Origin of the sequence: Sphaerotilus sulfidivorans (assembly GCF_013426975.1) — a bacterium.
GTDB lineage: Bacteria > Pseudomonadota > Gammaproteobacteria > Burkholderiales > Burkholderiaceae_C > Sphaerotilus > Sphaerotilus sulfidivorans.
This window is the reverse complement of sequence record NZ_JACCPY010000006.1, coordinates 1-55,958: the sequence shown is the minus strand read 5'-3', so window position 1 is coordinate 55,958 and position 55,958 is coordinate 1. Positions and strand designations below refer to the sequence as shown.

Annotated in this window: 51 protein-coding genes and 1 tRNA gene (1 of these 52 running past the window's edge); 19 read left to right on the top strand and 33 right to left on the bottom strand. The window is 71.2% G+C overall.

Going from position 1 to position 55,958, the window contains the following annotated elements; translation table 11 throughout:
- Positions 1-1,138, bottom strand: partial view of a methyl-accepting chemotaxis protein gene (locus HZU84_RS05720; RefSeq protein ID WP_180692809.1) — the 5' portion only. 239 nt of this gene lie to the left of the window's left edge; the window shows 1,138 of its 1,377 coding nt (coding positions 1-1,138); it begins with the start codon at positions 1,136-1,138; the stop codon falls past the left edge of the window.
- 159 nt (positions 1,139-1,297) lie between these two features.
- Here HZU84_RS05720 and HZU84_RS05715 point away from each other — a divergent pair, with 159 nt between their 5' ends.
- Complete coding sequence (locus tag HZU84_RS05715) at positions 1,298-1,660, top strand: response regulator (protein ID WP_149503455.1); 363 nt, start codon at positions 1,298-1,300, stop codon at positions 1,658-1,660.
- 66 nt (positions 1,661-1,726) lie between these two features.
- Here the strand turns inward: HZU84_RS05715 and HZU84_RS05710 are convergent.
- The 5 genes from HZU84_RS05710 to HZU84_RS05690 form a co-directional block, all read right to left on the bottom strand.
- Positions 1,727-1,816: transfer RNA gene (locus HZU84_RS05710), tRNA-Ser, on the bottom strand.
- A gap of 139 nt (positions 1,817-1,955) precedes the next feature.
- Positions 1,956-3,098, bottom strand: coding sequence for a branched-chain amino acid ABC transporter substrate-binding protein (locus HZU84_RS05705; protein ID WP_149503454.1), 1,143 nt, complete (start codon positions 3,096-3,098; stop codon positions 1,956-1,958).
- A gap of 148 nt (positions 3,099-3,246) precedes the next feature.
- A complete protein-coding gene (locus tag HZU84_RS05700) occupies positions 3,247-3,717 on the bottom strand; it encodes a hypothetical protein (RefSeq protein WP_149503453.1) in 471 nt (156 codons plus the stop codon).
- On the bottom strand, positions 3,714-4,166 hold the full coding sequence (locus tag HZU84_RS05695) for a DNA polymerase III subunit chi (RefSeq protein WP_244954476.1): 453 nt from the start codon (positions 4,164-4,166) through the stop codon (positions 3,714-3,716). Before HZU84_RS05695 ends, HZU84_RS05700 begins: the two co-directional genes overlap by 4 nt.
- The gene (locus tag HZU84_RS05690) at positions 4,163-5,623 is read right to left on the bottom strand and encodes a leucyl aminopeptidase (RefSeq protein WP_149503452.1); all 1,461 of its coding nucleotides are present in this window, start codon (positions 5,621-5,623) and stop codon (positions 4,163-4,165) included. The genes HZU84_RS05695 and HZU84_RS05690 overlap by 4 nt, the downstream gene beginning before the upstream one ends.
- Before the next feature lie 27 nt (positions 5,624-5,650).
- Between HZU84_RS05690 and lptF the strand changes: the two genes are divergently transcribed.
- The 8 genes from lptF (at position 5,651) to HZU84_RS05650 (ending at position 13,171) form a co-directional block, all read left to right on the top strand.
- Positions 5,651-6,757, top strand: coding sequence for an LPS export ABC transporter permease LptF (gene lptF / locus HZU84_RS05685; protein WP_149503451.1), 1,107 nt, complete (start codon positions 5,651-5,653; stop codon positions 6,755-6,757).
- Between the two features lie 7 nt (positions 6,758-6,764).
- Positions 6,765-7,868, top strand: coding sequence for an LPS export ABC transporter permease LptG (gene lptG, locus HZU84_RS05680; RefSeq protein WP_149503450.1), 1,104 nt, complete (start codon positions 6,765-6,767; stop codon positions 7,866-7,868).
- Between the two features lie 55 nt (positions 7,869-7,923).
- Positions 7,924-8,316: a sirohydrochlorin chelatase gene (locus HZU84_RS05675; RefSeq protein ID WP_149503449.1), complete on the top strand. Its 393-nt coding sequence runs from the start codon at positions 7,924-7,926 to the stop codon at positions 8,314-8,316.
- On the top strand, positions 8,313-9,281 hold the full coding sequence (locus tag HZU84_RS05670) for a CysB family HTH-type transcriptional regulator (RefSeq protein ID WP_149503448.1): 969 nt from the start codon (positions 8,313-8,315) through the stop codon (positions 9,279-9,281). Before HZU84_RS05675 ends, HZU84_RS05670 begins: the two co-directional genes overlap by 4 nt.
- Before the next feature lie 34 nt (positions 9,282-9,315).
- Positions 9,316-10,503, top strand: coding sequence for a pyridoxal phosphate-dependent aminotransferase (locus HZU84_RS05665; protein ID WP_149503447.1), 1,188 nt, complete (start codon positions 9,316-9,318; stop codon positions 10,501-10,503).
- An 82-nt stretch (positions 10,504-10,585) separates the two neighbouring features.
- The gene (locus HZU84_RS05660; RefSeq protein ID WP_149503446.1) at positions 10,586-11,326 is read left to right on the top strand and encodes a histidine phosphatase family protein; all 741 of its coding nucleotides are present in this window, start codon (positions 10,586-10,588) and stop codon (positions 11,324-11,326) included.
- A complete protein-coding gene (locus HZU84_RS05655) occupies positions 11,323-12,027 on the top strand; it encodes a Crp/Fnr family transcriptional regulator (RefSeq protein WP_149503445.1) in 705 nt (234 codons plus the stop codon). The genes HZU84_RS05660 and HZU84_RS05655 overlap by 4 nt, the downstream gene beginning before the upstream one ends.
- Positions 12,028-12,070: 43 nt before the next feature.
- On the top strand, positions 12,071-13,171 hold the full coding sequence (locus HZU84_RS05650; protein ID WP_149503444.1) for a phosphotransferase: 1,101 nt from the start codon (positions 12,071-12,073) through the stop codon (positions 13,169-13,171).
- A 12-nt stretch (positions 13,172-13,183) separates the two neighbouring features.
- On the opposite strand, the gene HZU84_RS05645 is transcribed toward HZU84_RS05650, so the two are convergent.
- From HZU84_RS05645 to HZU84_RS05610, 8 genes are all read right to left on the bottom strand, one after another.
- Positions 13,184-14,041, bottom strand: a complete 858-nt coding sequence (locus HZU84_RS05645; protein WP_149503443.1) for a hypothetical protein — start codon at positions 14,039-14,041, stop codon at positions 13,184-13,186.
- 121 nt (positions 14,042-14,162) lie between these two features.
- Positions 14,163-14,963 (bottom strand): transglutaminase family protein, encoded by an 801-nt coding sequence (locus tag HZU84_RS05640; protein WP_149503442.1) that lies wholly within the window; start codon positions 14,961-14,963, stop codon positions 14,163-14,165.
- 46 nt (positions 14,964-15,009) lie between these two features.
- On the bottom strand, positions 15,010-16,080 hold the full coding sequence (locus HZU84_RS05635) for a transglutaminase family protein (protein ID WP_149503441.1): 1,071 nt from the start codon (positions 16,078-16,080) through the stop codon (positions 15,010-15,012).
- The gene (locus tag HZU84_RS05630; RefSeq protein WP_149503440.1) at positions 16,077-18,671 is read right to left on the bottom strand and encodes a circularly permuted type 2 ATP-grasp protein; all 2,595 of its coding nucleotides are present in this window, start codon (positions 18,669-18,671) and stop codon (positions 16,077-16,079) included. Before HZU84_RS05630 ends, HZU84_RS05635 begins: the two co-directional genes overlap by 4 nt.
- Positions 18,672-18,776: 105 nt before the next feature.
- Entirely contained in the window at positions 18,777-22,355 is a 3,579-nt protein-coding gene (locus tag HZU84_RS05625; RefSeq protein WP_149503439.1) for a transglutaminase family protein, read from the bottom strand.
- 135 nt (positions 22,356-22,490) lie between these two features.
- Positions 22,491-23,444, bottom strand: a complete 954-nt coding sequence (locus HZU84_RS05620; protein ID WP_037480442.1) for an alpha-E domain-containing protein — start codon at positions 23,442-23,444, stop codon at positions 22,491-22,493.
- 73 nt (positions 23,445-23,517) lie between these two features.
- Entirely contained in the window at positions 23,518-24,948 is a 1,431-nt protein-coding gene (locus tag HZU84_RS05615) for a circularly permuted type 2 ATP-grasp protein (RefSeq protein ID WP_149503438.1), read from the bottom strand.
- A gap of 43 nt (positions 24,949-24,991) precedes the next feature.
- Positions 24,992-27,547, bottom strand: coding sequence for a DNA internalization-related competence protein ComEC/Rec2 (locus HZU84_RS05610; RefSeq protein ID WP_244954474.1), 2,556 nt, complete (start codon positions 27,545-27,547; stop codon positions 24,992-24,994).
- A 140-nt stretch (positions 27,548-27,687) separates the two neighbouring features.
- Between HZU84_RS05610 and HZU84_RS05605 the strand changes: the two genes are divergently transcribed.
- From HZU84_RS05605 to HZU84_RS05590, 4 genes are all read left to right on the top strand, one after another.
- On the top strand, positions 27,688-28,146 hold the full coding sequence (locus HZU84_RS05605) for a RidA family protein (protein ID WP_149503437.1): 459 nt from the start codon (positions 27,688-27,690) through the stop codon (positions 28,144-28,146).
- On the top strand, positions 28,143-28,631 hold the full coding sequence (locus HZU84_RS05600; RefSeq protein WP_244954473.1) for a disulfide bond formation protein B: 489 nt from the start codon (positions 28,143-28,145) through the stop codon (positions 28,629-28,631). The genes HZU84_RS05605 and HZU84_RS05600 overlap by 4 nt, the downstream gene beginning before the upstream one ends.
- A gap of 137 nt (positions 28,632-28,768) precedes the next feature.
- Complete coding sequence (locus HZU84_RS05595; RefSeq protein WP_149503436.1) at positions 28,769-30,286, top strand: ATPase, T2SS/T4P/T4SS family; 1,518 nt, start codon at positions 28,769-28,771, stop codon at positions 30,284-30,286.
- Positions 30,264-31,064 (top strand): hypothetical protein, encoded by an 801-nt coding sequence (locus tag HZU84_RS05590; protein ID WP_149503435.1) that lies wholly within the window; start codon positions 30,264-30,266, stop codon positions 31,062-31,064. The genes HZU84_RS05595 and HZU84_RS05590 overlap by 23 nt, the downstream gene beginning before the upstream one ends.
- On the opposite strand, the gene HZU84_RS05585 is transcribed toward HZU84_RS05590, so the two are convergent.
- The 8 genes from HZU84_RS05585 to HZU84_RS05550 form a co-directional block, all read right to left on the bottom strand.
- Positions 31,010-32,524 (bottom strand): ATP-binding protein, encoded by a 1,515-nt coding sequence (locus HZU84_RS05585; protein WP_310734035.1) that lies wholly within the window; start codon positions 32,522-32,524, stop codon positions 31,010-31,012. The genes HZU84_RS05590 and HZU84_RS05585 overlap by 55 nt on opposite strands.
- Positions 32,521-33,267 (bottom strand): winged helix-turn-helix domain-containing protein, encoded by a 747-nt coding sequence (locus HZU84_RS05580; RefSeq protein ID WP_149503434.1) that lies wholly within the window; start codon positions 33,265-33,267, stop codon positions 32,521-32,523. Before HZU84_RS05580 ends, HZU84_RS05585 begins: the two co-directional genes overlap by 4 nt.
- 313 nt (positions 33,268-33,580) lie before the next feature.
- The gene (parC, locus tag HZU84_RS05575; protein ID WP_149503433.1) at positions 33,581-35,947 is read right to left on the bottom strand and encodes a DNA topoisomerase IV subunit A; all 2,367 of its coding nucleotides are present in this window, start codon (positions 35,945-35,947) and stop codon (positions 33,581-33,583) included.
- Between the two features lie 9 nt (positions 35,948-35,956).
- Positions 35,957-36,439, bottom strand: coding sequence for a hypothetical protein (locus HZU84_RS05570; RefSeq protein WP_149503432.1), 483 nt, complete (start codon positions 36,437-36,439; stop codon positions 35,957-35,959).
- A gap of 59 nt (positions 36,440-36,498) precedes the next feature.
- On the bottom strand, positions 36,499-37,299 hold the full coding sequence (locus HZU84_RS05565) for a DUF481 domain-containing protein (protein WP_149503431.1): 801 nt from the start codon (positions 37,297-37,299) through the stop codon (positions 36,499-36,501).
- Between the two features lie 220 nt (positions 37,300-37,519).
- Positions 37,520-38,647 (bottom strand): hypothetical protein, encoded by a 1,128-nt coding sequence (locus HZU84_RS05560; protein ID WP_149503430.1) that lies wholly within the window; start codon positions 38,645-38,647, stop codon positions 37,520-37,522.
- 350 nt (positions 38,648-38,997) lie between these two features.
- Positions 38,998-39,669 (bottom strand): response regulator, encoded by a 672-nt coding sequence (locus HZU84_RS05555; RefSeq protein ID WP_149503429.1) that lies wholly within the window; start codon positions 39,667-39,669, stop codon positions 38,998-39,000.
- A gap of 35 nt (positions 39,670-39,704) precedes the next feature.
- A complete protein-coding gene (locus HZU84_RS05550; RefSeq protein ID WP_149503428.1) occupies positions 39,705-41,720 on the bottom strand; it encodes a DNA topoisomerase IV subunit B in 2,016 nt (671 codons plus the stop codon).
- Between the two features lie 98 nt (positions 41,721-41,818).
- Between HZU84_RS05550 and HZU84_RS05545 the strand changes: the two genes are divergently transcribed.
- From HZU84_RS05545 to bamC, 5 genes are read left to right on the top strand one after another with little or no spacing between them, the layout of a single operon-like run.
- Entirely contained in the window at positions 41,819-43,066 is a 1,248-nt protein-coding gene (locus HZU84_RS05545; protein ID WP_244954472.1) for an MFS transporter, read from the top strand.
- 1 nt (position 43,067) lies between these two features.
- Complete coding sequence (locus HZU84_RS20475) at positions 43,068-43,193, top strand: hypothetical protein (protein WP_256365875.1); 126 nt, start codon at positions 43,068-43,070, stop codon at positions 43,191-43,193.
- 32 nt (positions 43,194-43,225) lie between these two features.
- Positions 43,226-43,843 (top strand): class I SAM-dependent methyltransferase, encoded by a 618-nt coding sequence (locus HZU84_RS05540; RefSeq protein WP_149503427.1) that lies wholly within the window; start codon positions 43,226-43,228, stop codon positions 43,841-43,843.
- Positions 43,840-44,721 carry a 4-hydroxy-tetrahydrodipicolinate synthase gene (gene dapA, locus HZU84_RS05535; RefSeq protein WP_149503426.1) on the top strand — a complete coding sequence of 294 codons (882 nt, stop codon included), beginning with the start codon at positions 43,840-43,842 and terminating at the stop codon, positions 44,719-44,721. The genes HZU84_RS05540 and dapA overlap by 4 nt, the downstream gene beginning before the upstream one ends.
- A 23-nt stretch (positions 44,722-44,744) precedes the next feature.
- Complete coding sequence (bamC, locus tag HZU84_RS05530; RefSeq protein WP_149503425.1) at positions 44,745-45,932, top strand: outer membrane protein assembly factor BamC; 1,188 nt, start codon at positions 44,745-44,747, stop codon at positions 45,930-45,932.
- Positions 45,933-46,047: 115 nt separating this feature from the next.
- On the opposite strand, the gene HZU84_RS05525 is transcribed toward bamC, so the two are convergent.
- Both HZU84_RS05525 and HZU84_RS05520 read right to left on the bottom strand, forming a co-directional pair.
- A complete protein-coding gene (locus HZU84_RS05525) occupies positions 46,048-46,293 on the bottom strand; it encodes a hypothetical protein (RefSeq protein ID WP_149503424.1) in 246 nt (81 codons plus the stop codon).
- A 314-nt stretch (positions 46,294-46,607) separates the two neighbouring features.
- Positions 46,608-47,807: a cupin domain-containing protein gene (locus tag HZU84_RS05520; RefSeq protein WP_244954470.1), complete on the bottom strand. Its 1,200-nt coding sequence runs from the start codon at positions 47,805-47,807 to the stop codon at positions 46,608-46,610.
- A 66-nt stretch (positions 47,808-47,873) separates the two neighbouring features.
- On the opposite strand from HZU84_RS05520, the gene HZU84_RS05515 reads away from it, so the two are divergent.
- A complete protein-coding gene (locus HZU84_RS05515; protein WP_149503423.1) occupies positions 47,874-48,398 on the top strand; it encodes an FKBP-type peptidyl-prolyl cis-trans isomerase in 525 nt (174 codons plus the stop codon).
- A gap of 8 nt (positions 48,399-48,406) precedes the next feature.
- On the opposite strand, the gene dut is transcribed toward HZU84_RS05515, so the two are convergent.
- The 9 genes from dut to HZU84_RS05470 form a co-directional block, all read right to left on the bottom strand.
- A complete protein-coding gene (gene dut / locus HZU84_RS05510) occupies positions 48,407-48,907 on the bottom strand; it encodes a dUTP diphosphatase (protein WP_149503422.1) in 501 nt (166 codons plus the stop codon).
- 20 nt (positions 48,908-48,927) lie between these two features.
- Positions 48,928-49,908 carry an NADPH:quinone oxidoreductase family protein gene (locus tag HZU84_RS05505; protein ID WP_149503421.1) on the bottom strand — a complete coding sequence of 327 codons (981 nt, stop codon included), beginning with the start codon at positions 49,906-49,908 and terminating at the stop codon, positions 48,928-48,930.
- Between the two features lie 64 nt (positions 49,909-49,972).
- Entirely contained in the window at positions 49,973-50,377 is a 405-nt protein-coding gene (crcB, locus tag HZU84_RS05500; protein ID WP_310734034.1) for a fluoride efflux transporter CrcB, read from the bottom strand.
- Positions 50,374-50,898 (bottom strand): molybdenum cofactor biosynthesis protein MoaE, encoded by a 525-nt coding sequence (locus HZU84_RS05495; protein WP_149503420.1) that lies wholly within the window; start codon positions 50,896-50,898, stop codon positions 50,374-50,376. Before HZU84_RS05495 ends, crcB begins: the two co-directional genes overlap by 4 nt.
- A 4-nt stretch (positions 50,899-50,902) precedes the next feature.
- Positions 50,903-51,163: a MoaD/ThiS family protein gene (locus HZU84_RS05490; RefSeq protein WP_149503419.1), complete on the bottom strand. Its 261-nt coding sequence runs from the start codon at positions 51,161-51,163 to the stop codon at positions 50,903-50,905.
- Positions 51,164-51,194: 31 nt separating this feature from the next.
- Positions 51,195-52,493: a molybdopterin molybdotransferase MoeA gene (locus HZU84_RS05485; RefSeq protein ID WP_149503418.1), complete on the bottom strand. Its 1,299-nt coding sequence runs from the start codon at positions 52,491-52,493 to the stop codon at positions 51,195-51,197.
- Complete coding sequence (gene mobB / locus HZU84_RS05480) at positions 52,453-53,019, bottom strand: molybdopterin-guanine dinucleotide biosynthesis protein B (RefSeq protein ID WP_149503417.1); 567 nt, start codon at positions 53,017-53,019, stop codon at positions 52,453-52,455. Before mobB ends, HZU84_RS05485 begins: the two co-directional genes overlap by 41 nt.
- A 20-nt stretch (positions 53,020-53,039) precedes the next feature.
- The gene (gene thrC, locus HZU84_RS05475) at positions 53,040-54,458 is read right to left on the bottom strand and encodes a threonine synthase (protein WP_149503416.1); all 1,419 of its coding nucleotides are present in this window, start codon (positions 54,456-54,458) and stop codon (positions 53,040-53,042) included.
- A gap of 16 nt (positions 54,459-54,474) precedes the next feature.
- Positions 54,475-55,958: tetratricopeptide repeat protein (locus HZU84_RS05470; protein WP_180692808.1), on the bottom strand; the 1,484-nt coding region annotated here is incomplete at its 5' end.

Here is a 55,958-nt window from a genome sequence, read left to right as displayed (position 1 = left end):
GGGTGGTCTCACGCAGCGCGAACAGCGTGTCGCGCATCGCCAGCAGCCCGTCGGCATGCTCGTTGGTGTCGGCCGAGAGGTTGTGGAAGGTGGTGTCGACCCGAGTGACCGCCTCGCTGAGCCGCTCGATCGTGGTGCCGGCGACCGAAGCCAGCGCGCTGCCCTCGGTCGAGGCCCGCACCGACTCGCCGATCAGCCCCTTGATCTCGGCCGCGGCCTGGGTGACACGCTGCGCCAGCATGCGCACCTCGCCCGCCACCACCGCGAAGCCCCGTCCCTGCTCGCCGGCGCGCGCAGCCTCCACCGCCGCATTCAGCGCCAGGATGTTGGTCTGGAAGGCGATGCCGTCGATCACGCCGATGATGTCGGTGATGCGACGCGCGTCGGCGTCGATGCGGTGCATCTGCGCGACCATGCGGGTGACGATCTCGCCGCCCTCGCGGGCCAGCGCGGTCGCCGACTGCGCCGTCGCGCGCGCAGCCATCGCCGCGCCGGCGCTGTCCTTGACGATCACCGCGACCTGGTCGAGCGACACCGCCACATCGCCCAGTTCGCGCGCGGCCTGCTCGCTGCGTTCGCCCAGGCGCTGGCCGCTGTCCTGCAGCGTGGCCGCGGACTCGCCGGTCGACTGCGCGGAGCGTCGGGCCTGCGCCAGCATCTGACCGACGCGCTCCTGCACATCCTTCAGGCGCTGCCCCAGCGGCGTCTCGGCCCGCAGCACCTCGAGGTTGAGATGAATGCGCCCCGAGCGGCCCATCGCACGCACCAGGAAATCCACATCGAACAGCGCCTGTGCCTGGCCCGCACGCTGGCGGGCATCGAGCCCGCCGAAGAGGCCCTGGGCCAGCGTCAGCAGCAGCCAGGCGGGCAGGTCGGCTGTCAGCAGCGCCACGCCCTGCACCAGCGCCGCCAGCAGGGGCAGCAGCGGCCTCTGCAGCAGCGGCAGCAGCATCAGCAGCACCGCGCCGGGCAGCGGGGCCAGCGTCTGGGCCGGCCTCTGCCATGGCCAGATTGCCGCGCCCAGCACCGCCAGCCCGAGCAGCAGCAGCCCGGGCCGCGAGCGCAAGGCGACCGCCAGCCGATGGGCTGCACGGCTGGGCCAGGAAGAAGGAATCGTTTCCAGGGAACGGTCGGACATCGGCAGGACTCGCAAGGGGTCGACCGGCAGCGTAGGCCGCCTCGCGCCGAGGGGTCCGAGCGAACAGCCGCAGACCGATCCGGCTGTTTCCGCCATCAGACACGCGTCACGCCTCTAGATTCGGCAGCATCGCCCTGCTTTGCCGACCGGAAACCGACAATGAAACGTGTCCTCGTCATCGACGACCAGCCCGAGATCCGCGAACTGATCCGGATGACCCTGGAGATCGAGAATCTCGAGGTGCATGAGGCCGGCGATGGCAGCGAGGGTCTGGCCTGCGCCTTGCGGCTGCGCCCGGACCTGGTGCTGCTCGACGTGATGATGCCCGGCGCCCTCGACGGCTTCGCGGTCTGCCAGCGCCTGCGCGACGATGCCACGCTGCGCCGCACGCCGGTCATCATGCTGACCTCGAAGACCGAAGCGGCAGACCGTCGTCGTGGCCTGGAGTCAGGCGCCAGCGCCTTCCTGACCAAACCCTTCAGCCCGCGCCAGCTGCTGTCGGTGGTGGACCGATTGGCCTGAGCTGCGCCAGGCACGACACTCGCAAAGCAAAAACCCCAAGTAATTCAATTACTTGGGGTTTGCATCTGGCGGAGAGGGCGGGATTCGAACCCGCGGTGGGGATTAACCCACACACGCTTTCCAGGCGTGCGACTTAAACCGCTCATCCACCTCTCCGGAAAGACATGTATTCTAGCATGAGAAATTTCGGATTGAAAAGAGCGCCGTGAAAAAGGGGGCCGAAGCCCCCTCGTTGTCGTTGCTGTTGCCGTGACCGCTGCGGACCGAGATCCGCCCGACACCGACAGTGCGACGTTCAGCGCACCACCGCGATCTGCTCGCGGTTGCCACCCTTGTAGGTGAACATCGTCAGCGCACCGTTCTTGATGTCGCCCTTCTCGTCGAAGGTGATCGTGCCGGTCACGCCCTTGTAGCCCGTCGTCTTGGCCAGCACCGGCAGGTACTTGACCGGATCGCTCGAGCCGGCCTTCTCCATCGCCGCCACCAGCACGTTCACCGAGTCGTACACATACGGCGCGTAGATCTGCACGTCGGCGTTGAACTTCGTCTTGAAGCGGGCCTTGAACTCGTCCATGCCCTTCTTCTGCTCGCCTTCGACGCCGCCGGCCTCGGCGCACACCACCTGGCTGTCGTCCATCGCGCCGCCCGACAGCTTGGGCAGCTCGCCCGAGCAGATGCCGTCGCCGCCCATGAACTTCGCCTTGATGCCCAGCTGCTTCATCTGGCGGATCATCGGGCCCGCCACCGCGTCCATGCCGCCGAAGAACACGATGTCCGGCTTCTTCGCCTTCAGGTTGGTCAGGATCGCGGTGAAGTCCGTCGCCTTGTCGTTGGTGAACTCGCGCGCCACTGTGCGGCCGCCGGCCGCCTTCACGCCCTTCTCGAACTCGTCGGCCACGCCCTGGCCGTAGGCGGTGCGGTCATCGATCACCGCGATCGACTTGCCCTTGAGCTGCGTCACCGCGTACTTGCCCAGCGTGCCGCCCAGATGCACGTCGTCCGCCACCAGACGGAAGGTCGTCTTGAAGCCCTGGCGGGTGTACTTCGGGTTCGTCGCCGACGGCGACACCTGCGGAATGCCCGCGTCGCTGTAGATCTTCGACGCCGGGATCGAGGTGCCCGAGTTCAGGTGGCCCACCACGCCGGCGACCTTCGAGTCCACCAGCTTCTGTGCCGCCGCCGTGCCCTGCTTCGGATCGCCACCGTCGTCCTCGGCCAGCAGCTCGAACTTCACCTTCTTGCCGCCGATCGTCACGCCCTTGGCATTGAGCTCGTCCACGGCCATGCGCGCGCCGTTCTCGTTGTCCTTGCCCAGGTGCGCGATGCCGCCGCTCGTCGGGCCCACATGGCCGATCTTGACCACTTCCTGGGCCGAGGCAGTGCCTGCGGCAGCCAGCAGCGCCAGGCCAGCGAGAGCGACATTGAGCTTGTGATTCATGGATCAGAACTCCAGGGTTGCGAATGATGGGGAATGACAGGCAGAAAACTTAACCCAAATCCGGACCGCTCTCCAGCGGCTGGATCAAGTTCGCGGGTAAGCCCTCAGACAACGGCAGAGCAGCCGATCCGGATGACGGCCGGAGACTTCAGCGCGAGCGATGCCGCGCCAGTTCCTGGGCCACCGCACGGCGCACCACATCGCGCAGCGTGAGCGCAAGCTGCTCGCGGACCTCGTCGACCAGGCTGTCGGCCAGGCGCTCGAGCACCGGCGCCAGGCTTTCGCGCAGGCGGAACTCCAGCAGCCGATCGACCTGGCGCTGCATGTCGCCGAGCACCTGCAGCACGATCTGCTCCTGCAGATCAGCCGGCAGCGCTGCGGCCACGGGTGGCGACGGCGCAGCGACGGCCATCGCCGGAGTCCCCGCGGGCAGCGGGCTGCGACCCGACTCGATCGCCAGCGCGACCGCCACCGCCTCGGCCGCAGGCAGCGCGCCGGAGACACCCGCCACCGGCGGCGGCTCCGGCGGCATGACGTCGGGGCGCGCTGGCAGCACCACCTCGGTGAGGACCGGCACCTCGGGCGGCGCGACGCGCGGCGGCACACCGGTCGGGCTCATGCGCCCCCCGCCTCGTGCTTCTCGATGGCGGCACCGGCGGCGCCGTAGCGGCGCCAGCGTGCACGGGCGCGGTCGCGATCGAACTCGTCGCGGCTGACCACCTCGATGACACGCCGGTACCGCTGCCAGTCCGGCGGCACCTCGTGACCGAGATTGACCAGCACGTCATGGCCGAGCGCCGGGCTGTGCTGCTCCAGCAGCAGCACCGGCGTCTCGCGCAGCCGCTCCGGCACCGCGTCGACGCCTGCGCCACGCCAGTGCGGCACGAACTCCAGCGGCTCGAAGGTCCACAGCAGCCGGTCGACCTCGGCCAGCATCGCCGCCTCGCCGGTCACCACCACCCGCGCGCCGCTGCGCCAGGCCTTGCGCAGCAGCCGGCAGACGTAGCCACGCCGCTCGGGCACGTTGAAGTGAAAGGCGACCGCCGGCATCACGGCGCCCGCGTTCACTGGGCCTGCGACAGCACGAAGTGCGTCAGCAGCGGCACCGGGCGCCCGGTGCCGCCCTTGGCCGCGCCGCTGCGGAAGGCGACACCCGCCACGTCCAGATGCGCCCAGCGGTAGGCCTTGGCGAAGCGCTGCAGGAACTTGGCCGCGGTGATCGCGCCGCCAGCCCGCGGGCCGACGTTGGGCATGTCGGCGAAGTTGCTCTTGAGCGCCTCGTCGTACTCCTCGTCGAGCGGCAGGCGCCAGGCGGTGTCTTGCGCGGCGCGGCCTGCGGCCAGCAGGGTGTCGGCCAGCGCGTCGTCCGGGCTGAAGAGGCCGGCGTGGTGATGACCCAGCGCGATGATGCAGGCACCGGTCAGCGTCGCGATGTCGACCACCGCCGCCGGCTTGAATCGCTCGGCGTAGGTCAGTGCGTCGCACAGGATCAGCCGGCCCTCGGCGTCGGTGTTGAGGATCTCGATGGTCTGGCCCGACATCGAGGTGACCACGTCGCCGGGCTTGACCGCGCGGCCGTCGGGCATGTTCTCGCAGGTCGGGATCAGGCCGATCAGGTTGACCTTCGGGCGCAGCGCGGCGACCGCGCGGAAGGTGCCCAGCACGCTGGCGGCGCCGCCCATGTCGAACTTCATCTCGTCCATGTCGGCGGCAGGCTTGATCGAGATGCCGCCGGTGTCGAAGGTGATGCCCTTGCCGACCAGCACCACCGGCGCGTCCTTCTTGCCCGCGCCCTGGTACTTCAGCACGATGAAGCGCGGCGGCTCCGCCGAGCCCTGGGCGACCGCCAGGAAGGAGCCCATGCCCAGCGCCTCGATCTCCTTGCGCTCGAGGATCTCGGCCTTGACGCCCTTCATCTTCGCCAGCGCGCGGGCCTCGTCGGCCAGATGCGAGGGCGTGCAGTGGTTGGCCGGCCGGTTGGCGACCTCGCGCGCCAGCTCGACGCCGGCGGCGATCGCCGCGCCGCGCGCCAGGCCGGCGGACACCTCGGCCTCGGCGGCCGTGGCGCAGACCAGCTCGACCGCGCCCAGGCGCGAGGCCTCCGGCGCGCTAGGCTTGGTCAGACGGTAGACATAGACCAGATCGGAGGCCACGCAGGCAACGGCTTCGGCCATCGCGGCGTCGGGCTGGCCCGCGCCAGCCCAGACCAGCGCGGCGCGGCTGGCGCCACCGCCCTTGATCAGGCCCAGGCCGGCGGCCAGCGCCTTCTTCCAGGCGCGGGCACTGCCGTCGGCCGCCACCGCGACCGCCAGCCGCGCGGCCTTCAGGCCGGCCGGGCGATGCATGTAGAGCGTGCGACCCGGCTTGAGCGCCAGATCGCCGGCAGCCACCGCCTCGTCGAGCAGCGCGCAAAGCGCCGCGTCGAGCTGCCACTGGGCACGATCCGAGGGCACGACCACGACCAGCGCCTCGCGATCGAGTTGCGAAAAGTCCGGCGATTCCGCCACGAGAGTTCGAACGTCCATAATTCCGCGCTGTTCCAAGACGCGCCGATGTTATTCGATTCCACCCTACGCAAGGATCTTTCCCGCAGTTTCGGCGGCACGCTGATCGTCATCCTGACGATCGTGCTGACGATGATGCTGATCCGCACCCTCGGCATGGCCGCCGGCGGCAAGGTCTCGCCGCAGGATGTCGTGCTGCTGCTGGGCTACATCGCGCTGGCGCAGCTGCCGACGATGCTGAGCCTGTCGCTGTTCGTCGCGGTGGTGTCGGTGCTCACGCGCATGTACCGCGACAGCGAGATGGCGGTCTGGTTCAGCAGCGGCGTGTCGATCGCGCGCTTCGTGCGGCCGGTGCTGCGCTTCGCGGTGCCGGTGCTGGTGGCGGTGACGGCGCTGATGCTGCTGGTCTGGCCCTGGGCCAACCGCAACACCACCGAGCTGCGCGACCGCTACGAGCGCCGCTCCGACCTGTCGCGGGTCGCGCCGGGCCAGTTCCAGACCTCCAGCGACGGCAGGCGGGTGTTCTTTCTCGACAAGCAGTCGGCCGACAGCAGCGACGGGCGCAACATCTTCATTCTCGACCAGCGCGAGGACGGCGAGTCGGTGACCACCGCCCAGGCCGGACGCATCGAGCCGCGCGAGGACGGCCAGCGCGAGCTGGTGCTGTCGAACGGCGCGCGCACCGATCTCGATGTCGAGGGCGGCACCCGCACCATCGCGCGCTTCGAGCGCTATGTGGTGCGCATCGGCGAGAAAAGCGCCGGGCCGCTGGCCGAGCTGCCCCCGAAGGCGCAGGACACGCTGACACTGCTGCGCTCGGACCAGGCCCGCAGCCGCGGCGAGCTGGTCTGGCGCCTGGGCATGATCCTGGCCGCCTTCAACCTGCTGCTGTGGGGCATCGGCCTGGCCTCGGGCGGGCCGCGCGGCGGCAACAACTGGGTGCTGATGGTCGCGCTGCTGGGCTTCGTCGTCTATTTCAACCTGGTCTCGCTGAGCCAGGCCTGGGTGGCCAACGGCCGGCTGCCGGCTGCGGGCGCCTTGCTGGCGGTGCACGGCTCGATGCTGGCCGGCGCGCTGGCGCTGCTGCGCTGGCGGGTGGCAGGCTCGAACCTGCCGCGCCTGCCCTGGCATCGCTCCCCTTCACCGACTTCCTGAACACCCCATGCGCACCGTCCGGCGGCTGCTTTACCGCGAGATCCTCGGCGCGACGCTGTTCGTCACGCTGGCCTTTCTCGGCCTGTTCTTCTTCATCGACCTGGTGGGCGAGCTCGACGCGATCGGGCGCGACTACCGCCTCGAGCAGGCGCTGCTGGTGTGCGTGCTGCAGCTGCCCGGCCATCTCTACGAGCTGATGCCGATCGCGCTGCTGATCGGCGCGATCTACGCGCTGGCCCGGCTGGCGCAGTCGAGCGAGTTCACCATCCTGCGCACCGGCGGCCTGGGGCCGGGGCGCGCGCTGTGGCTGCTGGCCCGGCTCGGGCTGGTGATGGCGGCGCTGACCTTCGTCGTCGGCGACTATGTCGCACCCTGGTGCGATGCGCAGGCCACCGTGATCGAGTCGCGCCGCCACGGCGGGCTGTCGGTCGGGCCCGGCGGCCTGTGGCTGCGCGACAGCCGCACCGAGGCCGACGGCGAGCACCGCTTCACCATCAGCATCGGTGCAGCCCCCGACGAGGGCGAGCTCGAGCGGGTGCGCATTCTCGAGTTCGGCCCGAAGGGCGAGCTGCGCACCCGCACCACCGCCGAGCGCGCGCAGGTCGGCGCCGACGGCACCTGGCGGCTCGAAGGCGTGCTGGTGTCGCAGTGGGCGGCCGACGCCACGCCGACGCTGCAGCCCGACCGCCGCCATGCCACGCTCGACTGGCCCTCGACGCTGACCCGCGAGGTGGTCTCGGCCGCGGTGCTGCCGCTGCGCACCATGTCGACCGCGGCGCTGTGGACCTACATGAGCCACCTGTCCGACCATGAGCAGACCGCCCAGCGCCATGCGATCCAGTTCTGGAAGAAGGCGCTCTACCCCTTCGCCTGCCTGGTGATGCTGGGCCTGGCGCTGCCCTTCGCCTATCTGCACGCCCGTGCCGGCGGCGTGCCGCTGAAGGTCTTCGGCGGCATCCTGCTGGGCATCAGCTTCGTGCTGCTCAACAATGTCAGCGGCCATCTGGGCCTGCTGCACGACTGGACGCCCTGGCTGGCCGCCAGCGTGCCCAGCGTGGTCTATCTGCTGATGTCGCTGGCGGCCTTCAGCTGGCTGGTGCGCTACCGCTGAAGCCGCATTGCCTTCCTGCGCTCCTTCCTGTGTCCCACCTGTCCGGAGACTTCCGATGCAAGGCATCCTGCTGTTCGCCCACGGCGCCCGCGACCCCGCCTGGGCGCGCCCCTTCGAGACCATCGCCGCGCGCATGCGCGAGGCCGCGGGCGGCCGCCCGGTCGCGCTGGCCTATCTCGAGCTGATGGAGCCGCGTCTGGACGCGGCCGCGCACGCGCTGGCCGCGCAGGGCTGCACCCTGATCACCGTGGTGCCGCTGTTCCTGGGCGCCGGCGGCCATGTGCGCCGCGACCTGCCCGAGCTGCTGGCCGGCCTGCGCGCGCAGCTGCCGGCGGTGACGATCCGCGACACCGCCGCGATCGGCGAGACCGAGGCCATCACCCGCGCGATCGCGCAGGCCGCGCTGACGCTGGTCGACGCCCCCCCCGCGGAAGAGCCGGCCGCATGAACCTGCACCAGTTCCGCTTCGTCCAGGAGGCCGCACGGCGCAACCTGAACCTGACCGAGACCGCGCGCGCGCTGCACACCTCGCAGCCCGGCATCTCCAAGGCCATTCTCGAGCTCGAGGAGGAACTGGGCGTGGACATCTTCGCGCGCCACGGCAAGCGGCTGCGCCGCGTGACCGAACCCGGCCGCCAGGTGCTGCAGTCGATCGAGATCATCATGCGCGAGGTCGCCAACCTCAAGCGCATCGGCGAGGACTACTCGCGCCAGGAGGCCGGCACGCTGTCGATCGCCGCCACCCACACCCAGGCGCGCTATGTGCTGCCCACGCCGGTGGCGGCGCTGCGCTCGCGCTACCCCAAGGTCGCGGTCAGCCTGCACCAGGGCACGCCCGAGGACGTGGCGCAGATGATCCTCGACGACGCGGCCGAGATCGGCATGGCCACCGAGCGGCTGACCCAGTACGACGACCTGGTGACGCTGCCCTGCTACGAGTGGCGCCATGTCGCGGTGCTGCCGGTCGGCCACCCGCTGGCGCGGCTGGAGCGCCCGACGCTGGAGCAGCTCGCCGCCGAGCCGCTGATCTCCTACCACCCGTCCTTCACCGGCCGCTCGCGCATCGATGCCGCCTTCGAGCAGCGCGGCCTCAAGCCCAGCTTCGTGCTGGAGGCGATCGACTCGGACGTCATCAAGACCTATGTCCGGCTGGGTCTGGGCGTGGGCATCGTCGCCGAGATGGCGGTGCTCGACGATGTGCTGTGCGCCCCGGGCGGCGACCTGACCGCGCGGCCGGTCGGCCATCTGTTCGGCCCGAACGTGGCGCGCATCGCCTTCAAGCGCGGCGCCTACCTGCGCAACTTCGTCTACACCTTCGCCGAGCTGCTGTCGGACCGGCTGAGCCGGCCGCTGATCGAGCGCGCGATGCTCGGCCAGAGCATCGACCAGCCCGCCGCCAGCGACGGCCTCTGAGTCCTGCCACCGCCCTTGCCCTGGAGACCCCCCGATGCCCACGCCCGCCCTCACCAGCCGCCTGCCCGCCGTCGGCACGACCATCTTCACCACGATGAGCGCACTCGCGCAGCAGCACGGCGCGGTCAATCTCGGCCAGGGCTTCCCGGACTTCGACGGCGACCCGCGGCTGATGCAGGCGGTGAAGGACGCGCTCGACGCCGGCCACAACCAGTACCCGCCGATGGCCGGCGTGCCGGCGCTGCGCGAGGCGATCGCGGCCAAGATCGCCGCGCTGCACGGCCGCGCCTGCGACCCCGGCCTGGAGATCACCATCACCGCCGGCGCCACCCAGGCGATCCTGACCGCGGTGCTCGCGCTGGTGCATCCGGGCGACGAGGTGATCGTGCTCGATCCCTGCTACGACAGCTACGAGCCCTCGATCCTGCTGGCGGGCGCGCGCGCGGTGCATGTGGCGCTGACGCCGGGCAGCTTCCGCCCCGACTTCGCCGCCATCGCCGCGGCGATCACGCCCAGGACCCGCGCCATCCTGGTCAACACGCCGCACAACCCGACCGGCACCGTCTGGACCGAGGCCGAGATGCAGCAGCTCGCCGCGCTGCTGGCGCCCACCGACATCCTGGTGCTGGCCGACGAGGTCTACGAGCACATGGTCTACGACGGTGCGACGCACCAGAGCATCGCGCGCCATCCGGCGCTGGCCGAGCGCGGCGTGCTGATCTCCAGCTTCGGCAAGACCTACCATGTCACCGGCTGGAAGGTCGGCTTCGTCGCCGCGCCGGCAGCGCTGATGGCCGAGTTCCGCAAGGTCCACCAGTTCAACGTCTTCACCGTCAACACGCCGATGCAGCACGCGCTGGCGGCCTTCATGGCCGATGCGGCGCCCTACCTTGAGCTGCCGGCCTTCTACCAGAGGAAGCGCGACCGGTTCCGCGCCGGTCTGGCCGGCACCGGACTGGCGCTGCTGCCCTGCGAAGGCACCTACTTCCAGTGCGTCAGCTACGCCGGCCTGGCGCCGGACATCGCCGCGCTGCCGGAGGCCGCCTTCTGCGAATGGCTGACCCGCGAGGTGGGCGTGGCCGCCATTCCGCTGTCGGCCTTCTACCCGGACGGGCGCGACCAGCAGTTCGCGCGGCTGTGCTTCGCCAAGCGCGACGAGACGCTCGAGCGCGCGCTGGCGCGGCTGCGCCAGCATCTGGTCCCGCGCGGTCCGCTGGCCTGAGGGAAAGTCCCGATCTGATCGGAACCGTTTGCGCCAGAAAGAACGAACGATCGTTCTTTTTTGCGTGCCAGAATCGGCGCCCATGCCGAATGCCGCCGATCTCTTCACCCCGCCGCCCCGTCGCCGCCTCTACCTGATGCGGCACGGGGCGGTCGACTATTTCCTGCCCGACGGCACGCCGCTGCCCCCGCACGAGGTGCCGCTGAACGCCGCCGGCCGTGCCCAGGCCGATGCGGCGGGTGCGCTGTTCGCCGCAGCCGGCGTGGTCTTCGACCGCGTCGTCGTCAGCGGCCTGCCGCGCACGCTCGAGACCGCGCGCCGGGTGCTGGCCGCCTGCGGCCAGTCCGGCCGGCCGATCGACATCGAGCCGGACTTCGAGGAGATCCGCCCGGGCCGGCTCTCCAGCTTGGCACCGGAGCAGCTGCGCGAGGCCTTCACCAGCACGTTCGATCCGGCCCCCGGCGAGACGATCGAAGAGCGGGCCTTTCTCGGCGGAGAGACGATCGGCGCGCTGCTCGACCGGGTGCTGCCGGCGATGGCGCGGCTGCAGGACGACGCCGGCTGGCAGACCGCGCTGCTGGTGCTGCACGGCGGCGTCAACCGCGCGCTGCTGTCGGGCTGGCTGTGCGGCGGCCGCGCCTTTCTCGGCCGGCTGGAACAGTCGCCGGCCTGCATCAACATCGTCGACCTCGGCCCCGGCGGCCAGAGCACGGTGCTGCGCGCCGTCAACCTCTCGCCCACCGACTGGCTGCAGCCCGACGAACACACCACCACGATGGAAAGGCTGCTGGCGCAGTACGCCGGCGGCCTGACGACGCGATGACCACCCCTGTCCTGACCCCCGAGGAGCGCCGGAACATCGAATCCGGCTCCTGGTTCTCCAAGCTGTCGCCGGCGCTGCGCCACGACATCATCAGCCGCACCATCATCCGACGCTATCCGGACGGCATCCAGATCGGCACCCGCGGCGCGCCGGCCACCGACTGGGTGGCGGTGGCCAGCGGCGCGGTGCGCGCCAGCTCGGTGTCGATGTCGGGCAAGCAGATCACGCTGACCTATGTCGAGCCCGGCACCTGGTTCGGCGACATCTCGCTGTTCGACGGCCTGCCGCACACGCATGACGCGACCACGCACGGCCCGACCACGCTGCTGATCGTGCGCAAGCATGACTTCTTCGACCTGCTCTCGCGCCATGCGGAGCTGTCGGAGGCGCTGCTGCGGCTGAACTGCCGCCGGCTGCGGCTGATGTTCGCCTCCTTCGAGGACCTCAACACCCGGCCGCTGTCGGCCCGGCTGGCCAAGCAGGTGCTGCACCTGTCGCGCAGCTACGGCATCAGCCACGGCGAGGAGATCCGCATCGGCCTGCAGCTGGCGCAGGAAGACCTGGCGCAGCTGGTCGGCGCCTCGCGCCAGCGGGTCAACCAGGAGCTCAAGGGCTTCGAGCGCGAGGGCGCGGTGCGGGTCGAGCCGACCCGGCTGGTGGTGCTCTCGCGCGAGAAGCTGATGGCGATCGCCGAGCGCTGAACGCCGAACGCCCCGATTCCGCCCCTGCCAGGAGATGCCTGCGATGACCTCTTCCGCCCCGACCACCCGCCCGGTGGCCCCGCAGCATGCCTTCGACGCCGACGCGCTCGCCGCCTGGCTGCGCGAGCGGCTCGACGGCTTCGACGGCCCGCTGCAGGTCGAGCAGTTCAGCGGCGGCCAGTCCAACCCGACCTTCCGGCTGCGCACGCCCGCCGGGCAATGGGTGATGCGCGCCAAGCCGGGACCGGCGGCGAAGCTGCTACCCTCGGCGCACGCGATCGAGCGCGAGTACCGGGTGATGGGCGCGCTGGCCGCCACCGAGGTGCCGGTGCCGCGCATGCTGCTGCTGTGCGAGGACGAGGCGGTGATCGGCCGCGCCTTCTACCTGATGGAGCATGTCGAGGGCCGGGTGCTGTGGGACCAGACGCTGCCAGGCATGACGCCGGCCGGACGCGGCGCGATCTACGACGAGATGAACCGGGTGATCGCCGCGCTGCACCGGGTCGATCCGCAGGCGGTCGGCCTGGGCGACCACGGCCGCCCGGGCAGCTACTTCGAGCGCCAGATCGCGCGCTGGAGCCGCCAGTACCAGGCCTCGGTCACCGAGCCGATTGCCGAGATGGACCGGCTGATCGACTGGCTGCCGGCGCACCTGCCCGCGGCCGCGCGCGACGACACGCAGGTCGCGGTGGTGCATGGCGACTACCGGCTCGACAACCTGATCTTCCATCCGACCGAGCCGCGGGTGCTGGCGGTGCTGGACTGGGAGCTGTCGACGCTGGGCCACCCGATCGCCGACTTCAGCTACCACGCGATGTCCTGGCACATCCCGCCGGGCGCCTTCCGCGGCATCGGTGGCTGCGACCTGCCCGCGCTGGGCATTCCGGCCGAGGGCGACTACGTGCGGCGCTACCTGGCGCGCACCCACCCGGGCATGACGGTCGACGCGGTCGAGGCGCTGCTGGCCGACTGGGACTACTACCTCGCCTACAACCTGTTCCGCATCGGCGCGATCCTGCAGGGCATCGCGCGCCGGGTGGTCGACGGCACTGCCTCGAGCGCACAGGCCCGCCAGGCCGCGGCCGGCGCCCGCCCGATGGCCGAGCTGGCCTGGCGGCATGCGCAGCGCGCCGCAGCGCGCTGACCGGGGGAGGTCTCAGCGCCGCGGCGTCGGCGGCGGCTGGGTGGGCGCCGGCATCGACATCGCCATCATGTCGCTGTCCATCGGCAGCTCCAGCACCGACGGATTCTCGAAACCCGACGGCGGCCCCATCGCACCGATGCGCCGGCCGCCGGCCGCGCTCGACAGGCCCGGGCGCAGCGGCGCCGGCGGCGGCGCATCAGGCTCGTCGACCGGGCGCAGCAGCGCCTGGCGGGCCGACAGCAGCGCGGACTCCGCCAGTGCACGGGCGCCGTCGAGCATCGGCTCCTCCAGCGCGCCGGCTTCGGTGCGCAGGTAGATGCAGCCCCGCAGCGTCATCACCACCAGCGGTGCACTGTCACCGAGCCAGAGATTGGAGGCGCGGCTGACACGGCTGAGCAGATCGCCATCGAGCCAGCGCCGCGCATGCACCGGCGAGGATGACATCAGCACATAGCCCGCTGCCGACGAGGGCACCGGCACCTTCTCGAGCATCGACAGCCAGCGCACCTCCTCGGGCAGATCGGCATCGATGCCGGTCTGGTGCGCGCTGGTCAGCGTCTGGTAGGCCTCGCCACCGAGCTGCTGGGCCAGCCGGCGCGACATGATCATCATCTCCATCTGCCCGGGCAGCCCGGCGTCGATGCGGATGCGCAGCTCGTGCCCCTTGATGTAGGCCCGGTGCGAAGGGCCCCATTCCATGCGCCCGCGCCGGTCATCGCAGTCGAACTCGATCACCCGGCCTTCGCCGCGCCGCACCCGCTTGAGCTGATGGCCACGGCTGTGGGCCCAGCCATCAAGCAGCCGCGAGTCGGGCTCGTCCTCCGGACGGGAGCCGAACATCTTCTGCAGCTTCTGCAAGGCCTTGAACATGGTGGACGGGTGAAGGCGGTTTCTCTGCCTCCTTATCGGCCAGACCGTGACAGCGCTGAAGTTCTGCCGGTTCTGCAGCTTCCCATGCTTTCCGGGGGAGACGCGCCAGCCCGCCGCCGGTTCAGGCCGGCAGCGCGACGATCTCCAGCTCGACCGTCAGCCGCTCGCGCCCGCCGCCGCTGCGCACGCCGCGGATCGGCGAGCAGGCCGCATAGTCGGGGCCGACCGCCAGCCGCACATGGCGCTCGTCGACCCGACCGACATGGGTGATGTCGATGCCCAGCCAGCGGCGCGCGGCCGGATCGGGGCAGATCTCGGCCCAGGCATGGCTGGCCAGCGACTCGCTGCCCGGCGCATGGAAATAGCCGCTGACATAGCGGGCCGGCACGCCCAGGCCACGACAGGCAGCCACGAAGGCATGGGCCTGATCCTGGCACACACCCTCCCCGCCCTGCCAGGCCTGCGCCGCGGTGGTGCCGGCATGGGTGGTGCCAGCGCGATAGCGCACCCGCTCGGCCACATGGCGGGCCAGCGCCAGCGCCAGGTCTTCGTCGCGCGGCGCCTCCAGGCCGGCATCGCGCAGATCATGGCGCATCGCCGCATCCAGCACGGCCAGCGGCGAGGGCGCCAGATAGACCCGGGGATCCGGCCCGGCGGGCTCCGGCGACCAGGCCTGGCCGCAGGTCTCGACCATGCCGGAGGCCTCGCAGCGCAGCTCGCGCTCGCCGGCCTCGATGTGCATCAGATGGCTGCGGTTGCCCCAGGCATCGGTGTGCGGCTGCAGCCGGCCGCTGACATCGAGGCACCAGTGGTGGACCTGCTGCCCGGCGCCGGAGCTGGGCGTCAGGCACAGGGTCTGGACCGCGGCGCGCAGCGGACTGGCGTAGCGGTAGCGGGTCAGGTGACGGATCTTCAGTTTCACGATCCGCACCACGAACGCAAGAAGCGCGCCCGCAACCGGGGCGCGCTCACTCCATCGGCATCACCGTCACGCCGACGCAGGGCACCGCACGGCCGCCGCCGCGGATCACCCCGCGCAGCGGCGCCACATCGGCATAGTCGCGGCCCCAGGCCAGCGTCACATGGTCGAGGCCGGCCGGCACCGCATTGGTCGGATCGAGCGCGACCCAGCCATGCAGCGGGCACCAGACCGCGACCCAGGCATGCGAGGCGTCGGCGCCGACCAGCCGCGGCTGGCCCGGCGGCGGCTGGGTCAGCAGATAGCCGCTGACATAGCGCGCCGCCAGCCCGAGCGAGCGCATCGCGCCGATCATCACATGGGCGAAGTCCTGGCAGACGCCCTGGCGCTGCGCCAGCGCCTCGGGCGCGCGGGTGTTGACCGAGGTGGCCAGCGGCCGGTACTCGAAGCGGCGATGGATCAGGTGCATCATCGCCAGCGCCCCGGCCAGCAGCGGCACGCCGGGACGGAAGACCTCGGCGCCGAAGCGCGCCAGCGAGGCCTCGCGCGGCGCGTACAGCGAGCCCAGCGTGAACTCCACCGCCGGCTCGAAGCCGGCGCCGGGCCGGTAGTCGAGCCGCTCGGCGACCTCCTCCCAGGCCGGACTGGCCTCGGGCTGCAGCCGCGGCAGCGGCGCGATGTCGGCGACGAAGCTGGAGCTGACCACCAGCCGGTCATGCACCCGCGAATGCGAGAAGCTCACCCGGTGATTGCCCCAGGGATCGAGGCTCTGCTGCACGCCCGGCGTGACCAGCACCGTCTCGTCGCCGGCACGCAGCCCGGCCGGCCGCACCCTCTCGCCAGCAGCCACCGCGGTGACATCGGGCTGGGGCGTGACCGTCAGCTGCCACTCCAGCACCTGCTGCAGCGGGGTGTGGCGCGGCCGCAGCATGCCCAGATGGTGGGCCAGCTCGACCGGCGCGTCATAGTCGTAGCAGGTCTCGTGCAGCACGCGCAGCCGGCGCGGCACCTGTGCCTCGGCCGCTTCGGCGGCACGGGCCGTCTCGGGGGCTGGAGTTGCCGCCGCGATCGCGGGGCGCTCGGGCGTCTCGGGGAGCTCTTGGATCTCGGGAAGCGTCATTGCCAGACGGTGCGGTCGGCCGGGCCGACATGGGAGAACAGATGCCGGCTGATCTCGCCGGAGACGCCCAGCGCGGCCTGGTGGCATTCCTGCAGCGCGCTCATCAGGGCGCTGTGGCGGCCGTGGGCATCGCGGGTGCTGAGCGTCTCGAGCGACCAGTCCGACGGACTCGGCAGGGTCAGCGCGACCGCCTCGGCCCAGGCCGGATCGTGGCGGGCGAGCTTGCGCAGCCGCTCGCGCAGCGTGCGCGCCACCCAGGCCAGCGAGCGCGGGTTGTCGGTGTCCTGCACCAGCAGGTGCAGCAGCGGCGGCACCTCGCGGCGGGCCTGGAACTGCGCGCGGTAGGTGATGGTCGAGTCGAACAGGCCCAGCAGCAGCGCGAAGCCGTCGTCCAGGTCATGCAGCCCGGCCTCGAAGCCGGCCTCCAGCGCCTGTGCCAGCATGTCCAGCCGCTCGATCTGGCGCGCGACACTGAGCAGGCGCCAGCCGTCGTCGCGGGTCATGCGGTCGGTCTGCGCGCCGGTGATCGCCGCCAGATGCAGCGCGGCCTGGTTGAGCACGCCCAGCACATCGCTGAGCGGCTCGTGGCCCTCGCGCGCGCCGATGCCGGCGAGCTGGCGGGAAAACAGCTCGCTCAGATGCTTGATCAGGCCCCAGTGCTCGGTCGAGAGCCGTTCGCGCAGCGCCTCGGCGCACTGGCGCAGCGCCTGCAGGTTGTAGGCCACGCTGAAGCTGCCGCGGGTGTCGCCGAGCGAATGCATCAATGCGCGCTCGAACACCCGCGCTGCCTGCGACGAGCCCTGCACCGGCAGCGGCACCGCCGCGCCGATCATGCCCTGCCCGACCAGCAGCCGGTGCAGCACCTGCAGCACCGGCGCGCTGCCCGAGGGCAGCGCCTCCAGCGCCAGCCGCGCCAGCCGCACGCTGTTCTCGGCCCGCTCGGTGTAGCGGCCGAGCCAGAACAGGTTCTCCGCCGCCCGGCTGGTGACCACGCGGCGCCAGCCGGCCAGGTCGGCCGCATCGAGCGGACGCGGCAGCAGCGTGGTGGCGTCGACCTCGCCGTCGGTCAGCACCCAGGTGTCGGTGCTGGCCGAGCCAGACTGCATCGACAGATAGGCGTCGACGCCGCTGTGCCGCCCGGCCACCCGGGTCAGGCCCCCGGGCAGCACCTGCCAGCCGCCGGCGCCGTCCGACACCGCATAGACCCGCACCACCACCGGGCGCGGCTCGAGCCGCCCGGCATGCCAGACCGGCAGCTCGGAGGGGCGCGCGGGCATCACCAGCGTGTGCGCGGCGCGGTCGGCGTCGATGCGCGCCTCCCACTCGCGCAGCGCCTGCGGGGAGAGCTCGCTGGTCATCACCGGCGCGAAGCTGCGTGTCACCGCGCCGGCCGGGAAGGTCGGCACGATCAGGTAGTCGCGCAGCCGCGGGCGGGTGGCCTCCCAGACGCTGGCCTCGCCGCACCACCAGCTGGTGTGCGCCGGCAGCTTCAGGGGCTCGTCCAGCAGCCGGTCGGCGATGCCGGGCCAGAAGGCGCTCAGGCCCGGGCTCTCGAGCACGCCGGCGCCGGGCGCGTTGGCCAGAACCAGCTCGCCGGCGCGCACCGCCTGCACCAGGCCGGGCACGCCCAGCGCCGAGTCCGGGCGCAGCTCCAGCGGGTCGAGCCACTCGTCGTCGACCCGGCGCAGCAGCACATGCACCTGCTCCAGCCCGCCGAGCGTCTTCAGATAGAGCCGGTTGCCGCGCACCGTCAGGTCCGAGCCCTCCACCAGCGTGATGCCGAGGTAGCGGGCCAGGAAGACATGCTCGAAGTAGGTCTCGTTGCGCGGCCCCGGCGTCAGCAGCGCGATGCGCGAGTGCGCGCCGGCCGGGCTGTCGCGCAGCAGGCCCTCGATCATCGTGCGGAAGGCCGAGGCCACCCGCTGCACCTTCAGCGAGCGGAAGGCCTCGGGAAACTGCTGGCCGATGATCAGCCGGTTCTCCAGCAGATAGCCCAGGCCCGAGGGCGACTGGGTGCGCTGGCCGACCACCCGCCAGCCGCCGTCGGGCGCGCGCGCCAGGTCGAAGGCCACCACATGCAGCCAGCGGTTGCCGGCCGGGCGCACGCCGTGCATCGGCCTCAGGTACTGCGGATGCGCCAGCACCAGCGAGGGCGGCAGCAGGCCGTCGTGCAGCAGGTCCTGCGGGCCGTAGAGATCGGCCAGCGTCGCGTCGAGCAGCCGCGCGCGCTGGCGCACGCCGGCCTCGATGTGGCGCCACTCGTCGGGCGTGATCAGCAGCGGCAGCAGCTCCAGCGGCCAGGAGCGTGCGCTCTCGCCGCCTTCGGCATAGACGTTGTAGGTCGCGCCGTCCTCGCGCACCCGGCGCTGCACCCGCGACAGGCGCGCGGACAGGTCCAGCCAGCCGGCCACGCCGTTGGCCTCGAAGAAGCGTTCCCACACCGGCGCCAGGCCGGAGGGGGTCGCCGGGGCCCCGGATCCGACGAGCACCCCGCGCAGCTCGTCATGGTGTCCGGTCGTTCCGGCCAGCGCCGACGCGGCGGCCAGAAGGGCCGCCCCGGGCGTCTCGTCGGGTAGAAGACTCGATTGCATCGGCGCATCATGCACCGGAGCGCGGGACTTGCGCCTCCGGGAGAGCCGCAATCGTGTCCCGCCACGTACCGGTATTGCAGTTCAGATCGACTGTCGCAGCGGCGTTCAGCCCCGGCGCAGGTCCAGCGTGAACGGGAACTCCAGGCTGCGCTTCGTCTCGCCGACGACCATGCGACCCGGGGTATGGCCCATCGCGAAGAAGCGCGCCAGGCGGCGGCTCTCGGCCTCGTAGGAGTTCACCGGGAAGGTCTCGTGGTTGCGCCCGCCCGGATGCGCGACATGGTACTGGCAGCCGCCCAGCGAGCGCTCGTTCCAGGTGTCGACGAGATCGAAGGTCAGCGGCGCGTGCACGCCGATGGTCGGATGCAGCGCCGAAGGCGGCTGCCAGGCGCGGTAGCGCACGCCGGCCACATACTCGCCGACCCGGCCGGTGGGCTGCAGCGGCAGCGGCACGCCGTTGACCGTCACCACATGGCGACGCTCGACCAGGCCGCTGACATGCACCTCGATGCGCTCCAGCGACGAGTCCACATAGCGCACCGTGCCGCCGATCGCGCCCTCCTCGCCCATGACATGCCAGGGCTCGAGCGCGCTGCGCAGCGTCAGATGCACGCCCTTGGCCGAGACCTCGCCGACCTTCGGGAAGCGGAACTCGAAGTGCGGCGCGAACCAGGCGGCATCGAAGCCGTAGCCGGCGCGCTGCAGGTCCTCCATCACATCCTCGAAGTCCATGCGCACGAAACTCGGCAGCAGGAAGCGGTCATGCAGCTCGGTGCCCCAGCGCACCAGCGGTGCGCGGTAGGGCTCGTTCCAGAAGCGGGCGATCAGCGTGCGCAGCAGCAGCTGCTGCACGATCGACATGCGCGCATGCGGCGGCATCTCGAAGGCGCGCAGCTCCAGCAGGCCCAGCCGGCCGGTGCTGGAATCGGGCGAGTACAGCTTGTCGATGCAGAACTCGCTGCGGTGCGTGTTGCCGGTGACATCGATCAGCACGTTGCGCAGCGTGCGGTCGACCAGCCACGGCGGCATGTCCTCGCCGTAGACGCCCTTGTTGCGCTCGATCTCGCGCAGCGCGATCTCCAGCTCGTAGACCTGGTCGTTGCGGGCCTCGTCCACCCGGGGCGCCTGGCTGGTCGGGCCGATGAACAGGCCCGAGAACAGGTAGGACAGCGAGGGATGGTTGTGCCAGTAGACCAGCAGCGAGGCCAGCAGGTCCGGCCGGCGCAGGAAGGGCGAGTCCGCGGGCGTGGCGCCGCCCATGACCATGTGGTTGCCGCCGCCGGTGCCGGTGTGGCGGCCGTCGAGCATGAACTTCTCGGTCGACAGGCGCGTCTTCCAGGCCGCGTCGTAGAGGAACTCGGTGTGCTGGACCAGCTGACGCCAGTTCTTCGCCGGGTGGATGTTCACCTCGATGACGCCGGGGTCGGGCGTGACCTGCAGCAGCGTCAGGCGCGGGTCGCGCGGCGGCGGGTAGCCCTCCAGCACGATCTTCACGCCCTGCGCGGCCGCGGTGGCCTCGATCGCGGCGAGCAGCTCGAGGTAGTCCTCCAGGCGCGCCAGCGGTGGCATGAAGACATACATCACGCCCGACGGGCTGCCGACCTTCTCGGCCTTCGGACCGTTGGCGCGACGCGGATCGCGCACCTCGACGCACAGCGCGGTGCGGGTGATCCAGTGCGCCGACTCGAAGCGCTGCGGATGGCGCGCCAGCTCCTCGGCGCTCAGGCCGTCGAGCGGCGACAGGGCGCGCGCGCGGCCGGTCCCGCCGACGTCGCCATCCGACGCGGCCTGACCGCGCGGGTCCCCGCCTTCGCGGGGATGACCGGCCGTGCCGCCGGTGGCGGTGCTGGCATCGGCCTGGCCGTAGATGTCGCCGAAGCCGTAGTCGCCGTCGAAGGCGCCGCCCTGCAGCGCCACCGTGCCGCCCTCGGCGAAGCCGCCGCCGGCCACATGCGCGGCGTACTGCTGGCGCACCACATGGGCCGCGGGCAGCGCGTCGCGCGGCGCGAACGGATCCTGCTCGATCAGGAAGGGATAGTCCTTCTTCGCCACCCAGGGCAGCGAGTCCAGCGGCAGGCGGTAGCCCATCGGCGAGTCGCCGGGCACCAGGTACATGCGCTCGTCGCGGAAGAACCACGGGCCGGTGACCCAGCGCGGGCCGCCCAGCGCCGGGCCCTCGGCCGGCTTGATCGGCAGCACATAGCCGATCTCCTGCTCCAGGCCCTGGTCGAAGACGCGGCGCAGGCGCATGCGCTCCAGCTCGTCGTCCAGCCGCGAGTCGAAGGGGTCGACGTTGACCGGCAGGCGGCGCTCGCGCCACAGGTAGTACCAGGTGTCCTCGTAGCCGGTCTGCACGAACTGGTCGGTCAGGCCCAGGCGCGCGGTCAGGCCGAGCATGAAGCGCCTGGCATCGGCCGAGGTGTACTGGTGGTTGTCGCGCTCGTCGGCGAACAGCGACATGTCGTGCCAGCATGGCTGGCCGTCGGCACGCCAGTAGGCCGACAGCGCCCAGCGCGGCAGCTGCTCGCCCGGGTACCACTTGCCCTGGCCGAAGTGCAGGAAGCCGCCCTGGCCGTATTCGTCACGCAGGCGCTGCACCAGCTCGGTGGCGTAGAGCCGCTTCGTCGGGCCCAGCGCGTCGGTGTTCCACTCGGCGCCGTCGCGGTCGTCGACCGCCACGAAGGTCGGCTCGCCGCCCATCGTCAGGCGCACGTCGCCGCCGACCAGCTCGGCGTCGACCTGCTCGCCCAGCGCCAGCACCGCGGCCCACTGGTCCTCGGTGTAGGGCTTGGTCACGCGCGGGGATTCCCAGATGCGCGTGATCTTCATCTCGTGCGCGAACTCGACCTCGCACTCGTCGACCGCACCGGTGATCGGCGCCGCGCTCGAGGGCTGCGGCGAGCAGGCCAGCGGAATGTGGCCCTCGCCGGCCAGCAGGCCGGAGGTCGGGTCCAGGCCGATCCAGCCCGCGCCCGGCAGGTAGACCTCGCACCAGGCGTGCAGGTCGGTGAAGTCGACCTCGGTGCCGCTCGGGCCGTCCAGGGCCACGACATCGGACTTCAGCTGGATCAGGTAGCCCGAGACGAAGCGCGCGGCCAGGCCCATGTGGCGCAGCGTCTCCACCAGCAGCCAGCCGGTGTCGCGGCAGGAGCCCGAGGCCTTGGTCAGCGTCTCCTCCGGCGTCTGCACGCCGGGCTCGAGGCGGATGGTGTAGCGGATGTCGTTCTGCAGGCGCTGGTTCAGGCCGACCAGGAAGTCGATCGTGCGCACCTCGGTGCGGTCGATCGTGTCGAGGAAGGCCTGCAGCGCGGGCGTGGCCGGCGCCGGCTCCAGGTACGGGGCCAGCTCCTGCTTCAGACCGTCCTCGTAGACGAAGGGAAAGGTCTCCGCGCCCGGCTCGAGGAAGAAGTCGAAGGGGTTGTAGACCGCCATCTCGGCCACCAGATCGACGGTGACCTTGAACTGCGTGGTCTTCTCCGGGAAGACCAGGCGGGCGAGATAGTTCGAGAACGGATCCTGCTGCCAGTTGATGAAATGCGTCTCGGGCTCGACGCGCAGCGAGTACGACAGCACCGGCGTGCGGCAATGCGGCGCCGGGCGCAGGCGCACCACCTGGGGCGACAGCGTCACCGGCCGGTCATACCGGTAGTGGGTGACGTGATGGAGAGCGACGTGAATGGACACGGCGTGATCTTTCTTGAAATGAAAAGACGACCCCGGCGATCGTAGTCACGGTGCATGACTGCACGGTGCACGACGCTTCGCCGGGGCGGGCGGGGCCGGCACGGGTCCGGTCCGCGGCAGGAATCAGCCCAGTCTTCAGACCGCGACCAGGAAGTCGCGGCTGATGCCCGCGCCCAGCTCGTTGACCCGGTCGAGGAACTGCGTCAGGTAGGCATGCAGGCCGGTGGCGAGAATCTCGTCGATGCGGCCGTATTCCAGATCGGCATGCAGCCGGCCGGCACGGCGCAGCGTCTCCGACGAGTGGTCGTTGGCCACCAGCTTCAGGTTGACCTCCACCTCCTGGGTGCAGGCGGCCAGCGAGCGCGGCATGTCCGGGCGCAGGATCAGCAGCTCGGCGACCTTGTCCGACTGGATGACATTGCGGTAGACCTTGCGGTAGACCTCGAAGCCGGAGACCGAGCGCAGGATCGCGGCCCAGTGGTAGAAGTCGTACTCCTGGTCGCGGTCGTCGGCGGCGCCGTAGAAGTCGCTCTCGACCGCATGGAACTTGACGTCGAGCAGCCGCGCGGTGTTGTCGGCGCGCTCCAGGAAGGTGCCGATGCGCACGAAGTGCAGCGCCTCGTCCTGCAGCATCGTGCCGACCTGCACGCCGCGCGACAGGTGCGAGCGGAACTTGACCCACTCGAACAGCGCGCTCGGGTCGCGCTCGAGCAGGCCGTCGCGCAGCAGGCGGTTGAACTCCAGCCAGGTCTGGTTGGTGGTCTCCCAGACCTCGGTGGTCAGCGCACCGCGCACCGCGCGGGCGTTCTCGCGCGCCGCGCGCAGACAGCTCCAGATCGACGAGGGATTGCGCTCGTCACGGACCATGTAGGTCATGACGGTGGCGGCGGTCACGTCGCCATAGCGGCGCGCGAAGTCGCCGCTGAGCTCGGAAATGCTCAGCAGGCCGCGCCAGCCCAGCTCGGAGACCGCAGCCGACTGCGGCAGCAGCGCGGTCTGGTAGTTGACGTCGAGCATCCGGGCGGTGTTCTCGGCGCGCTCCATGTAGCGCGACATCCAGAACAGGTGGTCGGCGGTTCGAGACAGCATGCGAAAAATCCTTGGGTCTTGATTCTTGTCGGTTCTTGTCGAGGCAAGTCCGGTGTCCGGTCCTGGCGCGCGCTCAGTCCTCGAGCACCCAGGTGTCCTTGGTGCCACCGCCCTGCGAGGAATTGACCACCAGCGAGCCCTCCTTCAGCGCCACCCGGGTCAGGCCGCCGCAGACCATCTGCACCTCGCTGCGGCCCGACAGCACGAAGGGGCGCAGGTCGATGTGGCGCGGCGCGATGCCCTTCTCCACGAAGGTCGGGCAGGTCGACAGGCTCAGCGTCGGCTGCGCGATGTAGTTGCCGGGGTTGGCGATCAGGTGCTCGCGGAACCTGGCGATCTCGTCCTTGCTCGCGGCCGGGCCGACCAGCATGCCGTAGCCGCCGGCACCGTGCACCTCCTTGACGACCAGCTCGGACAGGTGGTCGAGCACATAGCGGAAGTCGTCGGCCTCGCGGCACAGGTAGGTCGGCACGTTGTTCAGGATCGGCTTCTCGCCGAGGTAGAACTCGATCATCTTCGGCACATAGGCGTAGATCGACTTGTCGTCGGCGACACCGGTGCCGATGGCGTTCGACAGCGTCACGTTGCCGGCGCGGTAGGCCGCCAGCAGGCCGGGGCAGCCCAGCGTCGAGTCCGGGCGGAAGGCCAGCGGATCGAGGAAGTCGTCGTCGAGGCGGCGGTAGATCACGTCGACGCGCTTCGGCCCGCGCGTGGTGCGCATGAAGACGAAGTTGTCCTTGACGAACAGATCCTGGCCCTCGACCAGCTCGACACCCATCTGCTGCGCCAGGAAGGCGTGCTCGAAGTAGGCCGAGTTGTACATGCCCGGCGTCAGCACCACCACCGTCGGGTCGTTGATGCCGCCCGGCGCCACCGAGCGCAGCGTCTCCAGCAGCAGGTCGGGATAGTGCGCGACCGGGGCCACGCGGTGCTGCGCGAACAGCTCGGGAAAGAGCCGCATCATCATCTTGCGGTTCTCGAGCATGTAGCTCACGCCCGAGGGCACGCGCAGGTTGTCCTCCAGCACGTAGTAGGTGCCCGAGCCGTCGGGGTTGGCCGCGCGGACGATGTCGATGCCGGCGATGTGCGAGTAGATGCCGCCAGGCACGTCCACGCCGATCATCTCGGGCCGGTACTGCGCGTTGGCCAGGATCTGCTCCGGCGGCACGATGCCGGCCTTGACGATCTCCTGGCCGTGGTAGACGTCATGCACGAAGCGGTTCAGCGCGGTGACCCGCTGGCGCAGGCCGGCTTCCAGCTCGCGCCACTCGTGGGCGGGAATCACCCGCGGAATCAGGTCGAAGGGAATCAGCCGCTCGGTGCCTTCGCCGGAATCCTTGTCGCCATAGACGGCGAAGGTGATGCCGACGCGGCGGAAGATCATTTCCGCCTCCTCCCGGCGGGCCTGCATGACCTCCCCGGGCTGCTGCTGCAGCCAGCGCTCATAGGTACGGTAGTGGTCCCGGACGACCGGACCGCTCGCATTCATTTCATCGAACATCATTGTTCTCGTCGTGGTGGTTGAGCGTGCACAGGGTTTAGCAAGTTCAGGGCCAGTCACGGCCTGTCGTCCCCGGAAGCGGCTGATGCCAGTAACGGATGCGTTCGTCCTGTTCGCACCACTCCGATGCATTCGCACCGTACCAGTGCCATGCACCACAGCGGTTCACATGAATCACTTTCGTACCGCGTGATTGCAGACGCTGCACGACCGCCACCGCCGGATGACCGTGCGGATTGAACCTCCCAGCCTGCACGATAGCCCAGCCCGGAGTCACCGAATTGACAAATTGCAAGCTCGATGAAGATGCACTTCCGTGGTGCGGCACCTGCATCACATCGGCCCGCAGGCGCCCTGACTGGCGCAGCACCAGCATCAGCTCCTGCTCCTGGCCGATGTCGCCGGTCAGCAGCGCGACCCGGCCGCCACCGGCCACCCGCAGCACGCAGGACAGCGCATTCGAGCCGGGCCGATCCGGCCCGGTGCGGGCCAGGGCTGCAGCCGTCGGATGCAGGAACTCGAACTCGACGCCGTCGCGCTGCCAGCGCAGGCCGGCCTGGCAAGGCTGGTGCGGCACGCCGGCCGCTGCCCTGCCGGCGGGGCGGCCGCGCAGCGCATGGCCGGGCTCGAGCGAGCTGTGCATCAGCCGCACCGGCAGCGCCGCCAGCAGCGAGGCGGCGCCGCCGCTGTGGTCGCTGTCGCGGTGGCTCAGCACCAGATGGTCAAGCTCGCGCACGCCCAGGCGGCGCAGCAGCGGCAGCAGCACCCGCTCGCCGGCGTCGCCGGCCTCGCCCTGGCGGCCGTAGGCCGGTCCGGTGTCGTGCAGCAGATCGTGGCCTGCGGTGCGCACCAGCACCGCATGGCCCTGGCCGACATCGGGCACGATCAGCTCGAAATGCCCGGGCTGCGGCCGCTCCAGCGCCGGCCACAGCAGGGGCAGCAGCATCGGCACCGCCAGCAGACGCAGCGCCCAGGGCCAGGGCAGCGTCAGCAGCACCGCCGCGGCCAGACCCAGCGCCTGGGCCCAGACTGGCGCCGCCGCCGGACTCCAGGCCGCGCCCGGCCAGGCCAGCAGCGGCTCCAGCATCAGGCGCAGCAGGTCGATCGCCCAGACCGCCGGCAGCCACAGCGGCTCGAGCAGCAGGCCCAGCAGCGCCAGCGGCGTCACCACCAGCGTGATCAGCGGAATCGCCACCAGATTGGCCGGCAGCCCAAGCAGCGAGATCTGCTGGAAGAACAGCAAGGTCCACGGCGCCAGGCCGAGCGTGGCCACCCACTGGCTGCGCAGCAAGGCGCGCAGCGACTCGCGCAGCCACGCCGCTCCCGGCCGCTGCGCCGGTCTCGTGCGCATCCGTGCGCCGGGCGGCTCCGAGGCGATCAGCAGCGCCACCGCGACAAAGGACAGCCAGAAGCCCGGCTGCAGCAAGGCCCAGGGATCGGCCAGCGCCACCACCGCCGCCACCAGCGCCAGCAGGCGCGGCATCGGCCAGTCGCGCGCGCCCTCGCGCAGCAGCGCCACCGTGGCCAGCATCAGCACGGTGCGCTGCGCCGGCACGCCCCAGCCCGACAGCAGCGCGTAGCCCAGCGCCGCCAGCACCCCGCCCAGACGGGCCGCACGCGGCGCCGGACAGATCAGCATCAGCCCGGGCCCGGGCCCGCGCCGCCACAGCAGCGCGATCAGCACGCCGGCCAGCCAGGCGAACATCGTCACATGCAGGCCGCTGATCGCCATCAGATGACTCAGGCCGGCCAGGCGGAACAGCGCCCAGTCCTCGCGCTCGATCGCGCTCTGGTCACCCAGGCTCAGGCCGGCGATCACCCCGGCCGCCGGCCGCTCGCCCAGCACCGAGAACAGATGCTCGCGCCGATCCTGGCGCCAGCGGTCGATGCGTGCCTGGCCGGTCTCGGCCAGCAGCACCGGCCGGTCGTCAGCGACGCCGCTGCGCTGCACCACCCGGCCCTGGCCGCCCAGGCCCTCCTCGAGCGCACGCAGCGCCAGGTCCGGCCCGTGCAGCGGTGCCGGCGCCTCGACCGGCCGCAGCCTCAGCGCCAATCGCCAGCGCTGGCCGGCGCGTGGCGCCCCGGCCCGAGGCGGCGGTCCGGACAAGCCGCTTTCGCCCCAGAAGACCTGCAGCCGGCGCGGCAGGACCAGCGGCACCGGCGCGGGCGCATCCGCCACGCGTGCGCCGCTCAAGGTGCCGGGCCAGCCGGCACGCTCCACCTCGATCTGGCCACGCCAGGCGCCCTCGCGCCAGACCGGCAGGCCGACGATCACGCCCTCGACCTGCACCAGCCGGTCCTGCAGCGCCGGATCGAGCCGGTCGCGCAGGCCGGCCTCGGCGCGCAGATCGGTCAGCAGCAGCGCGGCAGGTGCCAGCGCGAGGGCACCGAGAATCCGCGGCCAGCGGCTGCGCCCGCGCCCTGCCCGCGGCCCGATCCACGCCAGCAGGAGCAGCAGCAGCGCGGCACCCAGCAGCATCTGGCGCTCGGGCGACGCCAGCAGGCGTGGCTGCTGGATCTGCAGCAGCGTGCCCGCCAGCACCGCGCCGGCCGCCACGCCCAGCGGCATCACGGCCGAGACCCCGTGCAGGCTGGCGCCCATGCGTCCTCCCCTTTCGGCTCAGTGTAGGATCGCGCCCAGCCGGGCGGTGCACGGGTGATCCGCGCTTGACAGCGCCAGCACGCATCGCTCCGGAAACGAAAAATTCCTTCCCGAACCGAACCGATTCACGGATTCCCGCCATGAGCATTTCCCAGCGCCTCCAGGACCTCGGCATCAGCCTGCCGCCGGTGGCCGTGCCGGCCGCCGCCTATGTGCCCTTCGTGCGCACCGGCAACCTGGTCTTCCTGTCCGGCCACATCGCCAAGAAGGACGGCAAGCCCTGGGTCGGCCAGCTCGGCCGCGACATGGACACCGCCACCGGCCGCGAAGCCGCCCGCGCCATCGCCATCGACCTGATGGGCACGCTGCAGGCCGCCGTCGGCGACCTGTCGAAGGTGCGCCGCATCGTCAAGGTGATGAGCCTGGTCAACAGCACGCCCGACTTCACCGAGCAGCACCTGGTCACCAACGGCGCCTCCGAGCTGTTCGCCCAGGTCTTCGGCGACCAGGTCGGCGCGCATGCCCGCAGCGCCTTCGGCGTCGCGCAGATCCCGCTGGGCGCCTGCGTCGAGATCGAGCTGATCGCCGAGGTCGAGTGAATCCGCGCCCGCGCCTGCTGCTGGCGCTGATGGCGCTGGCCTGCTTCGCCAGCGTCGCCGGCGCGCTGTTCGCCCAGCATCGCCTGGACATGCAGCCCTGCCCGTGGTGCATCCTGCAGCGCATTCTTTTCCTGCTGATCGGCACGGTGGCCGGCCTGGCGGCACTGCTGCCCGAGGCGGCGGGCGCCACGCGGCTGTCGCGCCGGCTCTCGGGCGGGCTGGTGCTGCTGCTGGCCCTGGCCGGCACCGCAGCGGCGCTCTACCAGCACTTCGTCGCCGCGAAGCTGCCCTCCTGCGACCTGACGCTGGCCGACCGGATCATTTCCGGCCTGGGGCTGGACGCCTGGCAGCCGGAGGTCTTCGAGGTGCGCGCCTCCTGCGCCGAGGCCGCGGTGTCGCTGCTGGGCGTGCCCTTCGAGCTGTGGAGCGCGGCGCTGTTCGTGCTGCTGGGCGCAGCCGCAGTCCGTCTCGCACAAGCGCGATGATGTGAAATACTTGGCAGAAACTGCCGCGTATTTCGCATGAAGACCTTTTTCCGTCGGCCCTCGTCCCTGCTGTCAGGGAGCGCTGTCCCCGCGTCGCGGGGGCTGGCTGAAGGCGGCCGGCACGGTCCAATTCCCGCATGAGCGAGCATGAGCTGAGCCGCATCGGCGCGGCGGAACAGGCCGAGCGGGTGGTGCAGCGTCTGATGCGCCGCTACAGCGCCGACACCCGCGGCCCGGCGCCGGACTCCAGCCAGGATCCGGCCTTCCGGCGCTGGCTGGCACTGGCCAGCGGCATGATGCCGGCGGCGATGGAGCGGGCCGAGCCGACCCTGGCCGACACCCGACTGATTCCCACCGGCGAGGCGCGCCGGCGGCTGTGCGTGGCGCTGCGCACACCCGACCAGGCCACCGCGCTGGTGCTGGCCGACCCCTTCGACCGCGCCGAGCGGCTCTGGATCGAGGCGCGTCTGCGCCAGGAGGGACGGCTGCGCACCCGCTGGTATGTGGCACCGGCACCGGCGCTGCTGGCCTTCGTCGAGCGGGTCGAGCAGGCCCGGCTCGAGCATGAGGTCAGCCGCTTCGGCGTGCGCGCCTCCCGCCATGACGACATCGGTGCAGCCGGCACGCCGGCGCTGGAGCCGCTCAACCGGCTGCTGCGCCTGGCGTTCGAGCGCGGCGCCAGCCATCTGCACCTGGACCTGCCGGCCCATGACCCGGCCGCCGCCTCGGTGCGGCTGCGCATCGACGGCCGGCTGCAGCCCGCCGGCCCGTCGCATCCGGACGACGAGCGCCCCGCCCCGGCCGGCGAGATGCTGCATGCGCTGGCCGCGATGCTGAGCCCGCAGATCCTTCGCGATGGCCAGCTCGACATCGTCCAGGGCGGCCGGCCGCTGAGCCTGCCGGTCGAGCTGCATCCCGGCCACATCGTGCTGCGGCTGCCGGACCGCGACGATCGGCAGCCGCCCCCCTCGCTCGAGGCGCTGGGGCTGGCGCCGGCCACCTGTGCCGCGCTGCGCCAGGCGCTGCGGCCGGTGCACGGGCTGACGCTGCTGGTGGCGCCTCCAGGCCAGGGACTGAGCACCCTGCTGCGGGCGCTGGCCGGACAAAGCCGTCAGGAAGGCCAGCTCGCGCTGGTGCTGGACGCGCCGGACCGCGATGCGGTCGAGCACGGCCTGAGGCGCGATCCCGACCGGCTGCTGATCGACCAGAGCGGCGAGATGAGCCCCGGCGCCGCCGAGCGGCTGGCCGATCTGGCGCTGGAGGGCCGGGCGCTGGTGCTGGCGGTGCGGGCGGCCTCGCCCTGGTCGGCCATCGAGCGGCTGCACCGCGCCGGCCTGCCGCGCCAGGTGATCGGCCGCAGCCTCGGCGGGATGCTGGTGCAGCAGCTGCTGCCGCGGATCTGCCCGCACTGCGAAGGCAGCGGCTGTCCGGACTGCGAGGGCAGCGGCCGGCTGGGCCGCTGCGTGATCGAAAGCTGGATCGGCACCAGCCGCGCGCTGGCCGAGGCGATCGAGACCGGCGCGCCGGCGGCCCGGCTCGACCGGCTGGCCCGACAGCGGCGCATCCCCGGCATGGCCGAGCGGCTGCAGCAGCGGCTGCGCTCGGGCGAGATCGCACAGGAGGATGCCGAGCGTGCCGCTCCGCTGGCGCCCTGAACTCTGGCTCGACCTGCGTGCACGCGGCTGCCAGGCCCGGCTCATCGGCGCGGGCTGGCGCGAGCGCAGCCTGGCCGCGGCCAGCGGCAGCGGGCGGGGCGCGGCCGCGCTGGGCGCGGCGCTGTCGGCGCTGCGCCTGGCCGATGTCGAGGTGCTGCCGGGCCAGGCCCGGCTGCGGGTGGCCGACGAGTACCTGCTGCACCTGCTGCTGCACCATGACGGTTCGCACGCCCAGGTCCGGCAGGAGGCGCAGCAGCGCTTCCGGGCGGTGCTCGGCGACGGAGCGCGGCATCTGATGCTGCTGCCGATGGGCCGGCAGCGCTGGCTCGCCAGCGCGCTCGAGGCGGCCGATCTGGCGACCTGGACCGAGACGCTTCAGCACGCCGGCCTGCGTGCCGGTCGGATCGAGCCGCTGCTGCATGCCGAATGGCAGCGGGTCGGCCGTCAGATCCGCGATGCCGACGCGGTGCTGGTGCTGCCGCGCGACGAAGGCGCGACACTGCTGCGCCTGATCGACGGCGAGCCGGTCGATCTGGCCTGGGAGCGCTTCGACAGCGAGGACAGTGCCTCGCTGGAGCGCCGGGTGCGGGCCTTTGCCCGGCTGCCGCAGGGACGCCGCCGCCGCCCGGCCTGGGCACAGACCGGCAGCGGCGGCGGCCTCCTCACCGAGGCCGAGGAGGCTCAGGTGATCTACCTGCTGCCCGAGAGCGGCACGCTGTGCCGCTATGTGCGCGAGCGCTCCGGCTCCGGCGGTGGGCCGGACGGCCTCGCCGGCTGATCGGCCGCGGCGACGGAAGCAGCCGCAGTCGACTCCGGCTCCGGCTCCTGCGGCGCCATCGCCACCGCCACGCTGACCCGCAGCCCGCCAAGCTCGGGCGAGCGATCGACCTGGATGTCGAGCTGCAGCGCCATCGCGATGCGCCGCACGATCGACCAGCCCAGGCCGCTGCCCGGCCGGTCATTGCCAAGCGCGCGGAAGAAGCGCTCGCCCAGGCGCTGCAGATGCTCCGGCGACAGGCCGGGGCCGCTGTCCTCGACGATCAGCCGGGCGCGGGGCACGGGCGTTTCCGTGCCGTCGGGCATCACCGACGTCGAAGTCTCGGCCTGTGCCGGGGGCAGCACGGTCACCCGCACCGTCGCGCCGGCCGGGCTGTAGCGCAGCGCGTTGTCGATCAGGTTGCGCAGCAGCACCGCCAGCAGCGTGGGCTCACCGCGCACCTGCAGCCAGCCCTCCTCTTCCGGCGCCTCGAATTGCAGATCCTGCCCCTCCTCGAAGGCGGTGGCGGCGATCTCGACCACCTCGTCGCGGGCCAGCGCCACCAGGTCGGCGCGGCCCTGGCGGCACTGCGGCTCGGCCTCCAGCCGCGCCAGCGTCAGCAGCTGCTGCACCAGACGGGTGGCGCGGTCGCAGCCGGCCAGCGTCGCCTGCAGCGCATGGCGGCGCGCGGCCGGATCGGCCACCGCCAGCGCGGCCTGCGCCTGCGCGCGAATGCCGGCGATCGGGGTGCGCAGCTCATGCGCGGCATCGGCGGTGAAGCGCCGCTCCGAGCTCAGCAGCGCATGGGTGCGATCGAACAGCTCGTTGAGCGCCTGGATCAGCGGCAGCAGCTCGGCCGGTGCGTCGTCGATGCGCACCGGCGTCAGCTCGGCCGGATCGCGCGTGGCCAGCTCGCGCCCGAGCCGGTCCAGCGGCACCAGGCCCAGACGCACCGCCCACCACACGCTCAGGCCCAGCAGCGGCAGCGCCACCAGCAGCGGCAGCAGCGAGCTGCGCAGCACCGCCTCGAGAATCTCCTCGCGCGAGTAGCCCAGCTCGCCGATCAGCACGATCGCGTCGGAGGCCTGCCGCGGCCGGGCGGCATAGACCCGCCAGTCGCGTCCCGACAGATGGGTGGCGTGAAAGCCCGGCACCAGCGGCGCCAGCGGTTCGGCCGGCGCATTCCAGGAATGCATTTCCAGCGCGCCGTCGCGCCAGACCTGGAAGGCCACCCGCGGCGAGTAGCGGTGCAGATTGGAGGCCGGCGGCAGCGCGGCCTCGCCGCCATCCTCGAGCTGCAGCGCGATCAGCAGCGCGGCCGACTGCGCCAGATGACCGTCGAGCAGGCTGTCGAGCTCGCGCCGGGTGTCGACCCAGGCCAGCACCGCCGCCAGCATCCACAGCATCGTCACCCCAGCCAGCACCCGGCCGAGCAGCCGCGCGCGCAGCGAGCTGCGCCGCGCCGGATGCAGCGGACTCACGAGGCGGAAAGCGGCATGCTGCCGGTGTCGGCGCCCAGCTCGGCCGCGGCCTCGGCAGGTGCGCTCTCGGGCGCCGGCGCCGGCGTCGAGGCGGCAAAGGCATAGCCGACCCCGCGCACCGTGCGGATGCGGTGCGAGCCAAGCTTGCGGCGCAGGTGATGCACATGCACCTCGATGGTGTTGCTGCCGACCTCCTCGCCCCAGCCGTAGAGGTGGTTCTCGAGCTGCTCGCGGGTCAGCACCCGGCCCGGGCGCAGCATCAGCACATGCAGCAGGCTGAACTCCCGGCTGGAGAGCTTGACCGCCTCGCCGTCGGCCCAGACCTCGCGCGAGGCCGGCTGCAGATCGACGCCGTTGCTGCTGAGCCGGTCCTGCGCCTGGCCGTGCGAGCGGCGCACCAGCGCACGCAGCCGCGCAGCCAGCTCATGCAGGTCGACCGGCTTGACGACATAGTCGTCGGCACCGATGTCCAGTGCCTGGATGCGCTGGGGCACGCCGTCGCGCGCGGTCAGCACCAGCACCGGCGTGGCCACGCCCCGGTTGCGCAGGCTCTGCAACACGTCGATGCCGTCGACCCGCGGCAGGCCGAGGTCGAGAATGGCGGCGGTGTAGGTCTGGTTCAGAAGCTCGCGCTCGGCGGCCACGCCGTCACGCACCCAGTCGACCTGGAAGCCCAGGGCCCGCAGGCCGGCACGCAGACCGTCGCCGAGCAGCTGATCGTCTTCGGCAAGCAGCAGTCGCATGATGTGGAAGATTTCTCGGTGGACAGGCCCCGATCGTAGCGGCGGGCGATGAATCCCGGCTTAGTCGCCACGGCGGGAGGGAAAAAAAAGGCCCTTCCGACGGAAGGGCCTGAAAGCCCGCGCCGCCGAAGCGGCACGGTGCGGGGGAACTGTGACGACTTCCGGGTTGTCGTCGCCGGCGCCGACGATCTTCATCGGCGCGTGCCCGATCATGCACCGAGGTGGCAGAGATCGTGCACCGGCTCACGAATATTACAAATGGTACCAATCATCTCAGATGGTCGACAGGTTACCGGAGAAATCTTGGATTGCATTAAGCCCCGGGCGATGCAGGCCAGGCCGCCAGACCGAGCACCTTCATCGTCGTCTCGAGCGGCCTGCCCTTGCGCGCACGCCGGCCGACCCAGCCCGCCAGGGCGTTCGGCTTCAGGTCCTCGTCGCGCGGCCTGGCGCCGCGGCCCAGGCCGCTGACGCGCAGACCGCCCTCGCCCAGCACCGTCACCGCCAGCAGCGGATCGGCCTGCAGGTCGATGTCGGCCATCAGCATCAGGCCCCGACCGCCGCCGGCCTGGTGCTTGAGCTCGTCCAGGCCGAAGACCAGCAGCCGGCCGGTGGCGCTCAGGCAGGCCACGCGGGTGTGCCTGGCCTCCACCGGCACCGGCGCGAACCACTGCTCGCCCGGCTCCAGCGTCAGGAAGGCCTTGCCGCCCTTGTTGCGCGCGAACAGGTCGCCCAGGCGCGCCAGCAGGCCGGTGCCGCCGCTGTGCGCCATCAGCAGCATGCGGTCGGCCGGCCCGGCCAGGTAGTGCAGCACCTGCGTGCCCGGCTCCAGGTCGATCAGCGAGGTGATCGGCGCACCGTCGCCGCGCGCACCGGGCAAGGCGCTGACCGCCACCGAGTAGACGCGGCCGTTGCTCGCGCAGGCCACCAGGGTGTCGACGGTGCGGCACTCGAAGGTGCCGTGCAGCGCATCGCCTGCCTTGAACGCGAAGCCGGCCGGATCATGGCCGTGGCCGGTGCGCGCGCGCACCCAGCCCTTCTGGCTGACGACGACCGTGACCGGCTCGTCGGCCACCCGGACCTCGGCCACGGCACGCCGCTCGGCCTGGATCAGCGTGCGGCGCTCGTCGCCGTGCTGCTTCGCGTCGGCCTCGATCTCGCGGATGACCAGGCGGCGCAGCGAGGCCGGGTTGCCCAGGATGTCCTCGAGCTTCGCCTGCTCGCCGCGCAGCTCGGCCAGCTCCTGCTCGATCTTGATCGCCTCCAGCCGCGCGAGCTGGCGCAGGCGAATCTCCAGGATGTCCTCGGCCTGGCGCTCGCTCAGGCGGAAGCGCGCGATCAGCGCAGCCTTCGGCTCGTCGCTCTCGCGGATGATGCGGATCACCTCGTCGAGGTTGAGCAGCACCAGCTGGCGGCCCTCCAGCACATGGATGCGCTCGCTGACCCGCTCCAGGCGGTGCGCGGTGCGCCGGCGCACCGTGTCGAGCCGGAAACCAGTCCACTCGAGCAGCACCTGGCGCAGGCTCTTGGGCGTCGGGCGACCGTCCAGCCCGATCATCGTCATGTTGATCGGCGCCGAGCTCTCCAGGCTGGTGTGCGCCAGCAGCGCGGTGATCAGCTCGCGGGACTCGATCGTGCGGCTGCGCGGCTCGAAGACCAGGCGCACCGCCGCCTCCTTGCCGGACTCGTCGCGCACGCCGTCGAGCAGCGCCAGCACCGCGCCCTTGAGCTGGACCTGCTCGGGCGTCAGCGCCTTCTTGCCGGCCTTGATCTTCGGGTTGGTGATCTCCTCGATCTCCTCGAGCACCTTCTGGCTGCTGGTGCCCGGCGGCAGCTCGGTGACCACCAGCTGCCACTGGCCGCGCGCGAGTTCCTCGATCTTCCAGCGCGCGCGCACCTTCAGCGAGCCGCGCCCGGTGCGGTAGGCCTCGCGGATCTCGGTCTCGCTGCTGATGATCTGGCCGCCGCCGGGATAGTCCGGGCCGGGCACCAGCGCGTGCAGCGCGTCGTCGCTCAGATGCTCGTCGCGGATCAGCGCGACCGCCGCCGCGGCCACCTCGCGCAGGTTGTGGCTGGGCACCTCGGTGGCCAGGCCGACGGCGATGCCGCTGGCGCCGTTGAGCAGCACGAAGGGCAGGCGCGAGGGCAGCTGGCGCGGCTCCTCGGTCGAGCCGTCGTAGTTGGGCACGAAGTCGACCGTGCCCTCGTCGATCTCGTCGAGCAGCAGCCGCGCGATCGGCGCCAGGCGCGCCTCGGTGTAGCGCATCGCCGCCGCGCCGTCGCCGTCGCGGCTGCCGAAGTTGCCCTGGCCATCGATCAGCGGATAGCGCAGCGAGAAGTCCTGCGCCATGCGCACCAGCGCGTCATAGGCGGCGGTGTCGCCGTGCGGATGGAAGCGGCCGAGCACATCGCCCACGACACGCGCGCTCTTGACCGGCCGCGCGCCGCCGGTGGCGCCGTTGCTGGCGCGCTGCGTCGCCAGCCCCATGCGGTGCATCGCGTAGAGGATGCGCCGCTGCACCGGCTTCTGGCCGTCGCCGACATCCGGCAGCGCGCGGCCCTTGACGACGCTCAGCGCGTATTCGAGATAGGCCCGCTCGGCATAGTGCGCCAGCGTCAGCGCGTCATCGGCCGGGGTGGCGGGAGGAAGGGAAGAGAAGTCGATCGTCGTCTGGTCCATCGTCGGGCATCAGGCGTGCATGTGCACCTGGCGCCCGATTGTGCAGGACAACACGGGCCGGACCCGTGCGTGCGCGCGATCCGCCTCGTCGAAGGGCCGCTCCAGCGCGGTGCAGCGCAGCGGCGCGTCCAGGTCGATGCGGTCCGAGGCCGGGTCCGCAGCGGGGCCGCGTGCACGCTCGACCGGCTGCGCTGCCAGCGGCGTCCAGTCGGCGCAGGTGTCGGCGAAGCCGGGCGGCAGCAGGTCGTCGCTGCGCAGGCCGGAGATGCGCTGCGCGCGGCGTGCGGCTTGCGCGACCTCTTCGGCCGCAGCCTCGAGCAGCGCAGCAGAGGCTGGCGCACCACCGCCGGCACGGCGGCGTCGCGGCGCGGCAGGATCGCGGTAGCGCTGCTGACGGCTGCGCAGATGGCGCCGCCCCGAATACAGCGCCAGCAGCACCAGGATCAGCAGCAGCTGGGCCAGAACCGACACCACGCCAAGATCGTCGAACATCGCCGGCCCTCGCTTGCTGGAATCGCCTCGATCCGTCCCGAAGGAACGGTGCTTCAGTCTCAGTCGAACTTGACCGACACGCCGGTGGTCAGCAGCGAGTCGCCCTTCTTGCGGCCCAGGCCGGGGTCGGAGTTGTAGGCATAGGCCAGACCGACATTCAGGTTCATCGCGCTGGAGAGCGCCACCGCCAGACCGGAGCCGAAATGGGCACGGAACTCGCCGCGGTCACGCAGGTTCGGGTAGACGAGCAGACGCTGGTAGACGCTGGCGGTCTCGCTCAGGCGATGCTGAGACTCCTCGCCCAGCAGCAGCGAGGCGTAGCCATAGCGGCTGCGGGTCTCGCCGGCGACGGTGGCCGCATCGATGTAGCGGTCGGCATTCCAGGCCACGCCGCCGAAGACGTCGAGGCTGTGCTCGGGCGTGGCCAGCAGGTGCAGGCCCGCGCCGACACCGGCGACGCCGCGGACGGCCAGATTGGCCGGGCGGTTGCGCTCCAGATCGAGCAGGCCGAAGGCGAAAGTGCTCGGGCCCAGGTTGTAGTCATAGCGGGCGCCGGCGCGCAGCTGCTCGGCGGTGGTGGTGCCGGCGCTGCTGGCGTAGAGCGCGCTGGCGCTCAGGCTGAGTCGGTCCTGTGCGGTCAGGCGCACGCCCTGGCCCGCCAGCGAGAAGCTGGACGTGCGGCTGTTGCCCGACGAGTGGCTGGCGCCCAGGCCCAGCGCAGCGCGCAGACGGCCGTCGGCCTTCTGGGTGGCCTGCGGCGCCGAAGGCGCTGCAGTCTGGGCCTGGACCGCGCTGGCGGCCAGACCCAGCGACAGTGCACTCATCAGCACCGGCAGCACGGGAGCGAGGAAGTTCTTCATGTTCGTCAGCCTGATCTCATCGACATCCCCCGCACTCCGGATGCCTTTCCCGGCGGCCTGCACGACTGCATGACTGCACGAAAAAAGATCCTCCCTGAGTGTTTGTCGTGGGCCGGCGATCTGCGGGGGGGGAAACAATCACCGGCATGAGCATGATCGGCCGGTGCGGCCGCCACCGCACCGGCCCCTGGACCGGGCCGGTACCCGACCAAGGTCGGGCTCACCAGCTCGCGGCGTAGGAATCGGGATCGAAGCGCGGATGGCGGGTGATGGCGCCGGTGTCGACGAACTCGAACTGGTTCAGCTTCAGCTGGCGCAGCAGCATCATCGTCAGCGGGCTCCAGCGCTCGTCCGGATCGCCCTGGACGAAGAAGTCGGTGCCGATGTCGGCGACATACAGACCGTGCTTCTGCATCGCCCGCGCGATGGTGCGCGCCTGCGCATTCCACCAGGACGGGATCTCGAAATCGGCGCGCAGGCGCAGCAGCGCGCCGAAGGGAATGCCCTCGGGCCGGGTGGTGCCGGCCGAATGGCGCGCCGGCCAGACATGGCGGCGATCGAGCACCGCATCGCGGAAGGTCACCCGCAGCGCATGTCGGATCACGCCGGACTCGACCTCCTCGGCACGCAGCAGCAGCGGCAGGATCGGCAGACCGGCGGCGTCGCCCGAGGTCCAGCCGTCCGGGCGCATCGCCAGCGAACCCAGATCCCAGGCGGCGGTCGCATAGGCGTTCCAGCGCCCGGCGCTGTCCTGGTAGCTGAAATAGCTCTCCCAGAGCCGGCAGGCGCCGCCGGCGCTGTTCTCCAGCACCAGCACATGGCGGTCGCCGCAGCGCGCCGGATCAGTGCAGTTGCCGCCCTCGACGCGGATCTGGCTGTCGAGCGGAAAGGGAAACCGCCGCCGCGACGCGATGACGCTGTCGCAGGCCCGGATCGACACCTGGCCCTGCTCGATGACCGCGCAGTCGCTCTGGTCGGGCGCACCGGCGCCGTTGCCGTCGCGCGGATCGACGATCGCATGGCTGACCAGCGGCCAGCGGGTGCTGCGCTCGCTGCCGTCGACCAGGTTCCACGGCATGCCATAGTATTTGCCGACCCGGTTCGGGTCGGTCTCGCGGCCCCAGTCGGGATGCAGAGGCCGGCCCGCGCCGATCATGGCGATCCACTCGGCGCTGCGGGCATGGGCAGGAAAGCGCATCACATCGTCGATGCGCTGATTGAAGATCGCCTGCGGCGGGAACATCGTGCAGCCGGCCAGCACCGGCGCGGCGGTGGCGGGCGTGGCCGAGCCCAGCACCAGGCCAGCGAGACCGGCCAGACAAGCCAGACGGCTGAGCAGCGGCCGCACAGGCGCGCAGAACGAAGATGCGGAAAAGGGTCGGGCGGGTCGCGGGCGAGAGATCATGGGATTCGAGGTCGTCGGCAAGAAGAGGGAAAGCTCTCGCCGCAGTATCGATTCCGGATCTCTCGCCGACCTGAAAGGCCGCGCCCCGGGAACAAGGGGGAAATCTGGCAGATTTCCTGAATATCGAAAAAAAGTTCCTCCCTGCCAGTTATGTTCCCTGCGGGCCGTCCGCGGGGGGAGTGGACATGCGGCCCGCGAAGGAAATTTTCAGACAGGGCCGGCGCCGGCGCACCCGTCCAAAGCATGGCCCGGCGAATGAGCCTGCGCGGAGGCGCCCGTGCGGCGCGCCGCCATCAGCCCGCCGGCGGCACCAGCCGGTGCTTGAGCGCCAGCAGCACCGCCTCGGTGCGATTGCCCACGCCCAGCTTGGACAGGATGTTGGTGATGTGGAACTTGACGGTCGGCAGCGCGATGCGCAGCTGCTCGGCGATGTCCTGGTTGGTCAGGCCGCGCGCCATCAGCGCCAGCAGCTCGCGCTCGCGCTGGGTCAGGTCAGCGCCGGGCTGGCCGGGCTGCGAGGCCGCGATCAGCGCCTCGGTGGCCTCGGGCGAGAGCACACGGCGCCCGCCGTGCGCGGCGCGGATCACATTGACCAGCTCCTGCGCCGAGGCGGTCTTGGTCAGGTAGCCGCTGGCGCCGGCCTGCAGCGCGCGCTGCACCTCGCCCGGCTCGGTCAGACTGGTCAGGATGACGAAGCGGGTGGAGGGCAAGAGCGGGCGCAGCCGTGTCATCGCCTCGATGCCGTCCATCTGCGGCATCACCAGATCCATCAGCACCACGTCGGGCGCCAGCTCCGGCGCGATGCGCACCGCATCGGCGCCATGCGCGGCCTCGCCGACCAGCTCGAAATCGGCCTCGCCACGGACCATCGCGGCCAGACCGTTGCGGATCATCGGGTGGTCGTCGACGATGAGAATGCGCAACCGCGCATGGGGATGCGCCTGCGAGGCATGGGGGCCATTCATGGGCAAAGCTCTCTGTCTCTCGGAAGGGAGGAATGTCAGATGTCGATCTCGACCGCGTCGCCGTGCAGCTCCATCAGCTCGCGCCGTGCCGCCGCCTCGCCCTTGCCCATCAGCCGGCCGAAGGAGCGGGTGGTGTCGGCCAGGTCGACCGGTCCGAGCTCGACGCGCAGCAGCCGGCGGGTGTCCGGGTTGAGCGTCGTCTCCCAGAGCTGCTCGGCGTTCATCTCGCCCAGGCCCTTGAAGCGGCTGACCGACCAGGCGCCCTCGCGCGCGCCTTCCTTGCGCAGCTTGTCGAGAATGGCCTGCAGCTCGCCCTCGTCGAGCGCGTAGAGCTTGGCCGCGGGCTTCCTGCCGCGCGCCGGCGCATCCACCCGGTAGAGCGGCGGGCGCGCCACAAAGACATGGCCCGCCTCGATCAGCTTCGGGAAATGGCGGAAGAACAGCGTCAGCAGCAGCACCTGGATGTGCGAGCCGTCGACATCGGCGTCCGACAGGATGCAGATCTTGCCGTAGCGCAGGCCCGACAGGTCGGGCTGGTCGCCCGACCCGTGCGGATCGACACCGACCGCCACCGCGATGTCGTGGATCTCGTTGTTGGCGAAGAGCCGGTCGCGCTCGACCTCCCAGGCGTTGAGCACCTTGCCGCGCAGCGGCAGGATGGCCTGCGTCTCCTTGTCGCGGCCCATCTTGGCGCTGCCGCCGGCCGAATCGCCCTCGACCAGGAAGACCTCGTTCAGGCCGATGTCGCGGCTCTCGCAGTCGGTGAGCTTGCCCGGCAGCACCGCCACGCCCGAGCCCTTCTTCTTCTCGACCTTCTGGCCGGCACGCTGGCGCGCCTGCGCCTGGCGGATCACCAGCTCGGCGAGCTTCCTGCCATGCTCGACATGCTGGTTCAGCCACAGCTCCAGCGCCGGACGCACGAAGGACGACACCAGTTTCAGCGCATCGCGGCTGTTCAGCCGCTCCTTGGTCTGGCCCTGGAACTGCGGGTCGAGCACCTTGGCCGACAGCACGAAGCTGGCGCGCCCGAACACGTCGTCGGGCATCAGCTTGACGCCCTTCGGGCACAGCGCGTGCAGCTCGATGAAGCCCTTGACCGCCTGGAACAGGCCGTCCTTCAGGCCGGCCTCGTGCGTGCCGCCGGCCACCGTCGGGATCAGGTTGACGTAGCTCTCGCGCAGGCCCGCGCCCTCCTCGAGGAAGGCTACGCACCAGGATGCGCCCTCGCCCTCGGCGAAGCTGTCGCTGTCGCCGGCGGCGGCGTGGCGCGCGCCCTCGAACAGCGGGATCAGCGCCTCGGTGCCGAGGTTCTGCGCGAGGTAGTCGCGCAGGCCCGCCTGATAGCACCAGGTCTGGGTCTCGCCGGTCTTCTCATGGTGCAGCGTGACGGTGACGCCGGGCATCAGCACCGCCTTGCTGCGCAGCAGGTGCACCAGCTCGCCGCGCGGCAGCTCCGGGCTCTCGAAATACTTCGGGTCGGGCCAGACGCGCACCGTGGTGCCCTGCCGGCGGTCGCCCGACGCGGGCGAGCCGGCCGGACGCACCACCAGCGGCTCGATCACGTCGCCGCCGGAGAAGGCCAGCGTGGCGACCTGGCGCTCGCGCCAGACCGTCACCTGCAGCCGGGTCGCCAGCGCATTCGTCACCGACACGCCCACGCCGTGCAGGCCGCCGGAGAAGCTGTAGGCGCCGCCCGAGCCCTTGTCGAACTTGCCCCCGGCATGCAGCCGGGTGAAGACGATCTCGACCACCGGCACGCCCTCTTCCGGGTGCAGGCCGAAGGGAATGCCGCGGCCGTCGTCCTCGACCGAGATCGAGCCGTCGGCATGCAGCGTCACGCCGATGCGCCGGCCGTGGCCGGCCAGCGCCTCGTCGGCGGCGTTGTCGAGCACCTCCTGCACGATGTGCAGCGGGTTGTCGGTGCGGGTGTACATGCCCGGGCGCTGCTTGACGGGCTCCAGGCCCTTGAGCACCCGGATCGAGGCCTCGCCATAGGCGGACGGGGCGGTGGAAGCGGCGGAGTTCGCGGAATTCGTGGTCTTGGTGGCCATGGCGGGCGATTGTAGGCAGGTCGGCCGCCTGAGCCGACATTCGCGTCCGTCGTGGCGGCGACGGCCGGGGTTCGTGAATTTCGCTACAGTGTCCGGCCATGAGCACCCCAGCCTCCGCCTCGCCGCCCGCCCCGTCCGGCCCGCCCGCCCGACTGTCGATGCACCAGGTCCTGCTGTGCGGGGCGCTGGTGGTGACGCTGTCGATGGGCATCCGCCACGGCTTCGGCCTGTGGCTGGGTCCGATCACCCAGGAGCGAGGCTGGACCCGCGAGACCTTCGCCTTCGCGATGGCGGTGCAGAACCTGGCCTGGGGCCTGGCCGGGCCGGTGGCGGGCATGCTGGCCGACCGCTTCGGCGCCTTCCGGGTGCTGGCGGGCGGCGCGCTGCTCTACGCGCTCGGGCTGGTGCTGATGGCGCTGTCGCCCACCGGCGCGGCCTTCACCGCCAGTGCCGGACTGCTGATCGGCGTGGCGCAGTCGGGCACGACCTACGCGGTGGTCTACGGCATCATCGGCCGCCAGATCGACCCGGCGCGGCGCTCCTGGGCGATGGGCGTGGCAGCCGCCGCCGGCTCCTTCGGCCAGTTCCTGATGGTGCCGGTCGAGCAGTGGCTGATCGCCACCTTCGGCTGGCAGCAGGCGCTGATGCTGCTGGGCGGTGCGGCGCTGGTGATCGTGCCGCTGGCGCGCGGCCTGCGCGAGCCGGTCGCCGCGGGCGGCGCGGCGCGCGCGCAGCAGAGCATCGGCGCAGCCCTGCGCGAGGCCTTCGGCTACCGCAGCTTCCAGTGGCTGATGGCCGGCTACTTCGTCTGCGGCTTCCAGGTGGTCTTCATCGGCGTGCACATGCCCAGCTACCTGAAGGACCACGGCCTGGCCCCTGAGGTGGCCACCACCGCGCTGGCGCTGATCGGCCTGTTCAATGTCTTCGGCACCTATGCCGCGGGCGCGCTGGGCCAGCGCCTGGCCAAGCGCCACATCCTGTCGGCGATCTACCTGCTGCGCTCGGTGACCATCACGCTCTTCCTGGCCGCGCCGCTGACCCCCGCCAGCGTCTACCTGTTCTCGGCGGTGATGGGCGTGCTGTGGCTGTCGACGGTGCCGCCGACCAATGCGGTCATCGCGCAGATCTTCGGCGTGCAGTACCTGTCGATGCTGGGCGGCTTCGTCTTCCTGAGCCACCAGATCGGCTCCTTCCTCGGCGTGTGGCTGGGCGGACGGCTCTACGACGCCACTGGCAGCTACGACATCGTCTGGTGGATCTCGATCGCGCTGGGCCTGCTGGCCGCGCTGGCCAACCTGCCGGTGCGCGAGGGCCCGATCGCGCGCACGGCCGCGCAGCCGGCCTGACATGCGCGCGCCGCAGCGCTGGGCCGTGCGCCTGCTCGCCGCCGGCGTGCTGGCGCTGGTGTTCATGAGCTATCTTCGCCCGTCGATGATCGTCGAGCTCGGCAACCGTCTCTGGAGCTGCTTCTGAATTCGTCCGCACCCTTCCCGCCCGCACGGTCCATGCAGACCCCGCCAGCGCATGGCAGCGGCGCGCCCTCGTCCTGGATCACCCGCCACGCGCCGCTGATCGCCGGTCTGGCCGGCGGCGCGCGGGTGCTCGACCTGGCCTGCGGCGCCGGCCGCCACGCACGCTGGCTGGCCGCGCAGGGCGCGCAGGTCACCGCGGTCGACAGGGACCGCGCCGCACTGGCCACGCTGGCCGGTGCGGGCCTGCCCGGCATCACCCCGCTCGAGGTCGATCTGGAGCCGCCCGAAGGCACGCCCTGGCCACTGGCCGGCCAGCATTTCGACGCGGTCATCATCACCAACTATCTGTGGCGGCCGCGCCTGGACGAGGCGGTCGCGCTGCTGGCGCCCGGCGGCGTGCTGCTGCACGAGACCTTCGCCCAGGGCCACGCCCGCTTCGGCCGGCCGAGCCGGCCCGACTTCCTGCTGCACCCGGGCGAGCTGCTCGAGCTGGCGCGGCGCCACGACCTGACGGTGGTCGCCTACGAGGACGGCGTGCTGCCGGATCCGCCGCGACGGGTCCAGCGCATCGCTGCCCTGCGCAAGCCAGCGGAATTTCCCCCTCTTCCCGCCAGTTTAGAATTCACGGATCACAAGGACCTCAGCACATGAATCCGATCACAGGCAGCATCGTCGCCCTCGTCACCCCGATGCACGAGGACGGCAGCGTCGACTACCCCAGCCTGCGCCGGCTGATCGACTGGCACGTCGCCGAAGGCACGGCGTGCATCGGCGTCGTCGGCACGACCGGCGAATCGCCGACGGTGTCGGTCGAGGAGCACTGCGAGATCATCCGCGTCGCGGTCGAGCAGACCGCAGGCCGCGTGCCGGTGATGGCCGGCGCCGGCGGCAACTCCACCCGCGAGGCCATCGAGCTGGCGAAGTTCGCCAAGGCGGTCGGTGCCGACTGCACGCTCAGCGTCGTGCCCTACTACAACAAGCCCTCGCAGGAAGGCATGTACCAGCACTTCAAGGCCATCGCCGAGGCGGTGGACATCCCGATGATGCTGTACAACGTGCCCGGCCGCACGGTGGCGGACATGCTGCCCGAGACCTCGCTGCGCGCCGCGCAGCTGCCCGGCGTCATCGGCATCAAGGAGGCGACCGGCAACATCGAGCGCGCCGCCTGGCTGATCAAGCACGCCCCGCAGGGCTTCGGCGTCTACTCGGGCGATGACGGCACCGCGATCGCGCTGATGCTGCTGGGCGGCCGAGGCAATGTGAGCGTCACCGCCAACATCGCGCCGCGCCTGATGGCGCAGCTCTGCCACGCCGCCGTCGAGGGTGACGTGAAGACCGCGCGCGACATCCACTTCCGCCTGGCCACGCTGAACAAGCTGCTCTTCGCCGAGCCGAACCCGGTGCCGGTCAAGTGGGCGATGCAGCGCCTGGGCCTGTGCGGCGGCACGCTGCGCCTGCCGATGGTGCCGATGACCGACGCGCTGATGCCCGGCCTGGAAGCCGCGATGCGCGAAGCCGGCCTGCTCTGAGCCTCCGCCCTGTTTTCCCGAGGATGACGATGTCCCCGCTGTTCCTGCGTCCGGTCGCCCTCGGCACCGCGGCGTTCACGCTCGCGCTGGCCGGTTGCACCACGACGACCGACTCCTTCCTGTCGAGCCGCGTCGACTACCGCGCAGCCGCCGCCACGCCGGCGCCGACGCTGCAGGTGCCTCCCGACCTGACCCAGCTCTCCGGCGATCCGCGCTATCAGCCGCCGGTGGGCGGCAGCGTCAGCGCCACCGCGCTGCAGTCCGCAGCGGCCGAAGCCAGCGGCAAGCCGCAGGCCGGCGCGTCGTCGGCCACCGCGATCGCGCCGCAGTCCAGCGGCGACCTGCGCATCGAGCGCTCCGGCCAGCAGCGCTGGCTGGTCACCCGCCAGACGCCCGAGCAGCTCTGGCCGGTGCTGCGCCAGTTCTGGCAGGACAGCGGCTTCGCGCTGGCCAGCGATCTGCCACAGGCCGGCGTCATGGAGACCGACTGGGCCGAGAACCGCGCCAAGCTGCCCGACGATCTGATCAGCCGCACCGTCGGCAAGGTGCTCGACCGCCTGCGCGACACCGGCGAGCGCGACCGCTACCGCACCCGGGTCGAGCGCAACGGCGAATTCACCGAGATCTACATCAGCCACCGCGGCCTGGAGGAGATCGCCACCGGCCCGAAGGAGCGCACCGAGACGCTGCGCTGGGTCGCCCGGCCCAGCGATGCCGGCCTCGAGGCGGAAATGCTGGCACGGCTCATGGTGCGTCTGGGCACGGCTGACGAGAATGCGAAGCCCTCGGCCCAGGCCGTCGACAGCGCGCTGAAGACCGTCACCGCCGCACCGGCTGCGGCGCAGCGCGCCCGCCTGCTCGAAGGTCAGCCCGGCGCCGTACTGGAGATCGACGACAGCCTGGAGCGCAGCTGGCGCCGCGTCGGCCTGGCGCTGGATCGCAGCAGCTTCACCGTCGAGGAGCGCGATCGTGGCGCAGGCCTCTACACCCTGCGCTATGTCGATCCGAAGCTCGCCGGCAAGGAAGAGCCCAGCCTGCTGTCGCGCATGTTCGGCGCCCGCAAGGACGACCTCAGCGGCACCCGCTACCGCCTGCGCCTGAGCGGCAGCGGCGAACGCACCCAGGTGGTGGTGCTCGACGAACAGAGCCGCCCGGTGGCCGATGAGGGTGCACGCAGCATCGCGCAGCTGCTGGTTGGCGAACTGCGCTGACCCTGGGGGCTTCGGCCCTTTTCCTTTTACCCATGGATTCATGGGCCCATGAAAAAACCGCCCCAAGGGGCGGTTCTTTTTTCCGGAGCCGCACCATCCGGTGCGACATCAGGAATTACTTCGAGGCAGCGGCGTCGACAGCGGCCGAAGCGGCGTCCACGACGGCAGCAGCAGCAGCCGAAGCAGCGTCGGTGGCAGCCGAAGCGGCGGCGTCAGCAGCAGCCGAAGCGGCCTCGACGACCGGAGCGGCAGCCGAAGCAGCAGCGTCAACGGCCGGAGCGGCCGGGGCTTCTTCCTTCTTGCCGCAAGCGGCCAGGGCAGCGGCAGCGATCAGGGCGGCCATCAGGAGCGACTTGTTCATGCTTTTTACCTCAGTCAGAGAGACAGAAAATTACCGGTAATTTCGGCTCGTCGGACTTGCGGCAAACCTGCCGCGGTCTTCACGCGCCATCTGGGAAACAGAAAGCTCGAGCATTCCTGCAACCAGCCTTCCATTATACAACATCAAACCTCGTGCTTCGCTGACGCGGGGCCCGCCGGAACTCATGCCGGGGGCACCATCATGTTGCAGCACAGCACCGTTATCGTAACGCCTGGGGCGAAAAAGCCGTTGACAGCCACCCGGCCTGTTTCAATTACGCCACGATCGGGGAGCGCACGCCTGCCATCTCCGAGTCATTCCAGCGGATGAATCCAGCCATCGTCGCACCACTGCTCGAGCAGTGCGCGCAGCTCCGGGCTGGCGGCGGCGACTGCGGCAGCATCGAGATGGCGTGCGTCGGCCAGCCGGCGCAGCACCTCGGCGTCCTCGTCGGCCGCGTGCCAGGAGTCGCCGTTCATGAAGACATGCGCGTCGTCGTAGAGCATGATGCTGCGCGCGTCGAGCCGCACGCCGCCGTCTTCGGGCAGCGGATCCTGCGCGATCTCGAAGCTGACGTTCGCCTTCGGCTCGCTCAGGTATTCGCCCAGCGCGCGCGCCAGTGCGCCCGGCTCGTCGAGAACCCGGCGCAGCGCCGTCTCGGTGAACTGCAGCAGGTCCGTCGGGATGCGTCCCGGCGTGGTGGTGGCGGGCTGCTGCGGATCCAGGTAGACGACCGGGCGGGTGCCGGCATCCGCTTCATCCTCGATCGCGTCGGCCACCCGCAGCAGCGTCTCGCGCGCCAGCTCGCTGCGGTGCGGCGAGCGGAAGCCCACCGAGCAGGTCATGCACTCGCCGCCGACCGCATCGCCGTCATGCGCCCAGCCCGGGGGCAGATAGAGCATGTCGCCGGGCTCGAGCACCCATTCCTGCTCGGGCGCGAAGTTCTCGATGATCTTGACCGGCAGGCCCTCGCGCAGCGTCGCGTCCGGCATGCGGCCGATGCGCCAGCGCCGCCGCCCGGCCACCTGGATCAGGAAGACGTCGTAGGAGTCGAAATGCGGGCCGACGCCGCCACCCTCGGCCGCCCAGGAGATCATCAGGTCGTCCAGGCGCGCCTGCGGCACGAAGCGAAAGCGCGTCAGCATTTCCTGCGCTGCCGGCACATGCAGGTCCAGCCCCTGCACCAGCACCGTCCAGTCGCGCTGCTTCAGCGGCGGCAGGCTGCGCCGGCCCAGCGGACCGCGCACCAGCGCCCAGTCGGCATCGTCGCCCTGGCCGTGGCGCACCACCAGACGCGACTCGACCTCGTCGCTCTCGGCCAGACGGAACAGATCGGCGCGGCTGATCGGCGGCTGCACGCCCGGCAGCGCCTGACGCACCAGCAGCGGCTGACGCTGCCAGTGAGTGCGCATGAAGTCGGCCGCGCTCAGGCCGCCGAGCAGCGCGACGGGCTGGTCGATCGGAGCGACCGCGGGATCGGGATGGCGGGAGGCGGAAACAGGATTCGTGTTCATCCGCGCATTGTGCCGGTGCGTGACGAACGCACGCCTTGAGCGGATCGGCATGCGATGATTGCGCCCATGCAGATCCAAGCCCCCTGCGTCGTCAGCCTGAGCTGGCGACTCGAAGATGCCCATGGCCAGCTCATCGACGACCTGGCCGAACCGCTCGAATTCCTCGTCGGCGGCGACGACCTTTTTCCGAAGGTCGAGGAAGCCCTGGCCGGCCAGGGCGAAGGCCACGAGATGACGCTGCATCTCGAGCCCGAACACGCCTTCGGCGACTATGACGCGCAGCTGGTGTTCTTCGAGGAACGCGCGATCTTCCCGGAGCATGTCGAGGTCGGCATGCGCTTCGAGGGACCGCCGCCCGGCAGCACCACGCCGGACCTGCCCGCCGACGTGATCTATTCGGTCACCGAGGTCTACGACACCCATGTGGTGCTCGACGGCAACCATCCGCTGGCCGGCATCGCGCTGGTGCTGCAGATCAAGGTGCACGCGGTGCGCGAGGCCAGCGCCGAGGAGATCGAGAACGGCGGCGTCGGCGGCGAGAGCGCGGTCAGCCTGACCGATCTGGCCCCGCCCGGCGCCACGCTGCACTGAGGTCGTGCTCAGCCCTTGGCGGCCACGCCGGTCGAGCCGAAGCCGCCCTGGCCGCGGGCGCTGTCGCCGCTGAACTCGGCCACCACCTTCAGGCGCGGGCGCACCACCGGCACGAACAGCAGCTGCGCGATGCGGTCGCCCGGCTCGATGACGATGGCCTCGCCGGCCGGATTGCGGTTCCAGACGCTCACATAGATCTGGGCCATGTAGTCGGCGTCGATGATGCCGGTGCCGTTGCCCAGCACCAGGCCCTTCTTGTGGCCCAGGCCCGAGCGCGCCACGATCATCGCGAAGAAGGCGTCGGAGTCCATGTGCATCGCCAGGCCGGTCGGCACCAGCTGCGCGGCGGCCTGCGGCTCGATGCGCAGCGGCGCATCCAGACAGGCGATCAGGTCGATGCCGGCGGCCAGATCGGTCTGGTAGCGCGGCAGGCCCCAGGCGTGCAGGCGCTCGTCGAGGATGCGGACCTCGATCTCGGGGGCGAAGGTGTGGGCGGAGGAAGCATTCATCCGGCGGATTATCGCCGGGCTCATTGCTGCGGCCGGACCACCACCTTGCCGAGCACCTGGCGCGCGGCCATGCGCGCGATTGCATCGCGGGCACCTTCCAGCCCGACCCGCTCGCTGATCACCGGCCGGATGCGCCCCTCGGCAAACCAGGTGGCCAGCTGCTGCATGTTCGCCAGATGGGCGGCCGGATCGCGCCGTACCGCCTCGCCCCAGAACACGCCCAGGATCGCCCGCTCCTTGAGCAGCGCCAGGTTGAGCGGCACTTTCGGAATCGTGCCCGCAGCGAAGCCCACCACCAGATAGCGGCCGCGCCACGCCGTCGCGCGCAGGGCATGCTCCGTGTAGTCGCCGCCGACCGGGTCGTACACCATCTGCACGCCCTGCCCGCCCGTCAGCGTGTCCAGGCGCTGGCGAAGGTTCTCGGTGAAGTAGTTGATGCATTCGTCCGCACCGACGGTGCGGCACAGGTCGAGCTTGTGCTGGCTCGATGCAGCGGCGATGACCCTGGCGCCGATCTGCCTGGCGATCTCGATGGCGGCCAGGCCCACGCCACCCGCAGCCCCCAGCACCAGCAGCGTCTCACCCGCCTGCAGCCGGCCCACGTCCTTGAGCGCATGCAGCGAGGTGCCGTAGGTCAGCACCAGTGCGGCGCCGGTGTCCATGTCCATGCCGTCGGGCAGGGGCATGAGCTGCAGGGCCGACACCACCGCCTGCTCGGCGAAGGCCCCGTGGCCGCAGAAGCCGATGACCCGCTGACCGGGCTGAACATGGCGCACGCCCTCGCCCACCGCCTCCACCACGCCGGCCAGCTCCGCCCCCGGCGAGAACGGCAGCACCGGCTTGACCTGATACAGGCCCTGCACGATCAGCGCATCGGGAAAGTTCACCGCCGCCGCCTCGACCCGGATGCGCACCTCGCCGGGGCCCGGCTCGGGCACAGGCACGTCACGCACCTGCAGTTGATCGATCGGACCGTAGGCATCGCAGATCAGGGCGCGCATGGGCAAGGCTCCGGGGGTAGACAAGGCCTGAAGTCTGCGGGTCGACCATCGGCCGGCTTGACTCCTAGGCGACAGGCCCGCCCAGCATGGCCTGCCCCAGCCACCAGCCCAGCGCCACCGCCGCCAGCGCGCCCAGCAGGTGCGCCGCGCTGTGCGCCAGCGCCAGCGGCACCTGCCCCGCCTGCAGCAGCAGCAGGGACTCGCCCGAGAAGGACGAGAAGGTGGTCAGGCCACCCAGGAAGCCGGTGACGATCAACAGCCGGCTGTTAGTAGCTTCTGGATGAAGACGAAACCAGACCAGGGCCAGGCCGATCAGGAAGCCGCCGACCAGGTTGACCAGGAGCGTGCCCAGCGGAAAGCCGGCGACGACGAAGCCGAGCCGCAGCGAGGCCTGCCAGCGCAGGATCGCGCCCAGCGCAGCACCGAGCGCGACCGCGCCGGCCTGGAGCGCGACCGCGGCCAGGCTCACGGCGCGGGCACCGAGGCGTTCGTGCTGGCGATGCCCCAGCGCGCCAGCGCCCGCTCGTCGCTGACGCGCGCGTCGACCCAGCGAGCACCCTCGGGCGTCGTCTCCTTCTTCCAGAACGGCGCCTCGGACTTGAGCCAGTCCATCAGGAACTCGCAGGCCTGGAAGGATTCGCCGCGGTGCATCGAGCTGACCGCCACCAGCACGATCTGGTCGCCGATGGCCAGCGGGCCGACGCGGTGCACCACCCGCGCGGCGCGGATGTCGAAGCGGCGCAGCGCCTCGTCGATCATCGCCTCGATGGCGCGCTCGGTCATGCCGGGATAGTGCTCGAGCTCCATCGCGCTGATCAAGGCGCTGTCCGGGTCGGGCTGGCCGGCGTGGCGGTCGCGCACCGTGCCGATGAAGGTGGTGACCGCGCCGACCGCGCCGTCGCCGGCCCGCAGCGCGGCGACCTCGGCGGAGAGGTCGAAGTCCTCCGTCTGGATGGAGACGCGCGGGCGCGCGGGCGTCGTCGAGCTCATCGCCTCAGCCTCCGGTGACCGGCGGGAAGAAGGCCACCTCGGCGCCGTCGGCGATCTCGGCGGTCTCGGCGCACATGGTCTGGTTCAGCGCGGCGCGCAGGGCGCGGCCGCGCGCCAGCACCTCGGCATGCGCGCCGCCACGCGCGATCAGCTGCTCGCGCAGCGCGCCGACCGTCAGCGCCGGCGCGCCCGGCTCGAGTGCCAGCGTCTCGCCGGCGCCCAGGGCCTCGCGCAGCGAGGCGAAATAGCGGATCTGGATCGTCATCGTTCTTGTCTCCGGGATCGGTCGGTCCGGCTCAGTTCAGCGCGGCCAGCGGGATGAAGCGCACCGTCTCGCCCGCCGTGATCGCCTGGCCGGCGGCGATGTCGACCAGGCCCTCGGCCCAGACCGCCGAGGTCAGCACGCCCGAGCTCTGGTTCGGGAACAGCAGCACGCGGCCGTCGTCGCCCACGCGGGCGCGCACGAACTCGCGCCGGCGGTCGGGCCGGGGCCAGTCGAAGCCGGCGGGCAGCGGCAGCGCCGGCAGGCGCGTGGCCTGGGCGGCGGGCACGCCCTGCAGCGCCAGCAGCAGCGGGCGCACCGTCAGCAGGAAGGTCACGAAGACCGACACCGGATTGCCGGGCAGGCCGATGAAGGCGGCCTCGCCGGCGCCTTCGGGGCGGCGCACCGCACCGAAGGCCAGCGGCTTGCCCGGCTTCATCGCCACCTGCCACAGCGACAGGCGGCCCTCGGCCTCGACCGCGGGCTTGAGGTGATCCTCCTCGCCGGCGGAGACGCCGCCGGAGGTGACGATCAGGTCATGGCCGGCCGCCGCCTCGCGCAGCGCCGCGCGGGTGGCCTCGCGACGGTCGGGCACGATGCCGAGGTCGTCGACCTCGCAGCCCAGCGCCTGCAGCAGGCCGCGCAGCGTGTAGCGGTTGGAGTTGTAGATCGCGCCCGGGCGCATCGCCTCAGGGGCGACCTCGCCCGGCATCACCAGCTCGTCGCCGGTCGAGAAGACCGCCACGCGGGGCCGGCGTGCCACCGCCAGCGTGGCGGCGCCCACCGAGGCGGCCAGGCCCAGCGCCGCCGGCGTCAGCCGGGTGCCGGCGGCCAGCACCACCGCGCCGCGCGCGACATCCTCGGCGCGACGGCGCACCCACTGGCCCGGCGCCGGCACCTGGTTCACGCGCACCGTGCCGTCGGGCAGCGCCTCGCAGACCTCCTGCATCACCACCGCATCGGCGCCTGCCGGCACCTGCGCGCCGGTGAAGATGCGCGCGGCGGTGCCGGGCTGCAGCGGCTCGCCGACCACGCCGGCCGGGATGCGCTGCGACACCGGCAGCACCGCGCCCTCGCGCGGCACGTCGGCGGCGCGCATCGCGTAGCCGTCCATCGAGGTGTTGTCGGCCGGCGGCACGTCCAGCAGCGAGACGACATCGGCGGCCAGCACGCGGCCGAGCGCCTCGGCGGTCGGCACGGTCTCGGGCGCGGCGGCGCAGACCGGCGCCAGGTCCGCCAGCAGGGCCGCGAGCGCCTCGTCGAGACTGCGCAGCGCGGCGCGGCGCGGCGCCTCAGCGGGAACCGAAGTCGGGAACGGGGGCGTGGTACTCATAGCGGGAAGGATCGCTGCGAAGGAAATCGGCCAGCGCCCCGGCCTCGGCCTCGTCGAGGTCGAAGCGCGGCAGGCCGCAGGCATGGGGCAGCGCGTCGGCGGCAGGCACCGCCAGCGCGACGACGAACGGGTCGTCCGGATACAGCGGCCGCGCGCCATGCGCGGCGCGCCAGACCTCGATCTTGGGCAGGTCGGCGTGCTTGAAGCCCTCGACCAGCACCCAGTGCTCCAGGCCGAGCGCCGAGAGGTCGCTCAGCTCGGCCAGCATCTGGTGCACCGAGAGCTCGGCCTCGGTCTCGAACTCGCGCATCAGCGCCAGCCGGTGGCCGTTGGCGACCAGCACCTCGAAGGCGCCGGCCTCGCGGTGGCGGAAGCTGTCCTTGCCGGGACGGTCGATGTCGAAGCGCTTGTGCGCATGCTTGACGACCGAGACGCGGCAGCCGCGCGCCTTCAGCGCACGGATGAGCTTCTCGGCCAGCGTGGTCTTGCCGGAGTTCGAGCTCCCGCACAGTCCGATGACCTGCATCGCGGGCCGGGCCTTGCCGCTCAGAGCGGCACGTGGTCGCGGATGTACTGCTTGACGACCTGCGTGTCGGCCGGCACCACCTGGAAGCGCTTCGGACGCGACTCCAGATCGGCCAGCGCGGCCGGACGCGGCGCCTTGACCTCCGAGCCCAGCGCCTCGGCGATCGTGCCTTCGAACTTGGCCGGCAGCGCGGTCTCCAGCACGATCATCGGCACGCCGTCCTCGCACAGCTCGCGCGCGACCTTCACGCCGTCGGCGGTGTGGGTGTCGATCAGCACGCCCTGGCCTTCAAAGGTGGCGCGGATCGTCGCCAGGCGGTCGGCATGGGTCGAGCGGCCGGCCTGGAAGCCGTAGCCGGCCACGCGCGCGAATTCCTCGGCGGTCAGCGTGAAGGCGCCCTCGCCGACGATCGCGTCATGGAACAGCGCCTTGGTGCGCGCGCCGTCGCGGCCGACCAGATCGCAGATGAAGCGCTCGAAGTTCGAGGCCTTCGAGATGTCCATCGACGGGCTCGAGGTCTCGTAGGTCTCGCTGCTGGCGCGCACGCGGTAGGTGCCGGTGCGGAAGAACTCCTCCAGCACGTTGTTCTCGTTGGTGGCGACGACCAGGTGCTTGACCGGCAGGCCCATCTGCCGCGCGACATGGCCGGCGCAGACATTGCCGAAGTTGCCCGACGGCACGGTGAAGCTGACCTGCTCGTCATTGCTCTTCGTCGCCTGGAAGTAGCCGGCGAAGTAGTAGACGACCTGGGCCAGCAGGCGCGCCCAGTTGATCGAGTTGACGGTGCCGATGCGGTAGGCGCGCTTGAACTCGAGGTCGTTGGAGACCGCCTTGACGATGTCCTGCGCGTCGTCGAACACGCCCTCGACCGCCAGGTTGTGGATGTTCTCGTCCTGCAGGCTGAACATCTGCGCCTGCTGGAACGGGCTCATGCGGCCGTGCGGGCTCAGCATGAACACGCGCACGCCCTTCTTGCCGCGCATCGCGTACTCGGCCGCGCTGCCGGTGTCGCCCGAGGTGGCGCCGAGGATGTTGAGCTGCTCGCCGCGGCGGCCCAGCTCGTACTCGAACAGGTTGCCCAGCAGCTGCATCGCCATGTCCTTGAAGGCGAGCGTCGGGCCGTTGGACAGGCCCTCCAGGCACAGGCCCGGTTCCAGCGCGGTGAGCGGCGTGATCGCGGCGGTGCCGAAGACCTCGGCCGTGTAGGTCCTGTCGACCAGCGCCTTCAGGTCCAGCGGCGGGATGTCGTCGATGTAGAGCGACAGGATCTCGAAGGCCAGTTCGGCATACGACAGGCCGCGCCAGCGCGCCAGCTTGGCCGCGTCGATCACGGGGTAGCTGACCGGCAGGTACAGGCCGCCATCGGGCGCCAGGCCCTCCAGCAGGATCTCGCAGAAACGGCGGGGGGTCTGGTCGCCTCGGGTGCTGATGTATTTCATGGGTACGCTGGATTCTTCAAACCGACCCCGGATTGTCGCCCAGCGGCCGGTCGGATTCGAAAAGTCGCCTCGCCGCCTCCAGCCGCTGGCGGTACCGCGACTGGGCCAGCGGGTCCGGACACCCATCGACCAGCCGCTGCCGCCACGCCAATGCTTCGTCTCGCAAGACAACGCGTTGCTGCCGATTCGGCTCGACCCCGGCCAGCCGCTCCAGCGAGACGGCCAGGTCATCCAGCACCTGCGGACTGTCTCCCAGCGCCTCGCGCAGCTGCCGCCTCAGCCCCAGGCTCTCCCGGTACGCCTCCAGCGCCTGCGCACCTTGCACCGCCTCGCGCTGCGCATCGCCCAGCCTGTCCAGCGAGATCGATAGATCCCTCAGCACCTGCGGACTGTCTCCCAGCGCCTCGCGCAGCTGCCGCATCAGCCCCAGACTCTCTCGGCACGCCTCCAGCGCCTGTCCGCCTTGCCCCACCTCGCGCTGCGCATCGCCCAGCTTGCTGATCACGACCGACAGATCCCTCAGCACCTGCGGGCTGTCTCCCAGCGCCTCGCGCAACTGCCGCCTCAGCCCCAGGCTCTCCCGGTACGCCTCCAGCGCCTGTCCGCCTTGCCCCGCCTCAAGCTGCGCATCTCCCAGCTTTTCCAGCGAGATCGACAAATCCCTCAGCACCTGCGGGCTGTCTCCCAGCGCCTCGCGCAACTGCCGCCTCAGCCCCAGGCTCTCCCGGTACGCCTCCAGCGCCTGCGCACCTTGCACCGCCTCGCGCTGCGCATCGCCCAGCCTGTCCAGCGAGATCGATAGATCCCTCAGCACCTGCGGGCTGTCTCCCAGCGCCTCGCGCAACTGCCGCCTCAGCCCCAGGCTCTCCCGGTACGCCTCCAGCGCCTGTGCACCTTGCCCCGCCGCAAGCTGCGCATCTCCCAGCCTGTCCAGCGAGATCGACAGATCCCTCAGCACCTGCGGGCTGTCTCCCAGCGCCTCTCGCAACTGCTGCCTCAGGCCCAGGCTCTCCCGGTACGCCTCCAGCGCCTGTCCGCCTTGCCCCGCCTCGCGCTGCGCATCTCCCAGCCTGTCCAGCGAGATCGACAGATCCCTCAGCACCTGCGGGCTGTCTCCCAGCACCTCTCGCAACTGCTGCCTCAGGCCCAGGCTCTCCCGGTACGCCTCCAGCGCCTGTCCGCCTTGCCCTGCCTTGCGCTGCGCATCTCCCAGCTTGTCCAGCGAGATCGACAGATCCCTCAGCACCTGCGGGCTGTCTCCCAGCACCTCTCGCAACTGCTGCCTCAGGCCCAGGCTCTCCCGGTACGCTTCCAGCGCCTGTGCATCTTGCCCCGCCTCGCGCTGCGCATCTCCCAGTTTGTTGAGCGAGACTGACAGATCCCTCAGCACCTGCGGGCTGTCTCCCAGCACCTCTCGCAACTGCTGCCTCAGGCCCAGGCTCTCCCGGTACGCCTCCAGCGCCTGTCCGCCTTGCCCTGCCTTGCGCTGCGCATCTCCCA

Excerpts from the sequence above, each read along its gene's own strand:
- HZU84_RS05715 (WP_149503455.1), top strand. The coding sequence starts at position 1,298 with ATGAAACGTGTCCTCGTCATCGACGACCAGCCCGAGATCCGCGAACTG.
- HZU84_RS05705 (WP_149503454.1), bottom strand. The coding sequence starts at position 3,098 with ATGAATCACAAGCTCAATGTCGCTCTCGCTGGCCTGGCGCTGCTGGCT.
- HZU84_RS05700 (WP_149503453.1), bottom strand. The coding sequence starts at position 3,717 with ATGAGCCCGACCGGTGTGCCGCCGCGCGTCGCGCCGCCCGAGGTGCCG.
- HZU84_RS05690 (WP_149503452.1), bottom strand. The coding sequence starts at position 5,623 with ATGGACGTTCGAACTCTCGTGGCGGAATCGCCGGACTTTTCGCAACTC.
- lptF (WP_149503451.1), top strand. The coding sequence starts at position 5,651 with ATGTTATTCGATTCCACCCTACGCAAGGATCTTTCCCGCAGTTTCGGC.
- lptG (WP_149503450.1), top strand. The coding sequence starts at position 6,765 with ATGCGCACCGTCCGGCGGCTGCTTTACCGCGAGATCCTCGGCGCGACG.
- HZU84_RS05675 (WP_149503449.1), top strand. The coding sequence starts at position 7,924 with ATGCAAGGCATCCTGCTGTTCGCCCACGGCGCCCGCGACCCCGCCTGG.
- HZU84_RS05670 (WP_149503448.1), top strand. The coding sequence starts at position 8,313 with ATGAACCTGCACCAGTTCCGCTTCGTCCAGGAGGCCGCACGGCGCAAC.
- HZU84_RS05665 (WP_149503447.1), top strand. The coding sequence starts at position 9,316 with ATGCCCACGCCCGCCCTCACCAGCCGCCTGCCCGCCGTCGGCACGACC.
- HZU84_RS05660 (WP_149503446.1), top strand. The coding sequence starts at position 10,586 with ATGCCGAATGCCGCCGATCTCTTCACCCCGCCGCCCCGTCGCCGCCTC.
- HZU84_RS05655 (WP_149503445.1), top strand. The coding sequence starts at position 11,323 with ATGACCACCCCTGTCCTGACCCCCGAGGAGCGCCGGAACATCGAATCC.
- HZU84_RS05650 (WP_149503444.1), top strand. The coding sequence starts at position 12,071 with ATGACCTCTTCCGCCCCGACCACCCGCCCGGTGGCCCCGCAGCATGCC.
- HZU84_RS05645 (WP_149503443.1), bottom strand. The coding sequence starts at position 14,041 with ATGTTCAAGGCCTTGCAGAAGCTGCAGAAGATGTTCGGCTCCCGTCCG.
- HZU84_RS05635 (WP_149503441.1), bottom strand. The coding sequence starts at position 16,080 with ATGACGCTTCCCGAGATCCAAGAGCTCCCCGAGACGCCCGAGCGCCCC.
- HZU84_RS05630 (WP_149503440.1), bottom strand. The coding sequence starts at position 18,671 with ATGCAATCGAGTCTTCTACCCGACGAGACGCCCGGGGCGGCCCTTCTG.
- HZU84_RS05620 (WP_037480442.1), bottom strand. The coding sequence starts at position 23,444 with ATGCTGTCTCGAACCGCCGACCACCTGTTCTGGATGTCGCGCTACATG.
- HZU84_RS05615 (WP_149503438.1), bottom strand. The coding sequence starts at position 24,948 with ATGATGTTCGATGAAATGAATGCGAGCGGTCCGGTCGTCCGGGACCAC.
- HZU84_RS05610 (WP_244954474.1), bottom strand. The coding sequence starts at position 27,547 with ATGGGCGCCAGCCTGCACGGGGTCTCGGCCGTGATGCCGCTGGGCGTG.
- HZU84_RS05605 (WP_149503437.1), top strand. The coding sequence starts at position 27,688 with ATGAGCATTTCCCAGCGCCTCCAGGACCTCGGCATCAGCCTGCCGCCG.
- HZU84_RS05595 (WP_149503436.1), top strand. The coding sequence starts at position 28,769 with ATGAGCGAGCATGAGCTGAGCCGCATCGGCGCGGCGGAACAGGCCGAG.
- HZU84_RS05580 (WP_149503434.1), bottom strand. The coding sequence starts at position 33,267 with ATGCGACTGCTGCTTGCCGAAGACGATCAGCTGCTCGGCGACGGTCTG.
- parC (WP_149503433.1), bottom strand. The coding sequence starts at position 35,947 with ATGGACCAGACGACGATCGACTTCTCTTCCCTTCCTCCCGCCACCCCG.
- HZU84_RS05570 (WP_149503432.1), bottom strand. The coding sequence starts at position 36,439 with ATGTTCGACGATCTTGGCGTGGTGTCGGTTCTGGCCCAGCTGCTGCTG.
- HZU84_RS05565 (WP_149503431.1), bottom strand. The coding sequence starts at position 37,299 with ATGAAGAACTTCCTCGCTCCCGTGCTGCCGGTGCTGATGAGTGCACTG.
- HZU84_RS05555 (WP_149503429.1), bottom strand. The coding sequence starts at position 39,669 with ATGAATGGCCCCCATGCCTCGCAGGCGCATCCCCATGCGCGGTTGCGC.
- HZU84_RS05550 (WP_149503428.1), bottom strand. The coding sequence starts at position 41,720 with ATGGCCACCAAGACCACGAATTCCGCGAACTCCGCCGCTTCCACCGCC.
- HZU84_RS05545 (WP_244954472.1), top strand. The coding sequence starts at position 41,819 with ATGAGCACCCCAGCCTCCGCCTCGCCGCCCGCCCCGTCCGGCCCGCCC.
- HZU84_RS20475 (WP_256365875.1), top strand. The coding sequence starts at position 43,068 with ATGCGCGCGCCGCAGCGCTGGGCCGTGCGCCTGCTCGCCGCCGGCGTG.
- HZU84_RS05540 (WP_149503427.1), top strand. The coding sequence starts at position 43,226 with ATGCAGACCCCGCCAGCGCATGGCAGCGGCGCGCCCTCGTCCTGGATC.
- dapA (WP_149503426.1), top strand. The coding sequence starts at position 43,840 with ATGAATCCGATCACAGGCAGCATCGTCGCCCTCGTCACCCCGATGCAC.
- bamC (WP_149503425.1), top strand. The coding sequence starts at position 44,745 with ATGACGATGTCCCCGCTGTTCCTGCGTCCGGTCGCCCTCGGCACCGCG.
- HZU84_RS05525 (WP_149503424.1), bottom strand. The coding sequence starts at position 46,293 with ATGAACAAGTCGCTCCTGATGGCCGCCCTGATCGCTGCCGCTGCCCTG.
- HZU84_RS05520 (WP_244954470.1), bottom strand. The coding sequence starts at position 47,807 with ATGAACACGAATCCTGTTTCCGCCTCCCGCCATCCCGATCCCGCGGTC.
- HZU84_RS05515 (WP_149503423.1), top strand. The coding sequence starts at position 47,874 with ATGCAGATCCAAGCCCCCTGCGTCGTCAGCCTGAGCTGGCGACTCGAA.
- dut (WP_149503422.1), bottom strand. The coding sequence starts at position 48,907 with ATGAATGCTTCCTCCGCCCACACCTTCGCCCCCGAGATCGAGGTCCGC.
- HZU84_RS05505 (WP_149503421.1), bottom strand. The coding sequence starts at position 49,908 with ATGCGCGCCCTGATCTGCGATGCCTACGGTCCGATCGATCAACTGCAG.
- HZU84_RS05495 (WP_149503420.1), bottom strand. The coding sequence starts at position 50,898 with ATGAGCTCGACGACGCCCGCGCGCCCGCGCGTCTCCATCCAGACGGAG.
- HZU84_RS05490 (WP_149503419.1), bottom strand. The coding sequence starts at position 51,163 with ATGACGATCCAGATCCGCTATTTCGCCTCGCTGCGCGAGGCCCTGGGC.
- HZU84_RS05485 (WP_149503418.1), bottom strand. The coding sequence starts at position 52,493 with ATGAGTACCACGCCCCCGTTCCCGACTTCGGTTCCCGCTGAGGCGCCG.
- mobB (WP_149503417.1), bottom strand. The coding sequence starts at position 53,019 with ATGCAGGTCATCGGACTGTGCGGGAGCTCGAACTCCGGCAAGACCACG.
- thrC (WP_149503416.1), bottom strand. The coding sequence starts at position 54,458 with ATGAAATACATCAGCACCCGAGGCGACCAGACCCCCCGCCGTTTCTGC.